The sequence below is a fragment of the Thalassorhabdomicrobium marinisediminis genome (assembly GCF_003072065.1).
Classification (GTDB): domain Bacteria; phylum Pseudomonadota; class Alphaproteobacteria; order Rhodobacterales; family Rhodobacteraceae; genus Octadecabacter; species Octadecabacter marinisediminis.
The window spans coordinates 1-56,956 of record NZ_QCYG01000008.1 but is presented as its reverse complement, the minus strand read 5'-3'; the positions used below and the strand labels follow the sequence as shown (position 1 = coordinate 56,956).

The window sequence follows — 56,956 nt, the reverse complement described above, 5'->3', positions numbered from 1 at the left end:
GGAATATATCTATGGCGAAGATGGGCGGCTGCAGAACGCGGGCTTCCTCGACTACCGGATTCCGGTCTGCTCGGACCTGCCGATGATCGACACGCAGATTCTGGAGATTCCCAACCCCAACCACCCCTACGGCGTGCGCGGCGTGGGCGAGACCTCGATCGTGCCGCCCTTGGCAGCGGTGGCCAATGCCGTCTCGGACGCCGTGGGCGTGCGCATGACCCATGTGCCGATCTCACCCCCGCGCATTCTGGCGGCCCTGAAGGCACAACGCTGATGGTTCAGGTCACGCTCTGGGCCGGATTGCGGCCCTTGGCAGAGGATCAGGAGCACGTGACGATCGAAGCCGCCACGATCCGCGAGCTCTTGAGCAAACTGCAACTGCGCTATCCCGCGCTGGAACAACCCTTCCGCAACGACGTGGCCGTGGCGATCAACGGCACGATCTATCGGGACGACTGGTCACAGGGCATCCCTGAGGATGCGGAAGTCTTCCTCATGCGGCGGATTCCGGGGGGGTAGGGGCGCCATGCCTCAGAATAAGACCTTGGGTAACAGTCTTCGACTGGACCAAACAGCAATCCGGCCGGCTCGCGGGCCTGACCTGCCTCAGCGACCACACGCTCGGCCAAATGCCCCGTGCCGCTTTTAGACGATGCGAGCGCTCATTACCGAAGTCGTGATCGGCAATTTCGAGACCCGCGCGCTTCGTGGGGTGCCACGTCTGTTCGGACGATGAAGGCACCCATGCGCAGGTTAGCCTTTCGTGAAACCATCACGAGAGGACACCATGCGCGTTCTAATCATTGGCGGCACCGGGATGATCGGCATCAACACCGCCCTGCATTTGCAATCACAGGGCCACGAGGTGCATCTCGCAGCCCGCACCGCCACCGCCCCCGAGCACCCGGCTGCACAGTTTCCGGTTCTCACGGGGGATTTTACGACGGGGGATTTCAGCCGTGACGATCTTACGCCGTTTGAGGCCATCGTCTTCGCAGCCGGCAACGACCCGCGACACATGCCTGCCGACGCCGATGCCGAGGCTTTCTATCGCAAGACCCAATCCGACGGCGTGCCGGCCTTCGCCAGCCTCGCGCGGGACGCGGGGGTGGAGCGCTTCGTGCAGGTCGGCAGCTACTACCATCACCTGCGCCCAGATCTTGCGGAGCATTCCACCTACATCCGCGCGCGCCAACTGGCCGACGATCGCACCCGCGCCCTGTCTCGCGACGGGTTCTGCGCAATCACGCTGAACCCGCCGTCGATTGTCGGCGCGGTGCCGGGCCTGCCCGCCGCGCGGTATCGCATGCTGGCGGATTGGGGTCGCGGCCTGCATCCGGACATCCCCAGTGCCGCTCCGCCCGGGGGCACGAACTACATGTCCGTCAGGTCCCTGGCCGAGGCCATCGCATCGGCGCTGGAACAGGGCGAGGCCGGGAAAGCCTATCTCATCGGCGATAAGAATCTGAGTTACCGGGCGTTCTTCCAGATGTTCTTCGATGTCGCGGGCTCCCGCGTCGAGGTGGAAACGCAAGACCGCGAACACCCCCTTCTGCCCGATCCATTCATCATCCAGGGCCGTGGCAATACGCTGGCCTATGAGCCCGATGCGGGCCTGAGCTACACCCGCAACGACGTCAGGCGGGCCGTGGCCGAGGTGGTGGCCATGTCCGGGGCAGCGGCGGAGGAAACGGTATGACGGGCACACCCTCTGATCTGTTGCAGGTGGCCGGGAAGGTCGCGCTCATAACCGGCGGCGGGGTCGGGATCGGACGCGCGACGGCAGACTTGTTCGCCGAGAGCGGCCTGCAGCTCGCGATTGCCGAGAACGACCCCGCGCGGGTCGAAAACCTGCGCAAGGCGCTGCCCGATGCCCTGGTGGTTGCCGCCGATGTGCGCGACCGCGACGATGTGGCAAAGCTCATCAAGGCGGTCCGCGACCGGTTCGGACGACTTGACGTGCTGGTCAACAACGTGGGGGATTTCCTGCGCATCACCAGCTACTTCGAGGACTCGACCGAAGAGGAATGGGAAGCGCTCTATGCGGTCAACCTGTTGCATATGTTCCGCGTCACCAAGGCCGCCCTGCCGCTGATGAAATCCAGCGGGGCGGGGGGATCGATCATCAACCTGTCCAGCGTCGAGGCTTTTCGCGGCATCCCGCGGGCCTGCGTCTATGCGGCGTTCAAGTCCGGAATCACCGGGTTCACCCAAAGTCTTGCGTCCGAGTTGGGCGCCGACCGGATCCGTGTCAACGCCATCGCGAGCGAGACGACGGACAGCGCCCAGATCACCGCCGACACACGCGTACCCAAGGCCAACCGGAAGCATATCGCAACCTGGTTCCCGCTGGGCCGCTTCGGCCGTGGTGAGGATTCCGCAGGCGCCGCGCTCTATCTGGCGTCTGACCGCTTGTCGGGCTGGGTGACGGGGACCAGTATGGTGGTCGACGGCGGCGTGCTGTCGGCGGGGGCCTGGATGCGGATGCCGGATGGCTCCGGCAATTGGACCCATCTGCCGATCATCGCAGCCGACGGCTATACGGAGATCGAATGACGCAGCAAAGCCGCGGCCGGTCGCACCGCCGCTGGGGTTTTCTACCCGAGGCTCGTCTGATCGGACGAGGCGCCTGCACCAGACAGGGTAACAATTGAACCACCCGTTGACACGAAAGGACCCGTTATCATGACGAGACTGGCAACCAAACTACACTCATACACGGCAATTGGCGCGGCTGTATTGGCGCTGGGCGCCGGCAGCGCCTCGGCGCAGGATGAGCCGTTCCAGATGGGTGCGCTCGTATCCATCACCGGCGGCGGCGCGGCCATCGGCACCGCAGCCTCGATGGGCTGGGAGCTGGCCGTCGAGCAACTCAACGAAAGCGGCGGCATCCTGGGCCGGCAAGTCGAACTGACGATTGCCGACAGCGAGACCGACCCGACGCACGGCGTAAGCGAAGCACGGCGCCTGGTCGAAAACGTCGGCATCGAAGGCATGGTCGGGCCCGTCACCTCGCAAGAAACCATTCCAGTGACCACCGTGTTGACGGAAGGAAATATCGCGCAGATCACCACGGCCGCTTCTCCGACCCTCACGCCAGAGCTGGCCCCCTACCACTTTTCGAACTCGCCCACGGGTTTGAACCAGATGATCGCCAACATCAAATACGCGATCGAAGAGCTGGGCGCTGAAAACATCGCCCTGATCTCTGACAACGGCGGCATGTCCCAGGCGGCGGCCGCAGAGATTGCCGCCTATCTCGAAGAGTTGGGCCATCCGCTTGTGGAAGTGCAGGAATTCGCCTTCCGGGCCGAGGACATGACGCCGCAGATCTTCTCGATGCGCCGCTCGGAGGCGGATGCGGTTCTGCTGATCAACTCGCTGGTCGATGACACCCGCAAGTTCCTGCAAAACCGCGAGGAAATCGGTTGGGATGTGCCGGTGCTGGGCAGCCTGACGTTGACGAACTACGCCGTAGGCATCGCCCGCGATCTGGGCGAAGAGGTGTTCGAGGACGTCTATTCGGTGCAGTTCAGCGGCATGTCCTATTGCGAGGGTGATCCGGTGGGCGAAAGCGCTTTTGCCAAGTTCGCGGCCCGCGCCAATGAAACATATCCCGATCTGGCGTCGGTCGGCGGCCCATCGGGCATCGCGCCCTATTATGTCGAGCCGTTCATTCTGGCTCAGGCGATCGAAGGCGCTGGCACTACGGATGGCGCAGAGGTCGCCGCCTGGATCGAGGCGAACGCCGCCGAGATCGACAACATGCTGGGCACATTCGGCGCCAGCGACGAGAACCACTTCCTTCCGTCGGCGGATGCAATGGTGGTCGTGCGCAACCCGTACCAGCAGCGCGAAGACGGATTGGTGGAACGTATCCTGTGTGACGATTAAGCCGCTGATCGGCTGATCTGAACTCCCCCTGCCTGGGGCGGCTCTCGGGTCGCCCCATTTTTCATGGGCACAACGGACGGGCGAGGCGCGAAAAAGGCGGCACCCGGGGATGCCGCCGTTCAGTCGTTTCGGGTATTCAGGATTGCGTCAAATCAGCTCGGCAAGCTGCGCCTTGTCGAAGCCCTTGCCCTCTTCCGCGCGGCCGTCCCGCACTAGCTTGGGCCAGTTCGGATCAGCCAACACCGCGCGGCCCACCGCCAGCAGGTCGATTTCGCCCCGGTTCAGCGGTGCGGCCAACGTCTCGAGCGAGCCTGCAGCCGAAGATTTGATCCCCGCCTGTTCCAGCCCGACTCCGCCCACAGAGATGGTTGGCAATCCGGTCAGCTCTTTCACCCAGGATGACATGATCCGATCCTCGTCGCGTTCGGGAAAGGCCGGTTCCCAGACGCGGCGGGTCGAGCAATGCAGGATCGACAGGCCGGCATCCGCAAGCGGGCGCAGAATCTCGCCCAGGGTTTCGGGCGTGTCGGCCAGCGCGACGCGGTAATCCTGTTGCTTCCACTGCGACCAGCGCATGGAGACCGGGAAATCCGGCCCGACCGCCGCGCGCACCGCCGCAATGACGGCGGCGGGAAACCGGGTACGACCCACGTGGTCGCCGCCCCAGTCGTCGGTGCGCCGGTTGGTGCGTTCCCACAGGAATTCATCCAGCAGATAACCATGTGCGCCGTGCAGCTCCACACCATCGAAGCCCAGCCGCTTGGCATCGGCGGCCGCCTGAGCATAGGCGGCGATGATGTCGGCGATTTCGGCCTCGGTCAGCGCACGGGTCGCAGCGTCACCGGCTGCCGCGGGGTTGGTGTTTTCGGACGGGCCAAGGCCGGGCACCGAAGGGTCGGGCGCCATGCCGGGCTGACGGAAGCTGCCCACGTGCCAAAGCTGGGGGAACATCTTGCCGCCCGCAGCATGGACCGTGTCGATCACCTGCTTCCAACCCTCGAGCGCCGGGCCGTGAAACCGTGGCACGGCTTCATAGCATTCGGCCGAGGGGTGATCGATATAGGTGGCTTCGGACAGGACCAGCCCGATACCGCCCTCGACCCGTTTGCGGTAATACTCTGCCACGCCCGCATGGGGAATGCCGTCGGGGCAGAAGTAGCGGCTCATCGGGGCCATGACCAAACGGTTCGGCAGGCGCAGGCCCGCGATGTCGACAGGCTCGAACAGGCGGCTCAGATCACCGGACACGGATGTTCTCCACTTCATTTCCTTTGCGCATGGTTTCGATGAATTGCTCAAGCGGCGCGGGGTCGGCCACCGCTGGAAGGCTGTCGCCCTGATCGCGCCGCGACCAGAAAGCGGCCCAACTGGGGAACAGGTTGTGATAATTCCCCTCATAGGGTTCGCGGCCGGGCCAGCGCATCTTGCGGTTGCCGATGGGCGGTTTGTTAAGGTCCGTCGCATACCAATAGAGCGGTTGGCGGCTGCGGAAATACCAGCGGCCCTCAATGCGTTCATAACGGTCGTGATACATCATCTGCATGATGACCCACTCCGCGCCGGTCTCATGCTCGTTCTTGGAATAGACGATGCCCACTGCGGTGTCGGCGTCGAGAAATTCGATGATCTGGCCGCCCACATGGTGCGAGGTGCCGTCGAACTGCTGACTGAGGGTTTCGGTGAACCACGCCTTGAGCGCCCCGCGGCCGGTCTTGCCGCCGCCCGCCCGCACGTCTTCGGGAAACAGGCCTACTAGTGCGTCCATGTCGCGCATGTCGAGCGCCAGCGCGTATTTCGCCGGAAGCTGCCGCAGCTCTTCGCGGGATTCGATGCGGTCGAGCCGCGCAAGAATGTCCCGGGTCGTGTCGTCGCTCATCTGGTTGCTCCTGTTGGTTCGGCCCATCCAAGAAGGGCGCGCGCAGTCTCTGCGCCGTCAAGAAGGTCGGCCTGTCGATGGACCGTCTGCCAGCCCGTTGCACCTTTTCGCAAGCGCCAGCGGTTGGCGCTGGCGCGTTCGATCCGCCATTGGCCGGTTGCCGCATCGTGCAGCAGCACGATGGAATATCCCCGCGCCGTGGCTTCGGTCCCGTCGATATCGATGCGGTGCGGTGACAGGATGTGCGCGCAGCCCTGCCGGACATAGCCCTGATGCTGGTCGAGCGTGGCGATGCCCGCGACCTCTTGCGCACCGGACAGGATCACGTCCGGCCCGATGCCATAGCTGCCATCGGCCGTCCAAAGCGCCGCGATGCCCGCTGCGTCCAGCGTATCGACAGCGGGGCCATAGCTCGCGATGAGCTGTTCGATCTCGCGTCTGTCTTCAAGACGGGACAGACGGGTGTCGAGTTCTTCAAGCGTTACGGACAGGGCGCGACCTCTTGCAATGTTGTGTTTGCAATGTTGTGTGATCCTGCCTCGCATGGGGGGCGGCGTTGCGGCATCCTCAGTTCGGACGATGCCGGGCCTTGCGCCGGTGGTATCTCTCGTCACAAATCCCAAAAGCAGGGTGGTAGGGCGGCAATGGATGGCGCGATGACAGACGAAATCCAGATGATACGTGACGCGGTGGCGCGGTTCCTGGCCGGGGCCGGCGGGTTGGCCCCGGCGCGACAGGCCCATGACGGTGCCGTCAATGCCGCAGTCTGGGACGGGCTCGCGCAGGATCTGCAACTTTGCGGTGTGACCCTGCCGGAAGAGGTCGGCGGGCTGGATATGGGGCTTGAGGCACTTGTGCCGCTGGCCCGTGAAGTGGGCCGGGTGCTGTCGCCCGCGCCTTTTGTGTCCACCGTTGGTGTGGCGGGCGAAGTGCTGCGCCAGTTGGCGCAAGGCACACAGGCCGATGCGCAGCAAGGCCGGGCGAACGGGCTCCTTGGTCAGATCGCTGAAGGCAAGCTGCGCGCCACACTCGCCTGTTTTTCAAGCGACCGCGTCACTGCCACCGCCGAACAGGACAGCTACGTGCTCTCCGGCGACGTCGGTCCGATGCAGCACGGTCCGGGCGCTGATATGTTGCTGGTTCCGGCCTGCCTTGAAGGGCAACCGGTCGTCTTCGCCCTGCGGGACTGGCCCGAGGCGCCCGCGTGCGACGCCTTCGATCCCACGCGCCCGGTCATGGCGATGCGTTTCACCGGGTTTGCCGTGCCGCAAGACACGCTGCTGGGGAGCGGCGCGACGTTGCAGGCCGCGCTGGATCGCGCCTCGGTCGCGCTGGCGGCCGAAGCGGCCGGGGCGGCGCGCGGCTGTTTCGATCTGACAGCGGAATACCTGTCCGAGCGGCGCCAGTTCGGTCGCACCATTGCGTCGTTCCAGGCGATCAAACATCGCATGGCGGCGCAGTTCGTTGCACTCAATGCGCTGGATGCGCTGATTGACGGCGCGGCCGCCGGGAACCCGGTCGCCGGATACGAAGGGCGGGCCGCGTGGGCCTTGGCGCGCGAGGTGCAGGCCGCTGTCGCCTCTGAAGCGGTGCAGCTTCACGGGGGCGTGGGTGTGACTTGGGAATATGCGCCGCATATGTTTTTCAAGCGCGCCCGCGCGCAGCTCAACTGGCCAAAGCCGCCGCAGCAGACCTTTACCGCAATCGGTCAGGCCCTGCTGGACGGTGATATCCCCACCTTGCCGCAGGTCGAGGATACGCCGTTTCGCAGCGACGTGCGCACTTGGATGTCACAACAATTGACAGGCCGGTTCGCGCCTTTGATCGACCGCGGCCACGCCGGGGACGGCGATGCCGAGGTAGAGTTGCGAAAAGCATGGGAGGCCGAGTTGGCCCACGGCGGCTGGGTCGGCATGGGCTTGCCGAAAGAGGACGGAGGACGCGGCATGAGCGTCGCCGATCAGGTGGCATTCCATGAAGAATACGCGCGTTTGGGCGGTCCGGGTCGGATGGGCCACATCGGCGAAGGACTTGTGGCTCCGACGCTCGTGGCCTTTGGCACGCAGGACCAGAAAGACCGGCACCTGCCCGGCATCCTCGAAGGTCGGACCTTCTGGGCGCAGGGCTATTCCGAACCGGGCGCCGGATCGGACCTTGCCGCGATCCGCACCAAGGCGCGCCGGTGTCCCGAAACGGGCGACTGGCTGGTGACCGGGCAGAAGATCTGGACCTCGCTGGCACATGTGTCCGACTGGATTTTCGTGCTGGCGCGGGCCGAGGAAGGCTCCGTCGGCCGCAAGGGGTTGGTGTTCTTGTTGATGCCTCTGCACCAGGATGGGATCGAGATCCGGCCGATCACCCAGATGGGCGGGGCGGCGGAATTCAACGAGGTTTTCTTCGACGGCGCGCGCGCATCGTCCGCCGACATGATCGGCGGGATCGGGGACGGCTGGAAAATCGCCATGGCGCTGTTGGGATACGAGCGCGGAATCTCCACGTTGGGCCAACAGATGGGCTTCGCGCGCGAGCTTGACCAGGTGGTGACAGTGGCGCGAAGCAAGCCCGACGCCGCCCATCTGACCGAACGTCTGGGGCGTGCCTGGGCGGGACTTCGCGCAATGCGTCACGGTGCGCAGGCGATGCTGCAGGCCCAGGCCGAAGGGCGCGCCGGGCCGGAGATGCTGGGCTACAAGCTTGAGTGGTCCGAATGGCACCGCGCGCTGGGCGATCTGGCGATGGACGTTCTGGGCGAGACAGCCTCGGTCTGGTCCGACAACCCCGAGGTGCGCCGCCTGCAGCAGCTTTATCTGTTCTCCCGTGCGGATACGATCTACGGCGGCACTTCCGAGATCCAGCTCAACATCATTGCGGAGCAGGGGTTAAACATGCCCCGCGAGCCGCGCGGCGCCGCAACATGATGCGACCGCATGACCTGCAGACCCTTGCGGACGTCGACGCGCTTGAACGCTTGGTCGGGGCCTATTCGCGCGCGGTGGACCGACGCGACCTTGATCTTTTGCGCGCGCTTTACGCGCCCGACGGAACCGACACCCACGGGCGGGGTTACGACGGCCCGGTGGATGGCTATATCGCCTATGTCGAGCGCGCACTGACCGCTTATGAGGCGACGGCCCATTACGTCCTGCAGACCGCTTTCGAAATCGATGGCGATCACGCCGAGGGCGAGGTTCACAAGCTCAATTATCACCGCACCAACGGCCCGAACGCGACCCATGTAATCACCGGATCGCGCAGTCTGGACACCTACGTGCGCCGCCGCGGGGCCTGGTATTTCCGATCGCGCCACGTGGTCCTGGACTGGGTGGATCGGCGGCCTGCGGACCCCGGCGACTATGACGATCCCGCGGCGACGTCGGAGCGTGGCGCGGCGGGTCCGCAAGATGCAAGCTACCGCGTGGTGCCCCTGCTGGCCCGCGCCTTCGAACGAAAGGACAGGACGTGAAGGATTTTGACGGAAAGGTGGTCGCGATCACCGGCGCGGCCCACGGGATCGGACGGGCCATAGCGCTCGGCTTTGCCGAGCAGGGCGCCAAACTCGCGATTTTCGACATCGACGGCGACGCGCTGGACCAGACCGCGCAAGAGGCACGGGCGCTAGGGGCCGAGGTCTTTACGCTGCAGGGCGACTTTATCAAGCTCGAGACCATCGTTGCGGCGTTCTCGGGCACGGTTGACGCTCTGGGGCCCGTCGATGTTCTCGTGAACAATCTGGGCCAAACCGCCCGCGGCGCCATGTCGCCTTTTTCCGAAGCCGAGCATGACACGCTGGATTTCGTCCTCGACATCTCTTTGCGGGCGGCGGTGCATTGCACCCGCGAAGTCGTCGCCGGAATGAAAGAGCGTGGTACCGGGCGCATCGTCTCGATTGCGTCGGACAGCGCGTTCAACGGCGATCTGGGCTGCGTGGATTACGCGGCTGCCAAGTCCGGGGTTCTGGGCTTTACCCGTGGCCTTGCGCGCGAAATCGGGCCCTTCGGGATGACCGCGAATGCGATCTGTCCCGGGCCTACGAACACCCGCGCGATGCAGGCGATCCCCCGCGACAGTTTCGAACGCGCCCGCGATGCAGTGCCGATGAAACAGATTTGCGAGCCTGAGGATATCGCCAACGCAGTGCTGTTTCTGGCATCGGACAAGGCGCGCTATATCACGGGGCAGACCCTGCTGGTGAATGGCGGGCGGGTGTTCCATTGAGCGGGCTGAATACGGACCTGACGCGCCTCTTGGGGTGCCGCGTGCCCGTCGTGCAAACCGCAATGGGCTGGGTGGCCGAGCCGCAACTGGTCATCGCGACCACCCGTGCGGGCGGGTTCGGGTTTCTAGCCGGAGCGTCGATCCCGCCCGGTCAGGTCGAGGCACAGATTGCCGAGGTCGAGGCGGGATGTGACGGCAAGTTCGGCGTCAACTTTCATATGTTCCAGCCCAATGCGGACGAGATCATATCGGCGATTCTGAACCACGCGGGACGCATCCGCGCGGTCAGCTATGGACGGGGTCCGGACGCCGCCACGATCGCGAAATTCAAGGCTGCGGGGATCCTGTGCATGCCGACCGTAGGGGCTGTGAAACATGCGGTCAAAGCGGTGGAGCTGGGCGCGGACATCATAACCATGCAGGGGGGCGAAGGGGGTGGACATACCGGCGCGGTGCCCACGTCACTGCTCTTGCCGCAGGTGCTCGATGCGGTCGATGTGCCGGTGGTCGCCGCCGGAGGGTTCCACGACGGGCGCGGCTTGGCTGCGGCGCTGGCCTGGGGCGCACAGGGCATCGCCATGGGCACCCGTTTCCTGCTGACCACGGATAGCCCGGTCGCCCGCGACACGCTCGCGGTCTATTTGCAAACCGGCGATCCGTCGGTGATCCGCGTCACCCGCGCGGTGGACGGTCTGCCGCAACGGTTTATCGCCAACGACAAGCTCGAACACCTCGAAGGCATGAGCGGTCCGGCCCGTCTGATGGCCAGCCTGCGCCACGGTTTTGCTTATGGGCGTGCCAACGGCATGGGGGTGGCGGACATGCTGCGCCTTGCATGGCGGTCCGCCCGTAGTGACGACAGCTCTTTCGCGGCTACGGTTCAGGCACCCAACCTGCCGACGCTGGTGCAGCGTGGTCTGGTGAAGGGCGATACGGACGCCGGGTTGTTGCCCTCGGGGCAGGTGGCCGCCCTGATCGACGAGCTGGAAAGCTGCGAGGCGCTGATTTCGGGGATCGAGGCCGACGCCATCGCACGCATCGCGTCCCTGACGGCGCTATCACGGGACCATACACAGGAGGCTACCCATGTCTGATCCGATCCGCCTGAGCGTAGAGAACAACATCGCCGAAATCGTCATTGACCACGCGCCGGTCAACGCGCTCGACAGTCAGGGCTGGTTCCTGCTGGCGCGCACCGTTGAGGCTGCGAACGCCGACGCCGAAACACGGGTGATCGTGCTGCGGGCCGAGGGCCGCGGCTTCTGCGCCGGGGTCGATATCAAGGAACTGCAGGCCCACCCGGAACGCATCATCGACGTGAACAAGGGCAATTGGGAAACGTTCCGCGCCATTCATCAAGGCCGCGCGCCGGTGATCGTGGCCGCCCACGGGTTCGTTCTTGGCGGCGGGATCGGAATTTGCGGATCGGCGGACATGGTCGTGCTGGCCGAGGATGCGACGTTGGGTGTGCCCGAGGTTGACCGCGGTGCCCTTGGGGCCGGCGCCCATCTCGGTCGCATGCTGCCGCTGCAACTGGTGCGCAAGATGTATTACACCGGCGATGCGATCACCGCGGATGAGGCCGCCCGATGGGGCGGCATTGCGGACGTGGTGCCGCGCGACGCGTTGCGGCAGACCGCGCTGGACCTTGCCCGCAAGGTCGCGGCGAAAAGCCCCACGATGATCGCACTCGCCAAGGAATCCCTGAACGGGGTTGAGGCCATCGATCTTGAACGCGCCTACCGATGGGAACAGGGTTTTACCGCGCAGGCCTATCTGACCGCCGAAAGTCAAGCCACGCGGGACGCTTTCGTCGCCACCGGCGCGACGGCTGATTTTTCCAAGAAGGACAAGGCATGACACAGATACCAGATTATGTTCCCGGTCACGGGTTGCTCACGGGGCGGTCCGTGCTGATCACCGCCGCCGCTGGCAAGGGGATCGGGTTCGCCACCGCCCGCCGCGCAGTCGAAGAGGGCGCGCGCGCGGTGATGGTCTCGGACATCCACGAAGGCCGGTTGCAACAGGCGGTCGCGAACTTGCAGGCGTTGGACACCAAGTGCGAGGTTTTCGGCCAACTGTGCAATGTCACCCAGGAGGAGGAGGTGCAGACGCTCGTCGCCTGCGCCGAAGACAAGTTGGGCGGCACGGATGTTCTGGTGAACAACGCAGGCCTTGGCGGGTTGAAACCCGTGGTCGAGATGGAAGACGACGAATGGGCCCGGGTCCTCGACGTGACCCTGACCGGCACCATGCGGATGACCCGTGCGATGCTGCCGCATATGACCCAGCGCCAAGGCGGGGCAATCGTCAACAACGCTTCGGTGCTGGGCTGGCGGGCGCAGAAAGGGCAGGCGCATTACGCCGCCGCCAAGGCCGGCGTCATGGCGCTGACCCGGTGTGCCGGGCTTGAGGCGGCGGAACACGGCATCCGCATCAATGCGGTCTCTCCCTCCATCGCGATGCACGAATTCCTGGCCCGGTCCGCCCCGGAAGAGGCACTGAAGGCCCTCGCCGCGCAAGAGGCGTTCGGCCGCGCCGCCGAGGTCTGGGAGGTCGCCAACGTGATCATGTTCCTCGCCTCGGATTATGCCTCCTACATGGTGGGCGAGGTGGTCTCGGTTTCGTCTCAACACGCATAAGGATTTGATATGACGTTTCGTTTTTCTTCCGCCGACGAGGTTGTCGCCGCCATCGGCACGCAACTTGGTCCGACCGACTGGCTTACCATCGAGCAGGACCGGATCGACATGTTCGCCGAGGCGACCGGAGATCACCAGTGGCTGCACGTCGACCCCGAACGCGCAGCCAAGGGCCCCTTCGGCAGGACCATCGCCCACGGGTTCCTGACGCTGTCGCTGGTCAACATGGCGCTGCCGGAGCTGTTCATGCCCGACAACCTGGATTGGGGCGTGAACTACGGCGTCGACAAGGTGCGCTTCCCGGCGCCGGTGCCGGTGGGGTCACGCATCCGCACGGTGGGGGAGATCGTCGAGGCGAAGGATCTGGGTCAGCGCACGATCCAGACCAAGGTGCGGCTGACGGTCAAGATCGAGGAGGGCGCCAAGCCCGCCTGTGTCGCCGATACCCTGCAACGCTATGCCTTTTTGCCCTAGCGTCGCGGCTTAGTCCCAACAGACGATGATGCGGCAGCAGCAGCGGGCCAGAGTGAGGGCTGACGAATGACAAGGAAAGCGACATCTCATGGACAAGAGGACGGATCTCCAAGGGGCCATCGGCACCCTGCGTGATGGCATGACCATCGGTATCGGCGGCTGGGGCCCACGGCGAAAGCCGATGGCCCTGATCCGCGAAATTCTGCGCTCCGACCTCAAGGATCTGCACATCGTTTGTTATGGCGGGCCTGAGGTGGGGATGCTGTGTGCCGCGGGTAAGGTGTCGAAGATCACCTATGGCTTCGTGTCACTGGACCGCATCCCGCTTGAGCCATGGTTCCGCAAGGCGCGTGAAGCCGCGACCGTCAAGGTGAACGAACTGGATGAGGGGATGTTCCTGCTCGGCCTGCGGGCCGCGGCCGAAGGCGTGCCCTTTGCGCCGACCTACGCGGGCATGGGGACCTCGGTGCCGCAGATCAATCCTTATCTGAAGACCGTGACCTCGCCTTATGATCCGCAGGACATCCTGTTGGCGATGCCGGCCATTCCGCTGGATGTGGCGCTGATCCACGTTAGCCGTGCGGACCCGCTGGGCAACACCCAGACCGAGGGGCCCGATCCGTTCTTTGACGATCTGTTTGCGCGGGCCGCAAAGCAGACGATCGTCTCCGCCGAGGAGATCGTCGAGCGGATGGACCTGAGCCATTCCGACAGCGCCAACAAGAGCCTGTTCCACCGCGGTCTGGTCAAGACCGTCGTGCCGGCCCCCCTTGGCGCGCATCCCACGACGGCGCACGGTAATTATGGCTGGGACATGGAGCACCTGAAAACCTATGGCGCGACCGCCGGAGATGCCGAGGCCTGGGAGAGCTATTTCAAGACATACATCGCCGACGGGGAAGAGGCTTATCAGGCCGCGCTGGGCGGAGCCGAGACCATCCGCCAGATCCCTATTCCAGTCTTTTGAAAGGGCACCACGATGACACAGACCCCTGATTACACCCTATCCGAACTGATGATCGTGGCGGCCGCCGAAGCGTTTCGCGGCGACGGAGAGACCTTTGTCACCGGCATCGGCACTCTGCCACGGATCGCCGCCGGTCTGGCGCGACTGACGTTCGAGCCGGGCCTGATGATGACCGATGGCGAAGCCTATCTGACCGAAGACCCGGTGCCACTCGGGGTCACCGCAGAGGAGGTTCCGGGCTTTTCCGGCTGGATGCCCTACAACCGCGTGTTCGCGACCCTGTGGCGCGGGGAGCGTCATGCGATGGTCACGCCGGTGCAAGTGGACCAATGGGCGCAGACGAACATCTCGTGCCTTGGCGATTTCGACAAGCCCAAGGTGCAGATGCTCGGGGTGCGCGGGTTCCCCGGCAACTCGATCTATCACAAGAACTCCATGTTGATCCCGGCCCACTCAAAACGGGTCTTTGTAGAGGGCGAAGTCGATATCGTCTCGTCCGTGGGCTATTCGGACAAATACTGGCCCGACGGAATGCGCCGTCCGGAAATCCGGATCGGCCGTGTCGTCACCGATCTGTGCGTGATGGACTTCAACGGCCCCGATCACACGGCGCGCGTGATCTCGCTTCACCCCGGTGTGGAGTTCGACACGGTGCAAGAGGCGACCGGCTTCCCGCTTATCGCCGAGGACGGTTTGGGTGAGACGCCCGCCCCGACGCAAAAGCAGTTGGACATCATTGCGCGACTGGACCCCCACGATCTGCGCTCCAAAGCCGTGAAGGGCAACCCTCCCGGTCAGCGTCAGGCGGCCTAGCCGTGTCGGACAAGGGCACAGTTCTGGTCGTCGGCGGCAGCGGTGGCATTGGCGCGGTGATCTGCGCCACCCTGGCCGCCGAAGGCTGGGATGTGGCGCTGACCTATCGCAGCGGCAAGGATAAGGCGGAGCGCGCGGCAGACACCGTGCGCGACGCGGGACGCCGGGCCAGCGCGCACCGGGTCGATCTGGCCGAGGCGGAGGCCGCCCGCGATCTGATCGAACAAGTCTTGCAGGACCACGGCCGCCTTGACGGGCTGGTCTATGCAGCGGGGCCGATGGTGCGTCTTGTGCATCTGAGCCGCACCGATCCCGCGCTTATGGAAAGCCATTTGATGCAGGATACGCTCGGATTTTTCCGGCTTGCCCACGCGGCCTTGCCCGCCTTGCGAGAGGCCAAGGGCGCGGTCGTGGCCTGCCACAGCGCGGCACAATACCGCTACGCTCCTGCCGACGGCCTTTCGATCATTCCCAAAGCGGCCGTCACGGCGACAATGCACGGGATCGCGAAGGAAGAGGGGCGCTTCGGCGTGCGCGCCAACGGCGTGGCGATCGGCTTGATTGAGGCGGGTCAGCACGATGCGCTGAGCGCCTCGGGCGAGATCGACGAGGCTTATCTGGAAGCTGCCGCCCGCGCGACCCCGTTGCGCCGGGCGGGACAACCCGAAGACATCGCTCACGCAGTTGCATTCTTCGTTGACCCAAGAAAGTCGGGGTTCGTCACCGGCCAGACCATCTGCGTTGACGGCGGGTATTCGGTCTAGCCCGCCGTCGTCGCGCCGCTCATGCGGCGCGCGGCATATCATCTTGCAGCATCGCGACGCTCGACAGCACCAGCCGCACCAATTCGGTCTGACGGTTGATCCCGCATTTCGAGAAGATCGCCCGCAGGTGTGCCCGCGCGGTATTGCGGCTGATCGACAGATCGGCAGCGGCCTCGTCCAGCGTATGCCCCATGGCAAGAATGCGGGTGAGACCGGCCTCGGCGGGGGTCAGGTCGAACAGGCCACGCAGTAGATCGAGCCCCGGAGCCGAGGGACGGTCACTGTCGCGGATCACCAGTGCGCAGGCAATCGCACCTTTGCGCGCGGTCCGCGGGACCGGCTGGACCACCAGCCCAAGTGCCCGGTCGGCCTCACTCTGGTTGAGGCGCAAAAGCTCGGAATTGCCCCCGTCGGGATGGGCCAGTGCGGTGCGGATCGCCGACTGCAACGCACGATCGCTGAAGGCGCAAGTCGCCGCCACGGCCCCGCCGCGCAAACGCAGCCCGTCGCTGGCCGCCAGCATGGAGGACGCGCTTCCGGTCGCTGAAACCATCTGCCCTTTGGCGTCCAGAAAGATCGTGCCGATGCACAGGCGCCCCAGCAGGTCGGAACCCATCTTCCGCATCACCTCGCTCGAGTCGATGCGCGCGGCAAGCGTGACGGCGCGGTCGATGTGCGACAGCACTTGCGACAGAACCGCGGCATTCTCCGTCTGATCCGTGGTCCCGGTATATTGCAGCACCAGACGTCGGCCATTCTCGTTTATGGGGCCGTCCAGACTGTGCGCATCGCGGGCAACGGCGGCCGTCAGCGGAGTGCCCGCGCAGCACAGGACCGTCTCGTCGCCCCGCTCCATTTGCGACAACTGCAAGCTGTTCAGGCCGAGATCGGCGCGCAGGCGTTCGATCGCCGCGGGCAGATCGCCCTCGTCAACGATGGTCTTGTAGATCCAGTCGATCAGGGCCGGTTCCGGCCCCGCAGCAGTAGAAGTGAAATCAAGCATGTTTGGTCCTCCGCTTCGGCGATGTCCCAGTCACAGGATTCGTCGCCTCTAATCGAAACCTTTGCACCAATTTGACGATGTGTCAAAAAAATTTACACCTTGGGGAATTTTAGCCTCATGCGTCAAAAAATAGCCCATAACGTCGAATTGCGGCGATAGTCCTGACAGACGATGCCGAACGCGACTGTTTAGGTGCTTGTTCGGGAAAAGCTGCAGGCCGCAGCGCACAGAAGAGTAAGGGCCCCCCATGGACGCAGTCATCGTTTCCACAGCAAGAACCCCCATCGGCAAGGCCTTTCGCGGGGCTTATAATGACACCGAGGCACCGGCCCTGTCGGGGCACGCCGTACGCGAAGCGGTCGCCCGCTCCGGTCTTGATCCGGCCCGTGTTGGTGATGTCGTTATGGGCTGTTCTGCCCAGCAGGGCACCCAAGGCTACAACATCGGCAGGCTCACGGCGATTGCTGCGGGATTGCCCGAAACGGTCGCAGGCATGACCGTGGATCGCATGTGTGCCTCGGGGCTGATGGCGATTGCCATGGCGGACCGACAGGTGCGACTTGACGGGCTGGATGTTGCGGTTGCCGGGGGGGTGGAATCCATCTCCCTTGTGCAGACCAAGCACAAGAACACCTATCGCGCGGTGTCACAAACGGTCACCGACCACGCGCCGCATATGTATATGCCGATGATCGAAACGGCCGAGATCGTGGCCGAACGCTACGGCATCTCGCGCGAGGCTCAGGATGCCTTCGCCGCCCTAAGCCAGCAACGCACGGTCGCGGCGCAAGAGGCGGGGCGGTTCGATGCGGAGCTTGCGCCCCTGACCACCGTCAAGAAGGTGAAAACCCAAAAGGGCGAGCTGCTGCGCGAGGAGGTCACCCTGACGCAGGATGAAGGCATGCGCGCGGGCACGACCGCCGAAAAGCTGGCCGGTCTCGCGCCGGTCTATCAGGGCGGCACGGTTGTGAAAGAGGGATCGTTCATCACCGCTGGCAACAGTTCGCAATTGTCAGATGGCGCGGCCGCGTTGGTGCTGGTCTCGGATAGTGTGGCCCGGGCTGAAGGGCTGACCCCCTTGGGCGCTTTCCGCGGCATGGCCGTCGCCGGGTGCGCGCCCGAAGAGATGGGCATTGGGCCGGTCTTCGCGGTGCCCAAGTTGTTGGAGCGTCACGGACTCGCGGTGGATGATATCGACCTGTGGGAGCTGAACGAGGCTTTTGCGTCTCAGGCCCTCTATTGTCGTGACCGTATCGGCATCGATCCTGCGAAGCTGAACGTCAACGGAGGGGCGATTGCCGTGGGGCACCCCTTCGGCATGACGGGTGCGCGACTGGCCGGACACGTCCTGCATGAAGGCCATCGGCGGCGCGCAAAATGGGCCGTGGTTACCATGTGCGTGGGCGGCGGCATGGGGGCCGCCGGATTGTTCGAGATTTTCTGAAGGGCCGAAGAATGATGCGACGGCCGGAGACGCCAAACCTGATCTGCGCCTCGCATACGATCTCGGGCACCATGCCCGGCAAGCCGGCGCGCCACCCCTTTGCAGAACGGGTGCAGGCCGTCGCAGAGGCAGGGTTTGACGGGCTGACGATCCATTTTCGCGACCATCAGCACCTACTCGCGGGCGCGGCAGACCCCGGTGCGTTGCGTGACTGCGTGGCCGCCGCGGGGCTGACCGTCTCCGAAGTCGAGTTCCTGTCGGATTGGCACAGAGATCCGCTGGGCGGTTCGGTGCGACAAGCGATCAAGACCGCGCACCTGTTCGGGGCCCGCCGAATCAACGTCGGTGCCGATCTTGCCGGATTGAACATTCCGCTGTCGGATCTGGTCGAGCCGTTCCGCCGGCTGACGGGCGCCATCGGTGAGGCCGGTTTGACAACCGCGCTCGAGGTTATCGCATGGGGCACGGTTGGATCGGTCCCGCGAGCTGTTGACCTGCTCGGTGAGGCCCGCGGTCCGGCAGGTCTTTTGTTGGACAACTGGCATCTGGCGGCTCTGGGCGGCGGGCCGTCGGATTTGCCCGATCCGTCCCTTGTCGCAGGGCTGCAAATCAGTGATGCTTTGCGGATGAGCGATCACCCCGCCCGGACCGCGATGGACGCGACCCTGCAGCGCCTGTTTCCGGGCGAAGGACAGCTGGACATTCCGGCGTTCCTTGGTGCGCTGTGGTCTGCCGCCTTACGGTGCGGGGTCACGGTCGAAGTTATCTCAGCCGATGCCGCCGAAGCCCCCGTGCGACACTGCGCCATGCGCGCGGCGGACACAGCGCGACAGGTGCTCGCACAGGCAACGCCATCTTCAGGAAAGGCAGCGTCCCATGTCTGATACGCAAACAGACCCCGACAAGTCGGCAAAATCCCCCGAGCGGGACGTGCGACGCGACTCGAACCCGCGCCGCGAACTGGTTCGTGAGCAACTGATGGAAATTGCCGCGCGAATGTTCGACCAGAACGGGTTCGACCGGGTCTCAATGGCGATGATTGCCCGTGAAGTCGGTCTGGGCCGGTCGGCGATCTATCACTATTTCGCTTCCAAGGACGATATTCTTGCGTCACTGGTCGAGTCCGAGGCGCTGGCCCCGGTCGGCCGCATTCAGCAGCTCGCCCGGGAAGAGGGGAAATCCGCAACCGAGCGCCTGAGCGCCGTGGTCTATGACGGTGTCGTGCGCAGGTTGTCTTTCGGGTCGCGGTTCGTGCGGCTCGCCCGGCTTGAGGCGCAGATTCCCGAGCATCTGCGGCAGGACTACGACCGGTCGCGGCGGGCGATCTATGACGAACATCTGCGGGTGATCGAAGAGGGAATCGCCAGCGGCGAGTTCCGCCCCGTGGATGCGCATATCGCGGCCTTCGGAATCATCGGCATGGCAAACTGGACGACCCGCTGGTATCGCGCCGAAGGCCGTCTGAGCGCTCAGGAAGTGGCGGAAGCCATCACCGATCTGGCGCTCAACTCGGTGCGCGTCCCCGAGACCCGCGACGACCGGATGGCACAATTGCGCGCGCGACTCGGGTCCGTCATTGGCGATCTGGGCGCCATCTCGGACGCGATGGCACCCCCGCCGTCTACTGATCCCTAGTTCGTAGTCCGTAGGGACGATGGGGGCGGCTAGGCCAGGCGGCACACTGACCCTGCGGGTAGCCGACCCCCTGTGAGGCGAACGGCTGCCGGACCACATTAGCCGCCGGGAGGATGAGTGTTGGGCGACCTATTAATGAATCTGGACATGATCACGACGATCGTATTGCGCGGGGCCGCCGTCGGCTCTTTGTTTGCGATCATCGCGATGAGTTTCAACATCGTTCACAATGCAACGGGCATCCTGAACTTCGCCCAGGGAACGATCTTTCTTCTTGGCGCGTTCGGGGCGTTCCTGTTCGCCAACCGGGCCGGCTTTGCGGTGTGGATCCCGATGCTTGTGGTTGTCAGCCTTGTTATCGGGCTGTTCACCGCGGCGCAGGGGTGGCTTACCTTGAAGCCGCTGCGCTCCTCGGTCGAGCAGAACAGCTGGATCATCTCGACCGTGTCGGTCTCGGTGATCATCGCGGCGGTGTTGACGCTGAATTTCGGTGTCTTCGGCAACATGGTCCACGGACCGGTGCCGCGGGTATCGATCATGGGCGTGCGCACGCCGGGGGCGTTCCTGTTGGCGATCGGGTCGATGTTCGCGTGGTATTTCATCCTGCGCTGGTTCCTGCGCCGCACGTTCCAGGGGCTGGCCATCAGCGCCCTGAGCCAGGATTTCGAAGCCGCCCGGGCGGCAGGGCTCGATGTGCGCAAGTTGCAACTGCTGGCCTTCGGCATCTCCGGCGTCATCGCAGGCTCGGTCGGGTTCATGGTCGCGCCGATGATCTCGGTCAGCCCGGACGCCGGGCTGCGCTATGTGCTCAACGGCTTCGTAGCTGCCGTCGTAGGCGGGATCGGCAACAACACCGGAACCCTGATCGGCGGGCCACTGGTTGGCATCGTCGCCGCCGTGACCGCGTTCTACATCGGGGGGGCCTATCAGGACCTCGCATCGCTGCTGGTGCTGGTGCTGATCCTCATGTTCCTGCCGCAAGGCCTGTTTGGTCGTGCCGCCGCACGGAAGGTATAGAAGATGAACACGCAAACCATAACCTCATCTGCGCAACCCCGCCCCGAAACATCGAGTTTCGACAGTGACACCCAGCAGCTCTGGTTGGCCTCGGGGCTGTTGCTGATCACCGGTATCGTGCCGGCGCTGTTCGGCAATGCCTATTGGGAACATTCGTTCCAGCTTATGAACATCTACATTGCCGTGACGGTGCTGCAGAACTGGCTTTTCGTCGATGCGGGGCAGAAGTCCTTCGGTCAGGGCGTGTTGCTCGGGCTTGGCGCCTACGGGCTGGCCGTCGCCAGCGGCGTTTTCGATCAGCCGATCGCGGTCGGACTGTTCTGGGGCATCGTCGCCTCGGCCGCCGGGGGGCTTCTGTTCGCTTTGCCTGCGCTGCGCGTGCAGGGCTTCCATCTGGGCTTCGTGACCCTTTCGGCGGCGGTCGTCTTTCCGCAGCTCTTGTTACAAATGGATGATCTGACGCAGGGGCTGAACGGGATCTCGATGCCGATGCGCGGCCTGTCTGAGCCCCTGCTACTGGGGGTGAGCACCCTGTCCCTTCTGTGTACGGCTGCACCGATCATTGCGCTTCTGTTCCACTACAAAATGCGCCGGTCCCGGCTGGGCCGCCGGATGCGCACCGCCGCCGAGAGCCCCGAGGCCGCGCGCTCGCTGGGGATCCGCCCAGGCGTCATGAGCTCGCTTGCGTTCCTGATCGCATCGGTCGGAACCGGCATCTGCGGTCTGCTGTTCGTCCCCGCGGTGAGCTTCGTAACGCCGCAAAGCTTCCTGATGGATGTGTCGTTCATCTTCTTTTTCGCGGTGGTCGTGGGTGGACGCGGCCAGCTTCTGGGGCCGGTCGTCGGAATCTGGGCCGTGTTCACGATCCCCAACATCCTGCTGGTCGATCTGGCACACTACAAACCGCTGGTCTACGGTTTCATCACCCTCTTCGTGGTGATCCTGTTCCCTGACGGCATCGTCGGCACGATCGAGGAATTTCGCCAGAAAAAGCGCAAGGCCGGGGGCGGTGAACGCGCCTTTCACCTGACCGCGCTGACCGACTGGCTGTCCGCGCTGCCCGATCACAAGGCAGCCGCCGAGGATGAGCCGATCCTGACCGTACGCGGCGCGACGAAACGCTTTGGCTCGGTGGTTGCAGTCGATCGCGTGGATTTCGATCTGCGTCCGGGCGAAGTACACGGGTTGATCGGGGCCAACGGGTCCGGGAAGACCTCTTTGCTCAACATCCTCAACGGGTTCAGCCGCATGAATGAGGGCAGCTACCACTTCGCGGGACGGGATGTCTCGAAAGCCACCGCGCCGGCGATTGCCGAACGCGGGCTTGGCCGGACGTTCCAGACGCCGCGCGTGTTTCCGTCCTTCTCGGTCTGGAACAACGTTCGCGTGGGGCTCGACGCGCGCGAGACAGAGATGCCAGCGGGGCTTGAGCAGATCCTGCGCGAGATGGAAGCGGAGCACGCCGATGGCATGCCGACGCTTCTATCGCATGGCCAACGCCGCATCCTTGAAGTGGTGCGTGTGGTCCTGAAAGACAGCCCCGTGGTGCTGTTCGACGAGCCGGCGGCCGGCTTGTCGGGGGAAGAGCGTGAAGAGTTCTCGAAGCTGGTCAAACTGCTGAGCCGGAAACTGGGCACGGCGGTGGTTCTGGTCGAACACGATCTTGAGCTGGTGTGGTCCATCGCCGATCGGATCACCGTTTTGGAAACCGGTTCGGTGATCGCTTCGGGGCGGCCGGCCGATCTGGTCCGCGATCCTGCGGTTCAACATCTGTTTGTAGGGGGCGCCCATGTCGATGCTTGACGTTAAAGACCTGACCGCCGGATATGGCGACATTCCGGTGGTCCGACAAATCTCGCTTGCGGTGGAGCCGGGCGAAATCCTGTTGATCGGAGGCGAGAACGGAGCCGGGAAATCCACCCTCCTGCGGGCCATCAGCGGTTTTAATACGCCGGCCTCGGGCACCGTCATGCTCGACGGCGTCGATGTGACCGGCCAGCCGCCCGAGCAGACCGCAAAACAGGGGCTGCGGCTGGTGCTGGACAATCACCGCGTGTTTCCCGAACTGTCGGTGCACGACAACCTGAGGCTAGGACAGGCAGCGGGGCGCCGCGATCCGGACAGCTTTGCGAAGTCGCTTGAGCAGATTCACGACGTGTTTCCGATCCTGAAGGAAAAGGAAAAGCAATACGCCCGCGATCTTTCGGGCGGGCAGCAGCAGATCCTTGCCCTGGGGCAGGCGTTTGTGGCGCAACCGAAGGTCCTGCTGTGCGACGAGCCGTCGATGGGGGTGGCGCAGATGCTCTTGCCGCCGATCCTGTCTTTCCTGCGCAAATGGGCCGAATCCGGCACGGCGGTGGTGATCGTTGAGCAGCACCTCAAGATCACGCAGCCCTATACGGACCGTGCGATCATCATCAGCCGGGGTGAGGTGGCGCTGGAATGCCCCTCGCAGGAGCTTGACGCCAGACTGGCCGATTACAACGCCACGCGGATGGCCAGCGCAAGCCATGGTTGAGACCGACTACGGCCTGCCCGACAGTGCGGGACTTGTGTGCTGGACAGGGCAGGTCGGTCCCGGCGACATCGACGAGAACGGCCACATGAACGTGCGGTCCTATGATCGTGTTCTGGAAGAGGCCGACATGGCCTTTTTCTACACCATGGGGTGGACGCCGGAGTATCCGCAGGTCGAGCGCAAGGGCTTCTTTCGCGTCGAAAAGCATGTGCGGTATCAATCGGAGTTGCTTCTGGACGCGCCGCTTGTGGCCACCGCGTGGCTGATCGCCACCGACCTTAAACGCTTCCAGTTGTTTTTCCAGCTGTGGCACGCACAGACCCGGGCCCGTGCGGCAACGATGGAAACACTGTTGCTACACATGGACCTGACCAGTCGCAGACCCGCAGCGATGCCACAAGGGCCGATGGCGCAGAACTGGACGGCGCTGCAAGACCTGCAGGACGGCGTGCCAGTTCCGCAGGGCATCGGCCGCAAGGTCTCGTTCCACAAACAGGATTAGGTTTTAGTCCCAACAGACGATGAGCTCCGGGTGCCGCCCGCCTAGATCTGTCAGGGAACAGAACAGGGAATGCCAGCGTCATGAGCAGCGAACAATCTCCGCAGTATGAGACCGACACGCCGGTGCGGTACGAGGCCCGGGGCGGCGTCGCCTGGATCATGATGAACCGGCCCAAATACAACAACGCCCAAAACAGCCAGATGACTTATGCGCTGGATGATGCCTTTCGGCGTGCAGTCGATGACGATGCGGTGAAGGTGATCGTCCTGGGCGGTGAGGGGAAGCATTTCTCGGCCGGGCACGATATCGGCACGCCGGGCCGCGATACGAATCAGCCGTTCGAGCGGCGGCTCTTGTGGGAGGATCACACCCGCAAAGAGGGGGCGGAGTTCCTTTATGTGCGCGAGCAGGAGCAATACCTTGGAATGTGCCGCCGCTGGCGCGATTGCCCGAAGCCGACCATCGCGATGGTGCAGGGGGCGTGCGTGGCCGGGGGGCTGATGCTCGCCTGGGTCTGCGATCTGATCATCGCCTCCGACGACGCATTCTTTCAGGATCCCGTCATTCGCATGGGCATTCCGGGTGTTGAATATTTCGCCCATGCCTTTGAGCTTCCGCCGCGCGTCGCCAAGGAATTCCTGCTGCTCGGGGACCGGATGCCGGTCGCGCGCGCCGAGCAGTTCGGCATGGTCAACCGGATCGTCCCGCGCGACGAACTGCTCGCTGCGACCGCCCAATGGGCCGAGAAGCTGGCCGGGATGCCATCGCTTGGTATGTGGCTGACCAAACAGGCGGTGAACCACGTCGAGGATCTGCGCGGCAAGCGGACCGGCATGGATGCGGTATTCCACATGCACCATTTCGCCCATGCCCAGAATGAGCTCGTCTCCGGGGACCGGTTGTCAGGGCTGGACGCCGGCGGCATGGCCCGGGCGAATAAAGACGCGGCGCAAAAGGACGGCTGAGGATGGATCTGACTTATTCCGAACAGGAAATCGCATTCCGGGCCGAGGTGCGCGCCTGGATGGCAGAGCATGTGCCAGAAGAACCCCTGCCGAGTTTCGACGCCTCACGTGAAGGGTTCGACGCGCATCGGGCGTGGGAAGCGGTCCTCAACGAAGGGCGCTGGGGCATGGTCACCTGGCCAGAAGAATTCGGCGGCCGCGGGCTGGACCTGATCCGCTGGCTGATCTTCGAAGAGGAATACTATGCCGCGCGGGCACCATTGCGGGTGAACCAGAACGGGATTTTTCTTCTGGGACCGACGCTCATGGAGTTCGGGACCGAAGCGCAAAAGGCCCGATTCTTGCCGAAGATGGCCACCGGAGAAGAGATCTGGGCGCAGGCCTGGTCCGAGCCGCAGGCCGGGTCCGATCTCGCCGCCGTCCGCGCCAAAGCGGTTCGCGACGGGGACGATTACGTCTTGTCGGGCCACAAGATCTGGTCCTCGCGGGCGGTCTATGCCGACTGGGCCTTCGGACTGTTCCGCACGGACCCCGAAAGCGAGCGGCACCGCGGTCTCAGCCTGATCCTGTTCGACCTCAATTCCCCCGGCGTGGTCCGGCAGCCGATTCATCAGATCAATGGTGAACACGGGTTCGCGGAACTCATCCTGGAGGATGTGCGCGTGCCGGCGGAAAACATCGTCGGCGCGGAAGGGCAGGGGTGGAAAATCTGCATGGCCACTGCCGGATTCGAGCGCGGATTGATGCTGCGCTCGCCCGCGCGGTATCAGGTGGCGGCGGGGGCGCTCGCGCGACTGGCACACAGTCGCGGCGATGCGCTTGATCCGGTCCTGCGCGCGCGGGTCGCCGACGCCGCGATGAACGCCGAAGCCTATGCCCTCTCCATCTATGCCACAGCCTCGCGGCTCGAGGCGGGCGGCAAGATCGGCGCTGAGGCTAGCACCAACAAGATTTTCTGGTCCGAAATGGACATCGCCCTGCACGAGACCGCGCTGGACATCCTCGGCGACCGTGCCGAGCTGTTGCCTGATGCGCCAGGGGCGCAGGATGCGGGCACCTGGCTGGACGGATACCTTTTCGCGCTGGCGGGGCCGATCTACGCCGGAACCAACGAGATCCAGCGCAACATCATCGCCGAGCGGATGCTCGGCCTGCCAAGGGGCTGAGCGCATGGAGTTCGTATTCACCGAAGAACAGCAGATGATGGCCGAGATGGCGCAGGGCTTCCTTGCGGATCGCTGCACCACGGCGGACCTGCGCAAGTTGACCGACAGTGGCGATACGTTCGATGCAGATCGCTGGGCGGGGCTCGTCGATTTGGGTCTGCTCGGCGCGCTGGTGCCCGAAAGCGCCGGGGGCCTCGGGCTGGGACGTGCCGACGTCATCCAGATCGCCACGGCCTGCGGAGCAGCCCTGCTGCCCGAACCTTTGGTCGATGTGATGGGGGTCGTGCTGCCCGCGTTGAACGATTTGGGGCAGGATGCGCTGGTGGCGGATGTTCTGAAGGGCGCAGCCCATGTGGCGCTGGTCCATCCGGATGCCCAACTGGTGCAGGATGCCCCCCGCGGGACGCATATTCTGGTTATGACCCCCGAGGCGGTGACGTTGGCCGGCGCAGAGGAGGTCACGTTGACCGCGCAGCCATCGATCGACCCTGCCCGGGCGTTGTCCTCGGTTTCGATGGACGGCGGCGCGATTATCGCCCAAGATGCCGAGGCCTTCGCGCAGGTGGCCCGCAGCGGCGCGGCCGGTGCGCTGTTCGCGGCGGCGCAACTGCTTGGCATTGCGCAGAAAGCCATCGATATCTCGGTCGCTTTCGCCTGTGAGCGTCAGCAGTTCGGCAAACCCATCGGCAGCTATCAGGCGATCAAGCATCATCTGGCCAGCGCGCAGGTGGCCGTGGAATTCGCCCGCCCTGTGCTACATGCAGCTGCCGCGCCTGCGGCGACAGCGGCGCGGATCGCCCATGCCAAGATCGCCTGCGGCCGTGCCGCAGATCTGGCCACGCGCAGCGCGGTGCAGGTCCATGGCGGCATGGGCTATACGCAGGAAACCGACGTGCATCTTTACCTCAAGCGGGCGCTGGCCCTGCGCCGCATCTGGGGCAGTGAAACCGACCACCGCAACCGCTATGCCGCGCGGCTCGAAACCTCAGCCTTCGGGCCGGACACACTTTTCGCAAAGGAGGCATAATATGCCCGAAGCCTATATTGTTGATGCCATTCGCAGCCCCGTGGGCCGCAAAAAGGGCACGCTTGCCGATGTGCATTCCGCCGATCTGGGGGCCCATTCGATCAAAGCCCTGATGGAGCGCACCGGCGTCGATCCGGCGGCGGTGGATGATGTGGTCTTTGGCTGCGTCGATACTCTTGGTCCACAGGCAGGCGACGTGGCCCGCACCGCTTGGCTGGTGGCTGGTCTGCCCCAGCACGTGCCCGGCGTCACCGTTGACCGCCAGTGCGGATCGTCGCAACAGGCGATCCACTTCGCGGCGCAAGGCGTCATGAGCGGGACGCAGGATCTAGTGGTCGCAGGCGGTGTGCAGAACCTCAACGCAATCCCGATTTCCGGCGCGATGCTGGCAGGGCAAACATACGGCTTCCCCGACCCCTTCTCGACCTCGCCGGGGTGGCGGGCGCGTTATGGCACGGACGAAGTGAACCAGTTCCGATCGGCGCAGATGATCGCCGAGAAGTGGGATCTTTCGCGCGATGCGATGGAGGCTTTCGCGCTGGACAGCCACACCCGCGCGCTGGCCGCGACCGACGACGGACGCCTGCAACAGGAGATCGCGCCGCTCAACGGTCTGGACTATGATGAAACGCCCCGGCGCGACACCTCGCTCGAGCGGATGGCAAGCCTCAATCCGCTGCGGGAAGGCGGGACGATCCACGCCGGCATTTCCAGCCAGAACGCCGATGCCTCGGCGGCGCTTCTGATCGCATCGCAGCGTGGCGTGGACGATCACGGATTGACGCCGCGCGCGCGTATTCACCACCTCTCGGTGCGGGCGGACGATCCGGTCTGGATGCTCACCGCGCCGATCCCGGCCACCCGCCACGCGCTGGACAAGGTCGGACTGACCGTGGACGATATCGACCTGTTCGAATGCAACGAGGCTTTCGCGTCGATCCCCATGGCTTGGATGAAAGAGCTCGGCGTCCCGCACGAGAAGGTCAACGTGAACGGCGGTGCCATCGCGCTGGGACATCCGCTGGGCGCGACCGGGGCGCGGATGATGACGACGATGCTATACGAGCTTGAGCGACGCGGCGGCCGCTACGGTCTGCAGACCATGTGTGAAGGCGGTGGTCAGGCCAACGTCACGATCATCGAACGGCTGTGACCGCGCGGGCAGTATAACAAAAAAGGGAATAAGAGACATGGGAATTTGTGAGGGACGTGTTGTCATCGTGACGGGCGCAGGCCGCGGGCTTGGCCGGGCCTATGCGCTGGAACTGGCGCGGCAGGGCGCGTCGGTCGTGGTGAACGACCTTGGGGTGAGCAACCACGGTGAGGATATGGGCGAGAGCCCTGCAGACGCGGTGGTCTCCGAGATCACCGCAGCCGGCGGCAAGGCCATCGCCAATCATTGCGACGTTGCCGACTGGGACGCCACGCGCGCCATGGTCGATGAGGCGATCGACACGTTCGGCGGCCTTCACGCGGTGGTCAACAATGCCGGCTTCGTACGCGACCGGATGTTTGTCTCGGCCACACCGGACGAATGGGACGCGATCATGCATGTGCATCTGCGCGGCCATTTCTGCACCGCCCGCCACGCCGCGGACTATTGGCGCGGGCTGGCGAAAGAGGGCAAGTCCGTGGACGCGCGTATCGTCAACACGACCTCGGGCGCGGGCCTGCACGGCTCGATCGGGCAGACGGCCTATTCCACAGCCAAGGGCGGCATCGCGACGATGACCCTGGTGCAGGCCGCCGAGCTGGGCCGATACGGCATCACCGCCAACGCGCTGGCCCCCAACGCCCGGACCCGGATGACGGAAGGGGCCTTCGGTGAGGCGATGAGCCAGAAAGACGGCGACTTCGATATCTTCGCCCCCGAAAACACGGCCCCCCTGATCGCCTGGCTGTGCTCCGACGCTTCGGCCAAGGTCAGCGGGCAGGTGTTCGAACTGATCGGCGGCAACCTGCGTCTGTGTCTGGGCTGGTCCGATGGCCCGCAAGAGGACGCCGGTCGCGCGTGGCAGGCCGACGAAATCGGCAGTGCTGTTGACCGTTTGTTGGCAGAGCGTCCTGCAGCCAAGCCGGTCTGGGGCACGTCCTGAGTTTGCGGCGCGGGGGCTTATCCCCCCGCGTGACGCTCGACAAGGTCAAGAAACAGGGGGCGTTCGCCGCCACCGTGAACCTCGAGCACCGCGCCCGAGACATAGGCGGCCATCGGGCTGGACAGAAAGACCGTCGCCGCGGCCACGTCCTGCGGGACGCCAAGCCGCTTGAGCGGCAGGGACGCGGCAATCGCGTCGCGTGCCGCGACCCCGCCATAGGGCAGGGCATCGCCGCCACTGTCCACCAGCCCCACAACAATGGCATTGACCCGCACGTCGGGCCCCCATTCAGCCGCGAGGCTGCGGGTCAGCCCCAGCAGACCGGCCTTGGCAGCGCCATAGACCGAGGTCCCCGGAGAGGGCCGGGTGCCCGAGACCGAGGCGATGTTGACAATGCTGCCGCCGCCTTCGTTGCGGACCAGCCAGCGGTGGGCGGCTTGCGACATGTGGATCGGGGCCATCAGGTTCAAGGCGACAATCTTTTCGTGAAACCGGGGCGAGACCGTGGCCGCATCCGCCGCCGGTGCGCCGCCTGCGTTGTTGATCAGAATGTCGAGCCGCCCGAAGGTCTCGGCCACCTGCTGCACGAACGCGGCTGCGGCCTCGGGGTCGCGCACGTCGCAGGGCCAGAACCGCGCCTGCTTGCCGCCCCCCTCAGGCAGGGTCTCGGGCGCTGTGCGTCCACAGATGGCGACATCGGCGCCTGCGTCCAGCAACATCGCGGCAATGCCCGCGCCGATCCCGCGACTGCCGCCGGTGACGATGGCGACCTTGCCGGTCAGCTGTGATGCGAATTGTGAAACCGGTGCTGTCATTGCAATCTTTCCCGTGACGAAGTGGTGTGCCACAGATTTAGCGTCCGAGGTGCGGCAGGCGTCGTCTTATCGGACGATGCCATTTTCGGCCGGTTCGGGGCAATCCTGATCCCGACAGACCGGTTGAAAAGGATCATGGCGGGGCAACGGATGGATACAGATGGAACGAACGACATGACGGTATCGACTTTGCCGGCCTGCTGCGCCTGGGCGGCACGGACCTATGGCGATGCGCCCTACATCGAAGATGGTGACACTAAGCTGAGCTTCCGGCAGTTCAACGCCGAACGCAGGCGCTTCGCCGCGGCATTGCTTGCATCGGGCGTCGAGCCGGGCGACCGTGTGATGATCCTTGCACCCAATTGTGCGCACTGGCTCATCGCGGCCATGGGCATCGCCAGCATCGGCGCGATCATGATTCCCGTCTCGACCCGCTTCACCGGCCGCGAAATCGAGGATCTGGCCCTGCGCGGCGGCGCCCGGATGATCGTCAGCGTGGGCGACTTCTTGAAATCCTATTATCCAGACCTTCTGACGCCGGCGACCCGCGACCAGGTCAACGAAGTTGTCGTGATCGGCCGCGCAGGGCACGACACAGCGTGGGATGACTTCATGGCGCGGGCGGGGGGCGTCCCGGACGAAACCCTGGCTACCCATGAAGATGCGGTCACCGGGGATACCGTCAGCGATATCCTTTTCACCTCCGGCACTACCGGACGCTCGAAAGGGGTGATGTATGCCCATAAACAGTTTATCGACGTTGTCACCGCCTGGACCGCCCGCGTAGGCCTGCGCAAGGGCGACCGCACGCTGGTCATTCCGCCCTTCTTTCACGCTTTCGGCTACCGCGGTGGCGCCATCGGGTCGTTGATCGTCGGCGCCACGGTCCTGCCGCATCAGGCGTTTGATGCGGGCGAGGTTCTGGAACGTGTGGCCCGCGACCGCGTCACCGTGATCCCCGGCCCCCCGGCCATTTTCCAGGGCATGTTGAACCATCCGGGCTTTGACCAGATCGATCGCTCTTCCCTGCGGCTCGGCATCACCGGGGGGGCCGTTATCCCGTCGGTTCTGGTCGAGCGCATGCGCAACGAACTGGGCTGTGAAGGCGTGTGCAACGGATACGGGCTGACCGAATGCGGCGGTTATGGCACCATGTGCAACACCACCGACCCGATCGACGTTGTCGCCAAGACCGCGGGCCCGCCCATGCCCAGCGTCGAGATCGAGATGATGGATGAGGCCGGACGCATCCTGCCGCGGGGCGAAACCGGTGAGATTGTCGTGCGCGGATATATCGTCATGCAGGGCTATTTTGACGACCCCGAGGCCACGGCCGCCACCATTGACGCCGAAGGCTGGCTGCATACGGGCGACGTCGGCCGGCTCGACGCGGCGGGCAATCTGGTGGTTGAGGATCGGCTGAAGGACATGTTCATCGCCGGCGGTTTCAACTGCTACCCGGCCGAGATCGAACGCATTCTGTCCAGCCATCCTGCGGTGGGGCAGGCAGCGGTCATCGGCATCCCCGACGCGCGGCTGGGCGAGGTGGGCAAGGCCTTCGTCGTCCTGCGTCCGGGCACGCGCGCGACCCCGGACGAGCTGATTGCATGGTCCCGCGAGAACATGGCGAACTACAAGGTGCCGCGCGTGGTCGAGATCCGCGCCACCCTTCCGGTCAGTCCACAAGGCAAGGTGCTCAAGCGCGAACTCGCGTAGCAGGAGCCCGACACCGCGCTCGGCGGGGGAGCCCCGGGGCTGGACGATCGCGCAGCCGTGCGGGTGGCGGGGCTTGGCCCAGTGTCCCCCTGATTGTGACCGGACGGCTACGCCGGACCGACATGACCCTGACCCGGTGCAACGGGCGCCTAAGCGCGACCTTCACCGCAGGAACCTGCGGGGTGACGGGGAATCGGCGACGCTCTTTCGCAGAGATGAACCCCAATGGCGGCGCTTCCCTCGACCCTCTCATCGGGGCAGTGGGCCACGGGCGCCCTCTTTCCGATCAAGCATAACCATGGCGAGCGCGGACAGGGTCGCTTTGGGCGCGCGATCATGGGCACCGGCGGCGCGCAGAGCCTTGCCCGCGCGACTGAGAGCCGGCGTTGTCCCCGACAGCGCCTAGCCCAGGCCGGCGCCGCCATCGGCGACGTGGATCGCGCCGGTCACGAACCGCGCATCCTCGGACGCGAGATAGGCATAGAGGCCGGCGATCCCCTCGGGCGCGACACCCTCGGTCAGGTCGGGCAGGATCGGGTCGTGGGCCCTGGACATCGAGGGCGCATCCTTGAGCGGCGGCAGCGCGCTGGCGATGGAAGTCTGCACGCGGCCGGGCACGACCACGTTGGCGCGAATCCCGCGCGGCGCCCATTCCGCGGCCAGCGCCTGCGTCAGACCGAGGATCCCTGCCTTGGCCGCCGCATAATGGGCCGCATAGGCAATCCCCCGCAGGCCCGCGGTCGAGGACGTATTGATGATGGAGCCGCCTCGGCTCTCGAGCGCGGGCAGGGCCGCCTGACAGATTTCGAAGACGCTGGTCAGGTCGATCTGGATCATCTGCGCCCAGTGCTGCGCCGTGATGCGGTCTGCGTGCTGGCGGCGGTAAATGCCCGCGATGTTGATGACCGCATCCAAACCGCCGAACGCCTCGGCCGCCCGTTCGGCCATGTCCGCCGAGGCACCCGGCTGGGCTGCGTCATAAAGGAGCGGAACCGTCTTCGACCCGCTTGATCCTGCGGTCTGTGACAGTCCCTCCCGGTCGCGGTCGGCCAGCACGAGCGCGGCGCCCTCGCGCGCAATGCGTCGCACGACAGCCCGCCCGATCCCCGACGCCGCCCCCGTAATCAGGACAACTTTGCCTTCGAAGCGCTGCATGGCCCCCCCTTCCATCTGGCAAGTCCGGACACGGACCCGATCGTCCGGGAACCGTCAAATTCGGTGTGGCCAATGTCAAGACGCACGGAGCGCCTTGTGCTTGTCCCGCCGCTAGACGGTGGAGTCCGTGCCATAGCGAGCTTGGAGAGGCCGCCATTAAGAGGACGATTCGAGATTTTTTGAGTCAAGACTATGCCGCCTTCAGTGAAAATTTCACTCGCTGCAAGGTCTCACTTTCCGACCACCGGTTTCGGTCGCGGCGCTGGCAGGGATACATTGAAAATATCCGCTCGAAGCGAGAGAAATCCCAAATTGCGAGCGCGGATCACAATCCGCGGCTGCTCGATTGGAGCGCCAGACGCAGCTCAATGTGCAAATACATCACAGCACATCAGGTTGCGGCGCTGCTTGCTTCGAAGCTGGTGACACGGGCGCAAATTCAGGCGGCAGGCCTCAGGTCATGAGTGCCGTTGAAACAGCTGAAGCGTAAAGAGCAAGGCGACCCATGTCATACGCTGGCGCTTGTGACACGGGACCTTGCGAGGGGCGGCAAGCCTCCCGTTCGAACCCCACCGGCGCGGGCGAACTCCGTGCAAAGGAGACGCTGGCGAAGACTCTTGTCTTCCGATTCGCGACCTCCGAGAAGGCCGACCTGCGCGCCAAGGTCGAGGCCGCTGGCCTGCCTGCCTCAACGCTTCTTCGCGAGGCGCTTGGCCTCACCGAGGCCCGCCGCCGCAAGCCAATCCCGTGCGTCGATCCGGCGCTGGTGCTGGCCGTAGGGCGCATCGGCGGCAACCTCAACCAGATCGCCCGCTGGCTGAACCACGCGATGAAGGTCGGGCGCATCGACCGCGACACGCTGTCCGTCGCGCGCCACCTGCTGGTGATCGAACGCCAGCTTGCCCAGCTCCTCGAAGAGGCGCGGCGGTGCTAATCAAGTTCTTTTCCAACGGCAAAGGCGTGGGCGCGGGTTCGGTCGGATATCTCGCGCCTGAGCGCGTGCTGGCTTATGACGGCAACCGCGACCTGCTCCGTGACGCCGAGGGCCAACCCACGGCCGTCACCCGCGTTCCTGCGCGGAAATCCCGAGCGCACCAAGGCCCGGATCGACGCCAGCCGCCACCAATGGACCTACCGCGCACGCGTGATCAGCTTTGCCGCCGAGGACACGCCCAGCGAGGCACAGCAAGTCAAGGTCATGGACGCCTTCGAGCAGCTAGCCTTCGCAGGGTTGGACAGCGAGCAATCTGACATTCTCTGGTTCCGTCACAGCCATGAAGACCGCGTCGAGCTGCACTTCTGCACGCCGCGCCTTGAGCTGACCACCGGGCGCAGCCTCAACATAGCACCACTAGGCGACCAAGACGCCTATGACAGCCTGCGCGACCTGATGAACCAGCGCCACGGCTGGGCCGATCCAATGGAGCAGGGGCGCGCTCAGGAGGTGCGCGGGACGATTGAGGTCCCGGCCCGCGTCCAGGGCCCCGACGAGCTGCATGCGTGGATCCTCGATCAAATATCGATGGGTCTGAATGAGGATCGCGCCAGCCTGCTCGACGCCCTGGCCGGGGCGGGGTTCAACCTGCCTCGCGTCGGCAAGGCCTACTTGACCGCCCAGGACCCCGAGACCGGCGAGCGCTGGCGCCTTAAGGGAGAGGTTCTTCATGAAGACTGGCAAGCCGACCCGGTTGAGCGAAAAGCTGAACGCGGAGCTGGACACGATACGCCAAGATTACGCGCCTCGATGGCGTCCCAGCTGGAGTGTTTCAAGACCGATTTGACGGCTATTGCGAGCGACGCACGACGTACCATCGAGAGCGATACCCGCTGCTTCTTGAACGAGAACAGAAGCTTGTTCGAGGCGCGGACCGAGCAGATCAGGCGCTGGCTGACTATCTCGCTTGGGTGATTTCTGGACTGATGGTGACGGGGATTGACCTGCCCCCCATTGGTCCCTCATTCATAACGAGAGTCTGCAGGTTGGATTTGGGTATTCCGGTTCCCCGTCTATCGCAAGCGCGCCGGGCGCGTGGCCCTCAAATTGCTCAAGCGCTCGGCGCGCTTGCTGCGGTGTCTGGTTGCAGAGCGACAAGTGTGGCCGACCGTGTTGTAGTCGTAGCGCCACAAGGCCAGCTTGCGCCGTGCGTCGTCCAGGCTGTCGAATATTTCCTCGTTCAAGAGCTCGTGGCGCAGGCTGCCGTTGAAGCTCTCGATGAAGGCGTTCTGTTGGGGCTTGCCCGGATCGATATAGTGCCATGGGACCTCGTTCTCGTCGGCCCATTTCAGGATCGGCTGACTGGTGAACAATGTACCGTAATCGCTGATAATGCAGCCGGGTTTGCCGTAGACCCGGATGAGGGCACTGAGTTCCCGGGCGACCCGCGCACCAGACAGGCTGGTGTCCGCCACGAAGCATAGGAATTCCCGGATGCAATCATCGATTACCGTCAGAATTCGGAATTTCCGCGAAGCACCGAAGCTGTCGGATACAAAGCCCAGCGACCACCGCGCGTTGACGCCCGCGGCCGATGGCATCGGGGTTCGTGTGCCACGCGCTCGCTTGCGACCGCGTCGTCTTTTCACGGACAGCCCTTCCTCGCGATAGATCCTGTAAAGCTTTTTGTGGTTCATGATCATCCCCTTGCGTTCCAGCAGGACACCGATCCGGCGGTAGCCAAACCGGCGTCGCTTGCCTGCGATCTCCTGCATCTTCTTGCGGATATCGACACTGTCTGGCGGGCGTTCTCGCCGGACTGTCTTGGAATCGACGCCCCCTCTCATGGTTTGCGGGCAAACCACAGCCGGGCAGTGGACAAGCCGGCAGGCCCGACGCTGCGAGTTCTCATGATCCCGCATCACCCGGAGCGCCGCGTCTCGCAGCATGGTCAATGTCGTCAGGGTCGGTCTTGCCCTCAAACCGATGGCGGGTTGACGGCCTCCATTCCCAGCAGGTCTTTCAGCACGACATTGTCGAGCATCGTATCGGCCAGTAGGCGTTTGAGTTTGGAGTTCTCGTCCTCCAGCGCCTTCAGCCTGGCGGCTTCTGACACCTCCAGGCCGCCTTATTTGGCCTAAAGCTTGTAAAAAGTGGAGGGGGTCAGCCCATGGCGACGACACACTTCGGTTGTCGGCATGCCCGCCTCCTGTTCTTTAATCACCCCGATAATCTGCGCTTCAGTAAAACGACTCTTTCGCATTCGTCTGCTCTTTCAAGGTTGGGCAGACTCTACATCAGGGTGAGGGACTTCGCGGGGGGCAGGCCATTTGCAAGCTCGCTGATCGCTGCATCCGCAACCTTCTGCACGTCTTCAGCTGCAAGCGGCGGCCTATCAAACTGCTCGTACATTTCAATATACTTGGCGCTATCGCATGGTCGCAGCTACAACTTTTGTAGATTGAGCAAGGTCTACTCAATGTTACGAATGGCGCTGTTGGTAGGCATTCTCGGGGCATAGGACATGGGCCTCAGAATCACATCCCCAATTTCGTGATCGTAAGTGTGATCGTAGGGCATGTCTTGAAGCCGCAAAGCGCTTACTGCCTTCTGGTAGCAACTCTCTTCGTCGTTCAGCTTTTTCTTCCCAAGAGCTTCAAGAATCCGATCTCTCAGTTGCCCCTTAAGTTCGGAGCGAGATCTTTCGGCGATTGACCTATCAGAAGTATCCGCAGAAATCCGAATTTGGCTCTAGCCGCCCATAGCTTCACGGGCTTCTTTAGGTACCGTCATGCAAACAAAAAATATATTGCGCCGACGGCTCACTGTTGCTGCGTGCCAACGCAAGGCCTGACCTCCCTCTAATGTCAGTAGTAAGCCACCGCTGGCGGAGCATGATCTATCATGTAATGGGATTGGAGCTAGAAGAAGCTTTGGAGGCGAGTACCGGAATCGAACCGGTGTACACGGATTTGCAATCCGCTGCGTCACCACTCCGCCAACTCGCCGTTCGCCCTGTGGTATCAGACCTTTAGCGACTATCGTGTCGGAGCGCAATACCCCCCCTGCCACACAGGCCGCCACACATTCTTGTTCTGTTCACGTTCTAATCTCCCGCGCTTTCAGGGCCCGAACCTTCTGGCGGGCGGATCGCGTGTAATGCCGCACCATCGCCGTGCTTTGTCCGGGCACGGCTGCAATCACGTCATCATCGGCGCCTGCGTTCAGCAGTTCCACGGCGGCCGTGTAGCGCAGGGCGTGGTTATCATAGTCCAGCGCGCCGATCTGGGCGCGGATCTTGCGGATCGCCTGGGCCGCGCCACGATAGGACCAAGGGCCGGTGGCCGCCTCGTTTGTCAGGATGAACACAGACCGCTTCGGGGTCGCGTCCAGCGCCGCGTGTAGCTGGGCCGTCAGCGGCACCCACAAGGGTTTGCCGGTCTTACCCTGCTTCACGTTCAGCCCGCCGTCCTCAAGGTCGCTCCACTTCATCTTGAGGACATCCCCGATGCGCTGACCGGACCCGAGAAGCAACTCGAAGGCCAGCAACGTGCGGCCCGTCGCCACCGCGCGAAAGGCGTCCACCTTGGCTTGCGGTCCTGCTTCTCATAGTCCAGCGACTTGATGCCCTTGACGGGGTTTTCCTCGCTCTTGGTGAGCAGCCCCATGTCCTTCGCATACTCCATCACGATCGACAGGACGCGGGTGCGGTAGTTGGCGCTGTGCGGGCTGGTTTTCTTGGCCCACTTGTCGCGCCACGCGATGACGCTCGATGTGTTTGGGTTCCAGATGTCCGATCTTCGAGGCGAAGAACGTCAGGTGTTTTTAATAGTCGCTTTTGGTCCTTGGCTTAAGGCCGGTTAATTTGGGCGATTTCCGGTATTGCCGGATCACCGCCGCGATGTCGCGGCCGAAGGCGACCGGCTCGGGCTGATTCAACAGCCGCTCGCGCTCCTGATGCAGCGCAAACGGCACGGGCTCGCCTTCGGGAAACTGCGTCTCCATGCGCACCTTTACGATGCGGCCGGCGATGCGGCGGCGGAACAACAGAACGCCGTCCCGCTTCCTGCGATGCACATAAGATGGAAGTTCGCGGCCGTTCATCAACTCATTTCCAAATAATTGGCGTAGCTACCCTATTGGGCGGCGGCCCCCGCACAGGGGGAAACCTGCCATTTTATCTTCCGGATAGAGATACATATTTCACGAAACCGCGCCAAAAATGAAGCGAAAAGCAAGCCAAGCCGGAGCAAAACTAACGCGGAAATCGGAGAAAAAGGTGTGAGAAAATCTGCGGCAACGTAGGCCAAGTAGATTGAAAATAATGAGGTGCCCCTAGGTGTCTGATCTCACGGTTTGATGGTGCGATCCTTACTCAGGCTTGGAAGGAAGCATTATGGGACAAGTTTGTCACGGGAGCGCCACGACCACGCACGCGGTCAGAGCTGCAATACAGCGATCGGAGGCTTCGCTCGCGTAGTTGAGCAAGGAGTTAGGCATCAATCCCAAAACCGTCGCAAAGTGGCGCAAGCGTGCGACGGTGGAGGATTTGAAGACCGGGTCGAAGGAGCCGCGTTCAACCGTTCTCACAGAAGCGGAGGAGGCAATGGTCTTCGCAATCCGGCGGCACACGCTACTCCCGCTGGATGATTGCCTCTATGCTCTTCAGCCGTCTGTCCCGCACCTGACACGGTCGGCACTGCATCGGTGTCTTCAGCGGCATGGCATCTTGCGCTTGCCAGATGTCGAGGGCGACAAGCCTACGCGGCAGAAGTTCAAACGCTATCCCAACGGCTTCTTTCATATCGATATCGCGGAAGTTCAGACGGTGGAGGGCAAGCTGTATCTCTTTGTTGGCATTGACCGGACCAGCAAGTTCGCAGTCACCACGACTCGTGGAAAAGGCGGATCGCAAGACCGCGTGGGAGTTCCTCGAACATCTGCTCAAGGCAGTCCCCTATCGCATCCACACGATCCTGACCGACAACGGCATCCAGTTCGCCGAGCAGCCCCGGAACAGGAACAAAGCATATTCGCGCCAGACGCGCTTCGACATGATCTGCGAGGGAAATGGGATCGAGCACCGACTGACCTGGCCGAACCACCCCTGGACGAATGGTCAGGTCGAACGGATGAACCGGACGATCAAGGAGGCGACCGTCAAACGCTTCCATTGCGAAAACCACGACCAGCTGCGCACGCACCTCACCGATTTCATGGCAGCCTACAACTTTGCACGCAGGCTCAAGACGCTCAGCGGGCTCACGCCCTACGAATACATCTGCAAGATATGGACTTCAGAGCCAGCCAGATTCATCATCGATCCGATCCACCAGATGCCGGGACTAAACACCTTCGACTGGGCTTTCCAGATGCTTCGAAATTGTTTTCTTGTGTAAAAGTATCGTCCGGGGAATTTTCTTGCCTAACGTCTCGTTTTTCACTACCAGTTAGTGGAAACGTTTCCATTGGGAGGTGGGAGTTGGTTCAATCGGCCACAATCAAAGACGTTGCGCAACGTGCGGGTTGCGGTGTAGCTACTGTAAGCCGGGTGCTGAACCAGACGGGCCCTGCCAGCGCCAAGATGCGCGAAAAGGTCATGGTGGCGGTAAAAGAGCTTGATTTTCACTTTAGTGAGGTCGGCCGATCTCTGCAAAGCAGCACAACCCGCACGATCGGTTGCGTGGTGCCATCCATCGAAAACCCTGTGTACGCCGATGCGGTGCAAGGCGCACAAGAGGTGTGTCTCGATGCTGGCTATCAAATGCTGTTGATCTGCACGAACTACAACGCCGAGATGGAAACCCATGCTATTCGGACGCTCATCTCTAAACAAGTCGATGGAATTATTCTGACCGTTGGTGATGTTAACAATAGTGAAGGGCTGGATTTGCTACGGTCGCGGAAGGTGCCCTATAGCCTGTTGTACAACACTGCTCCCGAAGGACAAATCAGCTGGGCGGTGGATGACCATGCAGCGGCCGCAAAAGTGGCAAGCGTCTTTCATGACAACAAACACAAACACACAGGCTTTCTCGGGCTGGATTTTCTGAGTTCGGATCGTGCACGCCAGCGTTTCGAGGGCTTTGCTGAAGGCTGTGCCTCTCACAACATGACGCCGCCTGCTTTGCTTGAAGTCGATGACGACAGTGACGACCTGACGCCCCGACTGGAGGCATTTTTAAAGCAGCATCCGAACATTACAGGCATCTTCGCATCAAACGACTATCGCGCCTTAGCGACCATTCGCAGCGCGCGCCAGTTGTCGATTGATGTGCCGCGCGATTTGTCGATCATCGGTTTTGACGGGATCAAAGTAGGTCAGATGATTGATCCGACCTTGGCGACGATTGCCACCGAACCACGCGCACTGGGGGCCGGGGCAAGTAAGACGATCCTGTCCATGATCGACGGTTCCACGCCGCCGGAACTCCCGAGTATGGACCAAACATTCAGTTTCCGCGATGGGGGCAGTCTCACGCCTTTGGTTGCCGAAAGCGAAGACGACGGAAAGGTTGCAGCCTTTCCGTCGTCAAATGACCAAACCCACAGACAAGTAAAAATCCAACAGGAGAGACCACAATGAAATATAAACTTGGCGCAGCCCTTATTACAATGACGTTTGCCGCACCTGCATTTGCTGAAGATGCAGTGTGTTACAACTGTCCACCGCAATGGGCTGATTGGGGCTCAATGTTGGAAGCGATTGACGAAAACCTCAATATTCAGATGCCGCATGACAACAAGAACTCTGGCCAGACGCTCAGCCAGCTTTTGGCAGAGCGTGACAACCCGATCGCTGACGTTGCTTATTATGGTGTGACGACTGGTATCAAAGCCGGCAATGAGGGTGTTGCAACACCGTATTTCCCTGCGGGTTTTGATGAAATTCCTGATGGCCTGAAAGACCCAGAGGGCCGCTGGTTTGCGATCCACTATGGCACAGTTGGGTTTTTTGTGAATGTCGACGCCCTTGGTGGCGCAGAAGTGCCACAGTGCTTCGCTGATCTGAAGGACCCGCAGTATCGCGGCATGGTCGGATATCTTGATCCGTCGTCGGCCTTTGTTGGCTACGCGGGCGCGGTTGCCGTCAATCTCGCCTTCGGGGGCGATCTGGGCAACTTCGATCCAGCGATCAACTACTTTGACGAGCTGGCTGAAAACTCACCCATCGTTCCCAAGCAAACATCTTATGCACGCGTGGTATCCGGCGAAATTCCGATCTTGTTCGATTATGATTTCAACGCCTATCGCGGCAAGTACGAAGAAGACGGCAACTTTGAATTCGTGCTTCCGTGCGAAGGGTCGGTGCGCGTTCCTTACGTGATGAGCCTGGTGAACGACGGACCAAACCCAGAACTGGGAAAGCGCGTTCTCGATTTCATTCTGTCCGACGAAGGTCAGGCGATCTGGACGAATGCCTATTTGCAGCCAGCCCGCCCTGTTGAGTTGCCTGCTGAGGTGGCCGAGAAATTCTTGCCCGCGAGCGATTACGAACGCGCCGTTGCTGTGGACTATGCCTTGATGGAGCAAGCGCAGGCTGGGTTCGGTGAACGCTATTTAGCCGAAGTCGACTAACTCAACCCTCAAAACTGTGGGGTCGTGTTCTCGGACGCGACCCCAGAGGATTTCTTATGACAAATCGAACCTTTGTACTGGCGTGTCTTACGCCACTGTTCATCTTTTCTCTGCTGTTTTTGGCATTGCCGCTTGGGCGGTTGTTTCTTGCATCGGGCGAAGGGGACGCAGGCTGGGCGGTCTATCTCGACATCGTGCGCAAACCGCGATACCTGAACACGCTCGTTCTGACAGTGCTCGTGTCGGCTGCGACCACTATTGCGGCCCTGGCGGTATCGACCACAGCAGGCATGTTTCTTGTGCGCAACCAATTTCGGGGCCGTGGAACCGTGCTGTCGGTGCTCACTCTGCCGTTGGCGTTTCCCGGCGTTGTGATCGGCTTTCTGATCATCCTGTTGGGCGGTCGTCAGGGATTGGTGAACCAACTGACCCCGGGCCATGTGGTCTTCGCCTATTCCGCAATTGGTTTGTTCTTGGGGTATCTTTATTTCTCGATCCCGCGTGTCCTGTTGACCGTCATGGCCGCTGCTGAAAAGCTTGATCCCTCGCTCGAGGAAGCGGCTCGGACCATGGGCGCATCGCCTTACCGCGTCGTGATGGACGTTATTATTCCCGGATTAATGCCGTCGTTGATTGCCTCTGGTGCGATTGCCTTTGCGACCGCCATGGGTGCCTTTGGTACTGCCTTCACGCTGGCGACGAACATCGATGTTATTCCGATGGTGATCTACACCGAATTCACCTTGTCAGCCAACATTGCCATGGCTGCGGCCCTATCAATTGCGTTGGGCATCGTCACTTGGATCTTGTTGCTGATCGCGCGGTCCTTGTCAGGTTCAACCGTGGCTGGAGGAGGCTGACATGTTAAGATCCAAAACAAAAATGTTGCAATTGGCGGTCACGCTGCTTGCCTGCGCGTTTCTGTTCGTTCCGATCGTCATGTCGGTTTTGGCTGGGCTGACCGCGAACTACTTTCAGGGCGTTTCATCCGGTTTGACCCTGAAATGGGTGTTCGAAGTCTGGGAGCTCTACGCAAACAGCATTTTCCTCTCTATGGGGATCGCCTTTGCCTGCCTGATCTGCACGGTGATCATCGGCGTGCCTGCGGCCTATGGTTTAGCACGCCACCCCGGCTGGATGTCCCGCATGTTGGAAGAATTCATTTCTCTGCCGCTCGCGATCCCGGGATTGGCGCTCGCCTTGGCATTGCTGCAACTTTACGGGTCGATGCAGGGATTTCGCGCGTCATGGACGTTTATTCTTGTGGGGCACGTTCTCTACACGCTCCCGTTCATGGTACGGTCCATTCTGGCCGTACTGGCATCCATGGACCTCAAGACGCTTGAGGAAGGGGCTGCCTCACTCGGCGCATCGCCATGGCAGCGGTTTCGTGACATCGTCGTGCCCAATGCAATGCCAGGTATTCTTGCGGGTGCTCTGACGGTGGTCACGCTGTCCATCGGTGAATTCAACCTGACGTGGATGCTCCATACGCCTTATCTCAAGACACTGCCTGTTGGACTTGCCGACAGCTACGCGTCAATGCGGCTCGAGATCGCTTCGGCCTACACACTCGTCTTCTTCATACTGATCGTTCCGCTTTTGATGGCCATGCAATGGGCCTCGGCGCGCGCACAAAGGATTGCAAAATGACCCTACGATTAACCCACACCGCCAAGACCTATCCCGATGGGACAAAGGCGCTTTTGCCCACCGAATTATCCGTTTGCAAAGGGGAGATTGTATCGCTCCTCGGCCCATCAGGCTGTGGCAAAACCACGTTGCTACGCATCATCGCGGGGCTTGAGACGCCGGATGCCGGCAGCGATATCTGGTTTGACGATGACAACGTTACGGCGCTCGCTGTCGAGGATCGTCAGGTCGGGATGGTGTTTCAATCCTACGCCTTATTCCCGAACATGTCTGTGCGGGCCAACATCGGCTACGGGCTGAAAATGCAAAAGTTGCCCAAGGCCGAGATCGATGCCCGCGTGACTGAAGTATTGGAAATGTGCCAGCTTCAGCCGTTTGCGAGCCGTGCGATTACCGCATTGTCCGGTGGCCAACGCCAGCGCGTGGCGCTTGCGCGGGCGATTGCACCGCGGCCCCGGTTGTTGCTTCTGGATGAGCCGTTGTCAGCGCTAGACGCGTCCTTGCGCGAAAGCCTGCGCGATGAGTTGGCCGTGCTTTTGCGAGAATTCGACATCACCGCGATATTTGTGACCCATGACCAAGACGAGGCAATGGCGATCGCGGACCGCGTCGCTGTCATGTCTCATGGTCGCGTCGTTCAAAGCGGTTCCCCAGAAGAATTATACCGCAACCCGACATCTTCCTTTGTTGCGGGCTTTGTTGGCAACGCAATGGCCCTATCCGGCAAGGCAGATGGCACCACTCTGCATTTGGAGGGCGGCACCCTGACCTTGCCATCGGATGGCGCCGGTCAAACGGTTTACGTGCGCGCAGAAGATGTCAGGATCGAAGAAAGCGGTCCGCTGCGCGGCAAAGTTGAAGCCGTGACGTTTTTGGGGACGCACTACCGTGTCGTCATATCTGGCGTTACATCCGGCGCGATCGCGTCGATCCACTCAGGTCAAATTGCGCCCAAGGTGGGAGACTTTGTTAACATGTCAATCAATCCTGAAGCCCTGATGCTGTTGCCGACTGAGGCAGACGTCGCATGACGCGCATAATTCAGATCTCCGATCCACATATCGTCCCGCATGGTCAGCTTGCCTATGGTCAAGTTGATACAGCCGAGGCCCTCGCCAACTGCGTTGAAACGATCAACGCGAGCCTGCCCCAGATCGGGCCAATTGATATGGTCATTGTCGCAGGAGATCTGACCGATTTCGGCACAGAAGAAGAATATCAGCGCTTTCGTAAACTCATGGAGCCGCTCAATCTGCCGTATCGCGCCGTTCCAGGAAATCATGATGATGTAGCGGTGATGCGGACCAGCTTCTCCGATCAGCCGTGGATGCCCGTCGAAGGTCCGATTAACTGGATCGAAGATTTTGACGATCTCGCGGTGATCGGTTTGGATAGCAGTGTTGAGGGCAAAGCCCATGGCCACCTTAGCGATGCCACTTTGTCATTCTTATCCACGTCGCTCGATGTGCAAGACGGTAAACCGACGATCGTAACCATTCATCACCCCCCCGTTTTGACGGGCATTGAGAAAATGGATATCCAGAACTTGCGAGAGAGCACGCAATTGCAAGCGATCTTGTCTGGATACAAAGGCGAGCTGCGTCTCACCTGCGGGCATGTCCACCGCAATATCGTGGCACCCTTTGGCGGCGTGATTTGCCAGATCGCTCCCGGTGTCTCCCATGCAGTGACCATTGATCTGCGGACGGGCGCGCCCAATTGCCTGACCAAAGAGCCGGGCGGTTTTTTGTTGCACGAAATGCGCGACGGTATCATGAGCCATCACATCCCGGTCGGACAATTTCCTGGCCCTTTCCTGTTCTATCCTGAGAAATAAATGATGGATGACACCAGCATCATCCTGTTTGCTCTTCACATTGCAGGGGCCGCAGCCCTCCTGATCTGGTCAGTGCGGCTTCTGCGGACAGGGGTCGAGCGCGCGTTTTCGGTCCAACTGCGTACTTTTTTGCGCCGCTCCAATGCAAACAGGGTGCAAGCCACGATCAGCGGCGCCTTGGCGGCCCTTTGTCTGCAAAGCGCAACGGCCGTCGCTGTCTTGGTGTCGAACTTCGCGACCAAAGGGGGCGTTGGTTTGCTTGCCGGTATGGCGATCTTGCTAGGGGCTGATATCGGTTCGGCTATCGTATCGCAGATATTGTTGGTCCGTCAGGACTTTCTGATCCCGTTGCTGTTGCTCATTGGCGTCTTCTTGTTTTTGCGCAGTGCGCGCAATGAAGCCCGGCAATTTGGCCGTATGATGATTGGGGTGGGGTTGATCTTCGTCTCGCTCGATATGATCCGTGCGGCCACCGGCCCCCTCATTGGCAGCGCAGAAACCTCCATCGTGATGAGCTACCTGGCCAACGATCTTGTGACATCCTTCATTATTGGCGCGTTGTTTGCATGGGCCGTGCATTCGTCAGTGGCCGCCGTATTGTTCTTTGTCACCCTCACAGCACAAGGTCTTTTGCCGCCCAACGGTGCGGCGGCGATGGTGTTGGGCGCTAACGCGGGCGGCGCCGTCTTGGCTTACGTACTCACACTTGGCGCTCCGTTGACCGCACGCCGCATGGTCACTGCCAATGTAGTGCTGCGTGGTGGCGGCGCGGTGGTGGTTCTTATGGCGTTGTCGCAAAACCAGAGTGATCTGAGCTGGCTCGGCGCTGATGCGTCCCGTCAGATCATAAACCTGCACCTGGCTTTCAACGTCGGGCTCGCAATCGTTTGTCTTCCCGTCCTCGGCTGGATCGCTTCTGCCACGATCGCGTTCACGCCGGAGCGTGACGACACAAGCCTGCTCATGCAAAGGTCGGCCCTTGATCCGGCAACTTTGGGCCAGCCGGCGCGTGCCTTGTCCTGCACTGCGCGTGAGGTCTTGAAGATGGGCGAAGAGACGGAAACCATGCTGCGAACCTCCATCGCCCTATTCGACGTTTGGGATGCTCCCACAGCCAAGGCGATCACACAGAAAGCGGACCATGTCGGCACGCTACACACGGACATCAAAAGTTTCCTCGCACAGCTCGACCACGAACACCTGTCAGAAGTCCAACGAGAAAAAGCAGGAGAGTTGGCATCCATTGCGCTCAATCTTGAAACCGCAGCGGCGGCCATCTCGCGTGGTCTTGTGGCGCAAGCCGGTGAGATGCAGGCCGAAGGTTTGGCATTTTCAGAAAGCGGTTGGTCCGATTTGATGGAATTTCATGACAGGGTCCTCAGCAATTCTCAGCTTGCGCTGAGCGTCTTGATGACGGGCGCACCGGACGCGGCCCGCCAGTTATTGCACGCAAAAGACAAAGTGCGAAAAGCCGAAGCCAAGCTGCAAGAACGCCATCTTGCGAGGTTGCGCGATAGCATCTCTGCCAGTTTTGAAACGAGCAGGATTCACCAAGACGTTCTGCGCACCCTCAAGAGTATCAATGCCGCATTTGCCACGATTGGTCAGCCGATTGCGGCGCGATCCGGTGACCTTTTAACGTCTCGTTTGTCCACCAAATCAAAGACAAGCACCGCATCGACCGCGCCGCTGCGGAACTGATTGAAAGCCAATACTGCAATGCAATCCGTCCAAGACATTTTTGACCGTTACCAATCCGTCCGGTCGCGCTTACCGGAAGCCACGTTCGCGCAGTGCACCAAGACGATCGGGTCTCTTATGGATATTGCGGATGAGGTGGATGCGTACGTCTTCGACGCGTTCGGGGTATTAAATGTCGGCGAAACACCCATCCCCGGTGCGGCGGCGCGTCTGGATATGTTGCGCGCGCGGGGGTGTGCTATTCGGGTCTTGTCCAACGCAGCAAGTTACAACCACCAAGGAGCCGTGGCGAAATTTCAAAATCTTGGGATTAATGTCACCAGCGACGAGATTATCACCAGTCGGGATGCAACACTCGCAGATCTGGACAATCGGACATGGGGCTGTATCTCGGCCACGGCGGATGATTTATCCGATATCCCGTCAAAGACGCTCAGGTTGGGAGATGATCCAAGCCTATATGCCCAGGCAGATGGGTTCTTGTTCTTGTCTTCTACAGGGTGGTCGCCGTCTCGCCAGGCGCTGCTCAGCAAAGCTCTGAAGGCTCGCCCACGACCCGTCGTGATCGCAAATGCAGACCTTGCCGCACCCCGCGAAACTGGGTTTTCCCAAGAACCAGGGTATTTCGGCCATCTCTTGGTAGATCAAGCGGAAGGAGGCGTCCGGTTTTTCGGTAAGCCGTTTGGAGAGGTTTATGCGCTTGCCGAAGCGGGCCTTGGCGGAATCGCACCATCACGGATCGCTATGGTTGGCGACACATTGCACACCGATATTATTGGCGGTGCTGCACGTGGATGGCGCACCGTCCTTGTCACTCAAGATGGCATGTTCGCGGGCCATGACGTGCGTCACTTTTGTCATGCATCGGGGATTAACCCCGATTGGTGTGTAAAGCGTATTTGAATGCGATGCGTCCGCAAGTGCCCGTTTCAAGTTGTCGAATTTGAAGCTTGATTTTTGCCAAGCCACGGGGAAACGCAAGAAAATCTCATGTGGAACAACGGATCAATTTCAGTTTCCTGTAAATTCGGTCTAGAGCTCTATAACCAGTTGCTAACCTTTACAGTTTTGATCTCCAACTTGATGCTTGAGCATGCCATGTCCGGTGTTGCTCGTATGAATGACCGGTTGTTCCGCCGCCCAGCGGCTTAGAGATTTACGCTGTTGCGGCAATTTCCGCGCTGCGTGCGCGCGCAGCGAAAAAATTTAATGTACAGGTTGGGCTCATTCCGGCCCTTAGCCGCGATTCTCACCAAGGTCCGGTACTGCATGTTGCTCCGGGGAGATTTTCGATTCGAAGCAGGCCGTCTTCGGATAGTGTCCCTGAGAATGGTGTAACTTTGCTCTTGGGCCTCGGCTTGGCCACAGTTACAGGGCGGCGATTGTCGCCGGGTCCATGGGGGTAGTGTCGCAAATGGCGGCGACGGTTTCCAGCGTCATGTAGCGCCGCGTGATCGCCCACTCATCATTCTGCTCCAGCAGTTCGCCATGTGGCCGCCATCGGTTCGAGGACCATGGCGGACGCTCCAACCAGTCGTGTGACTGCGGCCTCGAGCAAAGCGCGTTTCCATTGGTGGATCATCGTCGGATGCACCCCAAACCGGCTCGCCAGTTCGGCTGCGGTCTCCTCGCCCTTTAAGGCCTCCAGCGCGACCTTCGCCTTGAACTCCGGCGCATGCTGCTTGCGTTTAGACATCTGTAATCTCCTTGGTGTTGAAGATCAGCAGACTGCATATCGTAGCTTATGTCAGTGTCCGAATTTCGGGGGGTAGCTTAGACACAACTTACTCTCCGTAGTAGCTGAGGTGGGCGCTCGGGCTAGCTATTCTGCGCCCATGTCCCGGAAAATTTGACCGCTTGCCGAAATCTTACCACCTCCTCGGCGGGGCGGGGTCTTGGCGCAATATCTCCAAAGTCCGCAGAGGGGAAAATATCACATTCGAGGGGGACCGCCGCGAGAAGGGCTGTGCCTAGTCCGGTCAGTTCGGGCATGTGCGCGGGGCGGATGTGAGCTCCGGTTACATCCGCCAGGAATTGTACGAAATAGGGGTTCTTGCTCATGCCGCCATCGACATAGAGTGCGTCTGGACGTGGGACACACGACGCCATAGCGCCAACCACCTCATTTGCGCGAAATGCAATGCCTTCAAGTATTGCCTGAACGAGTTGCTCGGGTTTGTGGTCTAGGGACAATCCTGTCCAGATTCCACGGGCGTTGGGAAGCCAATGGGGGCAACCGAGGCCGGCGAGGGCCGGTACGAAAGCCAAACCGGATTCAATGGCGGGGGGCGTATAGAACGAGTTTATGTCTTCGTAATCCGAAAACAGACCAAGGGTTCGAGCCCAGTTGATCGCCGCACTGGCAGTGAACACCCCCCCATCGAGCGCATAGACGGCCGGCTTGCCGGAGTGCTGCCATGCAACCGTGGGCAGAAGTCCGAGTTCCGGTTTTCGGATGATTTCGGCCCCCGTTACCATCAAGGCGAAGGCCCCAGTCCCGAAGGTAATCTTGGCATCGCCCCTTCGGCGACACCCAAAACCGAAGAGAGCAGCCTGCTGATCGACCACGCTGGCCGTAATGGGCGCAAGGCCATAGTCCGTCTTCATTGCGCCGAATTCGCCGGTCGTTGGAACGATTCGCGGTAAACATTCGATCGGGACACCGAAGAGCCTGCACAGTTCGGCATCCCATTCAAGTGTTTCCAAATTCATCAGTGAGGTTCGACTGGCTGTGCTGACGTCGGTGACGAAGTTGCCGGTCAGCCGGTCGAGAAAGAACGCATCTGTCGTGCCAAGACGCAAACGCCCATCGTTATATGCTTCACGCACCTGGGGAAGATTGTCGCACAGCCAAGCCAGCTTACTGGCCGAAAAATATGGGTCCAGCGGAAGACCCGCGCGCGCCAGCGTTTCGGGCTCGCATCCATCTTTCTGCAATCCCTGCAGCATTGGCAGTGTCCGGCGGTCCTGCCACACAATAATAGGCGAAAGTGGGGCCCCAGTTTCTGCGTCCCACGCAAGACAGCTTTCCCCTTGATTATCTATTCCGATCGCGTCCAGCTTACCTGCTGCGTTCACACAGGCCGTCAGATTTTCAAACAACTCTTCCGGATCGTGCTCAACCCAACCGTCCCGAGGGTAGATTTGCCGGTGCTGCGCGGCATGGGCCACGTGAACCGCTCCATCGGTATTGATGACCAGCGCCCGTGTGCTTGTCGTTCCTTGATCGATCCCCGCGATCCTCATCCTATTTCGACTTTCTCAGTGTGAAGGTGATATCATCCGCAACGTCAGGCTTCACAATTTCAGAAAGCGGGAACTGTAATCGACGTATCGGTTGCGACTTGATGGGTTTTTCCCAGACGGTTTTGCCCCCGGCGCGTGCTTCAAGGACGCCGCGAACCTCCTTCGTTAGTCCCAAATAGAAGTTCGTCATGCCATGGGGCGGCAAGGGGGTAGCGATCCGTTGCGGCACAACGAAGCGAATCGCCGGGTCATCGTGAGTCACAGATATGACGTTGGGTGCGTATGAGGGTGAGGTCTCAAGATCGTTTGCCACGCGCGCGGCCGTATCCACGCCCTCTTGCCAGCAGAACGCAGAGGTCTCGGCTGGGCGGAGGATATTGCCCGTCGCAAAATAGGCCGGATCACTGCAGCGCCCGCTCTGGTCCACGACTGGCCCCCCTGTTCCCCGATCGACGGCAAGGTGGCTGGCCTTCAGAAGCGCAGCTTCCGGTCGAAAGCGGCCGGAGATGATTATCCCGTCAGTCTCGATACGCCGATAGCGCCCATTTTTGTCGCTAAATTCGAATGCTTCGACTTGATCGCTGCCGATGATCGTCGGTTGCCGTATGCCAGTAAAAAGGGGAACCCGTTTTGCAATCAGATAGGGCGTTAACAGGGCTCTGACACGAACATGGTCTTCTTCCTCGACAAGCGCGGCAGGCTTGATGCCCAGATGCGCACAGGTCTGAATCGCGGAAAACGATACAAGCTCGGACCCGAAAATTACAGGGCGGGTGAACGGACGTATATGTTCCAGATAGGCCAGCGACTGAAGCGCGCCAGTGGAGATGACCCCATAAGGGCGGTCCCCGTTGATGAATCGCTGCGCACGCGAACTTTCACGGACACCTGTGCAAAGGACGACGCGATCGGCGTGCAGAACCTCGCGCCCCCCTGGCGTTGTGAGTTCCAGGGTGCCGCCCGGGCGCAGGGCCGTGACGGTCGTACCCGTTCGGATGACCGCGCCGAGATCTGCCGCTACATCAGTGTTTTTTCTGGCGTAATCTGGGCCCTTCATGAGGCGTTTGTATTCGTAGACGCCAAACGGGTAATGCCCGCAATGACGCGGAATTCCCCCCGAATTCGGTTCGCGCTCTAGGACAACGACTCGGCCCACCTTCAAGCGCATGAGTTCGGCTGCAAGAGCAAGCCCCGACGTGCCGCCGCCGACGATGGCGACTGTGCAGCTGGTTTCGGTAAAGGTCTCAGCTGCCATCTCTTGTCCCCATTGGGCGGACCAGGCGACCCTCCGTGAGGGCGGCCAATGCGCCGGTGCAGTAGAAACCTTGACATCTGCCCATTGTAACGCGCGTCCGCCGCTTTAGTCCGGCCAATGTTGCGGGGGGCATCGGTCCATCAAGTACGCGCTCTATTTCGCGCTTGGTCACCAGTTCGCAATGACACACGATGCCATCGCTTCCCGGGCACTGCCAGTCCCGGTCGTGGTACTCTGACAGCTTTTCAGGTGTGGGTGTGACCGGCGTTGATAACGGTTTAAACTGTGTTCCGAACGTGTCGAGCAGCGCGCTCACATGCTGCGCGATGCCAAGCGAAGAGCTTAGTCCGGTAGAGCGGATGCCGCCAACCGATATATAACGGCTCTGACGGTCTTGGTGAATCTGGTAGTCTTGATATTCTGTCGCCGGACGCAGGCCCGCGTATGCTGTCGTCACGTCGCAGTTCGATAACCCCGGCACCATCTCGACTCCTTTGGCCTGCAGGTCGAGCAATGCGTCGCGCGTAGTCGACCCGTCTGTGCGACTTTCCTGATCCTCGGCAGTGGGGCCGACGAGCAAGTTACCGAAAATCGTGCGACAGATCACGACCCCCTTGGTGGTTTTCGTGGGAACTGGAAGGATAATCGAGGACAGCAAATTCGATGCAGGTTTATCGAAGACGACAAACTGTCCTTTGCGTGGGGTAATGGTAAAGCGACGCGCTCCGGTCAGCCGTTCATCGACAATGTCGCCATAGAGCCCGGCACAATTGATCACGTGATCGGCGTGCATGTCACCCTGTGTGGTCTTGAGGGTCCAGGACGTTCCTTCGAAGTGCCCCGTAAGGACTTCCGCGTTGCGCAGCAAGGTGGCTCCGTTTGCGATTGCCTGGAGAATATAAGCATGCGCGGTGCCCCATGGGTCGATCAGATATTCGCCCGGCACGGCAAACCCACCAAGCAGGTCCGGGGACAGGTTCGGCTCCTTGCGGAGTATCTCTTCACGCGACAGGCTCGTCACGTCCGTGACGCCATTGGCGTGAGCTTTCTCGATCAATTTGGGGAGTTGCTTCAACTGATCGTCTGACCATGCCAGAACAAGCGCGCCGGATTTAAGGATTGGAAGCGACATTTGGCCGGCGATTTCCAAGTATTCCTTGTATCCAGCGGCGATGCAAGCCTGCTCAAGTGAGCCGGGGGGGGCGTCGAATCCGGTGTGAAGAATGGCACTGTTGCCTTTCGAAGCCCCATCTAGGACGTCCAAGGCCTTCTCGATGACAACGACCCGTGCGCCGTCAAGGGTCAGGCGGCGGGCTATGGCGCAACCGACGACCCCCCCGCCGATGATGGCAATGTCAAACGTATCACGCGTCATGCGCGGCCCTCCGCAAGTGGGTCTGAGATGTCTGAATGTCGGGCAGTCTTGCCCCCTCGTCATCATTTCTTTGAAAGCTGTTCGCTTGTTGCGCCACAGTCAAGCCCAAAGCTCTCAGATTGACCGTTTGAGCGTCGATATGGCGCGTAGCCCTATTCTATAAACACTTGATAGGTAATCACTTATTAAGTTTTTTGACCGTTTCAACAAAATTCTATGGACTAATCAGCTTGATCGGATAGCCTTTCCCGCAGATGGAGGATGTTATGGTTGGGAAGCCACAGGCGCTCAGGCCGACGGTTCGGCGGGCGGCGATCCATGAGATCATTGAGAAGGCCGGGCGCGCCTCGGTCGACGCGCTTGCTGAGCGATTCGATGCCTCGACGGAGACCGTTCGACGTGACCTGAATGCGCTGGCCAAGACGGGCAAGGTCAGAAAAGTTCACGGCGGTGCGGTCAAGGTCAGCATCACGCCGGAGGGGCTTTTCGAAGAGCGTCTGGCAATTAACGCACAGGCGAAACAGGAAATCGCAGAGAAGCTCGCGAAGATGGTAGAGCCGGGCCAGTCGATCATGATGGATACCGGGTCGACCACACTGGTTTGCGCCAGCGCGCTGGCCCGCGTGCGCGACCTGACCGTAATCACGAACTCGGTTCGTATTGCCCAAACAATAGACCGTGCGCGAAACGGATCGCGTGTCATTCTTTTGGGCGGCACCTATCGGACCGACAATTCGCAGACCGTGGGGGCGCAGACGTGCTCTGAAATCCGGAGAATTCGAACGGACCACGTCGTCTTGACCGTGACAGGAATAGATGGCTCTGGCGCCTATGACTTTTCTGAGCACGAAGCTCAGATCGCACGGTCCATGGTCGACAATACCGGCGCGCTGACGGTTGTCGCAGATAGCTCGAAGTTCGGGCGAAACGCTACGTTCAAGGTCTGCAGCTTGGAGCGGGTTGACCGGCTTATCCTCGAAAGCAACCCACACCCTGACGTCAAGGCCGCATTGGTCGCAGCCGGGGTCGCTGTGATCTGAAGAAAGGGTTCACGCCATGTTAAACATTTTCAAGACCTATGTGCGCGTCGTAGACCGGTTCAATCGATTGATTGGGCAGATGATCATGTACGGCTTTTTCGTGATGGTCGCGATTCTGTTGTGGTCCGTCCTGTCCAAGATGCTTTTCGTTGTGCCGTCGTTCTGGACGCTCGAGGTGTCCCAGTTCGCCATGGTTACGTATTACATGGTCGGCGGCGCCTATTCCCTCCAGCTCGGCTCCAATGTCCGCATGGATCTGTTCTACGGACAGTGGAGTGACCGCAGAAAAGCGGCGTTCGACAGCGTTACGGTGCTTCTGCTGATCTTCTATCTTGTCGTTTTGCTGATTGGCGGTTTGGATTCACTGTCCTATGCGATCGAGTACCAGGAGCGCAGCCCGACGTTCTGGCGTCCCCTTATGTGGCCGGTCAAATCAATCATGTGCTTTGGCATCGTATTGATGATCCTGCAGTCCGTTTCCGAACTTATCAAAGACATTGCCAAACTTCGCGGAGTAGAAGTCTGATGCCGTACGAACTTATTGCTCTGCTCATGTTTGCTTCGATGATGCTGATGCTGATGACGGGGCAGCGCGTTTTCGGGGCCATCGGCGGTGTTGCTGCAATGGCTGCTTTACTGCTGTGGGGGACCGGCGGTTCGGATCTGCCATTCACCGCTGCCATGAAGGTCATGAAGTGGTTCCCGATGCTGACCCTGCCTATGTTCATTTTCATGGGGTATGTCCTGAGCGAAAGCCGGATTGCAGACGACCTTTACAAGATGTTCCACGTCTGGATGGGTCCGATGAGGGGCGGTTTGGCAATCGGCACCATCTTCCTCATGGTTCTAGTTTCGGCGATGAACGGTTTGAGCGTAGCTGGCATGGCAATTGGGGCGACAATTGCCCTGCCGGAATTGCTCAAGCGCAACTATGATAAACGCATGGTTACTGGCGTCGTGCAGGCGGGGTCCTCGCTTGGCATTCTGGTGCCTCCGTCCGTTGTTCTTGTCCTCTATGCGATGATTGCACGTCAACCGGTTGGTCAATTGTGGCTTGCGGGGATCGTTCCGGGTTTGATGATGGCAACCTTGTTCGTCCTTTACATCTACGTTCGTTGTCGCATTCAGCCCGAACTCGGCCCCGCCATACCTGACGCGGACCTCAACATATCGAAACGCGAGAAATACCGCCTTTTACTGGCTGGACTCCTTCCGATAGGGATCTTCGCCAGCATGATGGTGCCCTTCTTGACAGGGTGGACCGGATTGGTCGAAAGCTCGGCCATTGGGGCAATGGCGGCCTTGCTCGCGGCCGTTCTCAAAGGTCGGATGACCAGAAGCGTACTCGAAACGTCGGTGCGTCAGACGCTCGGCATTTCATGCATGTTCATGTGGATTGTTCTTGCTGCTCTTGCCTTTGGCGCTGTGTTCGACGGCTTGGGCGCGGTGAAGGCGATCGAGGGTCTGTTCGTTGAGCAACTTCACCTGAACCCGTGGGTGATCCTTATCATCATGCAGTTGAGCTTCATTCTGATGGGGACGTTTCTCGACGATACGGCGATGTTGGTGATTGTCGCGCCGCTGTATGTGCCGCTGGTTGGCGCACTGGGCTTCGATCTGATCTGGTACGGCGTGCTCTACACGATCACCACGCAAATTGCCTACATGACCCCTCCGTTCGGCTATAACCTGTTCTTGATGCGGGCCATGGCTCCACCCGAAATCGGCCTGCGCGATATCTACGCTTCAATCACACCCTTCGTCCTTGTGATGGTTCTGGCGCTGATCATCCTGATGGTCTTTCCGCAAATTGCGATGTGGCTCCCCAACTATGTCTACGGGAGGTAGCGCGAGCCTTTGCACGCAATGGGCATCCCCCAACCAAGCTTTCATGTTCTGAAGAGGAGAATGACATGACAACGCGAAGAAAGTTCCTGACCACAGCCAGCATAGGCAGTGCGGCCGCCCTAGCCGCGCCCAGCGTCGTAAAGGCACAGGCACCGATCAAATGGCGCATGCAAACTTATTCGGGTGCCCCGTTGGGTGCTCATGTAATCCAGCCACAGATCGAGTCCTTCAACAAAGCCGCCAACGGCGAGATGGAAATCGAGCTGTTCTATGCAGACCAGCTGGTGCCGACCGGAGAGATGTTCCGTGCACTGCAGAACGGGACCATCGATGCGGTACAATCCGACGATGCAACCATGGCGTCCCCCGTGGATATTGCCGATTTCGGCGGATATTTTCCCTTCTCGTCCCGTTATAGTCTGGATCTTCCCGTTCTGTTCCATCGCTACGGACTGAATGAAATCTGGCAAGAGGCGTATGACGAAGTTGAAGGTGTCGAATGGCTCGGAGCGGGCGCTTGGGACCCGCTGCACGTCTATACTGTGGATAAGCCAATCCGCACCATGAACGACATGGCCGGCCTGCGGGTGTTTGGCGTACCCACGGCTGGTCGGTTCATGGCGCAATATGGGCTCATCCCGGTAACCGTCCCCTTCGAGGATGTCGAAGTCGCGCTTCAGACAGGTGAACTTGACGGCATCGCCTGGAGCGGTTTCACAGAGATGTACGAAATTGGGTGGGCTGATGTCTGCAAATACGCCCTGTCTAATAACATCACCGGCGCCTGGTGCGGATCCTACTTTGCGAACAGCGACAGCTGGGCCAAAGTGCCCCCGCATCTCAAAGAGCTCTTCAAGCTGTCTATGGACAGTTCGCATTATTATCGCCAGCACTGGTACTGGGGCGGTGAAGCGCAACTGCGAGCGAACGGCGGCAAGATGGAACAGACGACCATCCCGCCAGAGGAATGGGAACAGGTTGTCAATGACGCCGAGAAATTCTGGGATCAACTGGCATCACGCAGTGATCGAGCTGCGCGTGTTGTCAAAATCTTCCGTGATTACAAGGCTCTCATGGAAACGGTAGGGGTTCCATACCGGTATTAACTGACCCCCGCATGATCACGTTATGATCGTGGTTTGACATGGTCAGATGCAGGTCTGTTTAAGGCGTTGCATCTGACCTCACTTAATTATGCGGTGCCCGTCGCGGAATTCGAACCCTCCGATACCATCGGACAAATCGTTCTACATAGTCCAGGAATGCCGCCATCTTCGCACGTTGTTAGATATGTCGCTTTGCTGGGCCTTTGTCGATCCACCTAGGCTGATTGATCTATCGTCATAAGCGCCCGGTTTCTACCGCCTGCCTGATTTTCTCCTGATGTTCTAAAACAGTAACGGCGCCATTGATACCGCAGTTTACGCGGCCCGGCTGTCGGCTGCTTGTCCCAACGCCTTCCAGGTCCACGGCAGCAGGTCATCCAGCTTGTTGATCTTGTGGTCGTGGATACAGTCGAGAACGTCCGCAAGATAGGCCTGTGGATCGAGGCCGTTTAGCTTGGCTGTTTCGATGATGGTCATGCCGCGAGCCAAAGTTTCCGCACCTGCGTCTACCGGGAGGAAGGGCTTTCAGAGCAGTGTCCCAACAGTTGGTGTAATTTCCGCCGGTAGCGCGGGCTGAGCGGAGCCTTCGCATAGCGAAGCGAGGCCCGTGCGGGCCGCTTGGCGGCCATGGTTGTTCTTCGGCTAAGGTTTGGTTTGCGGACCTAACTTTGACCGAGGA

The 56,956-nt window shown here is 61.5% G+C and carries 53 protein-coding genes, 1 tRNA gene and 4 pseudogenes (1 of these 58 cut by a window edge); 43 read left to right on the top strand and 15 right to left on the bottom strand.

What is annotated here, in order from left to right; genetic code table 11:
• The 5 genes from DC363_RS13030 to DC363_RS13010 all read left to right on the top strand — a co-directional run.
• Positions 1–274: the final stretch of a xanthine dehydrogenase family protein molybdopterin-binding subunit gene (locus DC363_RS13030; RefSeq protein ID WP_108641598.1), read on the top strand. It extends 1,985 nt beyond the left edge of the window; 274 of the gene's 2,259 nt are visible here — the last part of the coding sequence; its start codon lies off the left edge, out of view; its stop codon occupies positions 272–274.
• Positions 274–519, top strand: a complete 246-nt coding sequence (locus tag DC363_RS13025; RefSeq protein WP_108641597.1) for a MoaD/ThiS family protein — start codon at positions 274–276, stop codon at positions 517–519. The genes DC363_RS13030 and DC363_RS13025 overlap by 1 nt, the downstream gene beginning before the upstream one ends.
• A 268-nt stretch (positions 520–787) precedes the next feature.
• Positions 788–1,699 (top strand): NAD-dependent epimerase/dehydratase family protein, encoded by a 912-nt coding sequence (locus DC363_RS13020; RefSeq protein WP_108641596.1) that lies wholly within the window; start codon positions 788–790, stop codon positions 1,697–1,699.
• The gene (locus tag DC363_RS13015; protein WP_196778424.1) at positions 1,696–2,556 is read left to right on the top strand and encodes an SDR family NAD(P)-dependent oxidoreductase; all 861 of its coding nucleotides are present in this window, start codon (positions 1,696–1,698) and stop codon (positions 2,554–2,556) included. The genes DC363_RS13020 and DC363_RS13015 overlap by 4 nt, the downstream gene beginning before the upstream one ends.
• Before the next feature lie 129 nt (positions 2,557–2,685).
• Entirely contained in the window at positions 2,686–3,894 is a 1,209-nt protein-coding gene (locus DC363_RS13010) for an ABC transporter substrate-binding protein (RefSeq protein WP_108641595.1), read from the top strand.
• A 147-nt stretch (positions 3,895–4,041) separates the two neighbouring features.
• On the opposite strand, the gene DC363_RS13005 is transcribed toward DC363_RS13010, so the two are convergent.
• From DC363_RS13005 to DC363_RS12995, 3 genes are read right to left on the bottom strand one after another with little or no spacing between them, the layout of a single operon-like run.
• Positions 4,042–5,160: an oxidoreductase gene (locus tag DC363_RS13005; RefSeq protein ID WP_108641594.1), complete on the bottom strand. Its 1,119-nt coding sequence runs from the start codon at positions 5,158–5,160 to the stop codon at positions 4,042–4,044.
• A complete protein-coding gene (locus tag DC363_RS13000; protein WP_108641593.1) occupies positions 5,132–5,770 on the bottom strand; it encodes a nuclear transport factor 2 family protein in 639 nt (212 codons plus the stop codon). The genes DC363_RS13005 and DC363_RS13000 overlap by 29 nt, the downstream gene beginning before the upstream one ends.
• Positions 5,767–6,315: a nuclear transport factor 2 family protein gene (locus DC363_RS12995; protein ID WP_158270879.1), complete on the bottom strand. Its 549-nt coding sequence runs from the start codon at positions 6,313–6,315 to the stop codon at positions 5,767–5,769. Before DC363_RS12995 ends, DC363_RS13000 begins: the two co-directional genes overlap by 4 nt.
• 111 nt (positions 6,316–6,426) lie before the next feature.
• Here DC363_RS12995 and DC363_RS12990 point away from each other — a divergent pair, with 111 nt between their 5' ends.
• From DC363_RS12990 to DC363_RS12945, 10 genes are all read left to right on the top strand, one after another.
• Positions 6,427–8,688 carry an acyl-CoA dehydrogenase family protein gene (locus DC363_RS12990; RefSeq protein WP_196778423.1) on the top strand — a complete coding sequence of 754 codons (2,262 nt, stop codon included), beginning with the start codon at positions 6,427–6,429 and terminating at the stop codon, positions 8,686–8,688.
• Positions 8,685–9,233, top strand: coding sequence for a nuclear transport factor 2 family protein (locus DC363_RS12985; RefSeq protein WP_108641591.1), 549 nt, complete (start codon positions 8,685–8,687; stop codon positions 9,231–9,233). Before DC363_RS12990 ends, DC363_RS12985 begins: the two co-directional genes overlap by 4 nt.
• Positions 9,230–9,985 (top strand): SDR family NAD(P)-dependent oxidoreductase, encoded by a 756-nt coding sequence (locus tag DC363_RS12980; RefSeq protein WP_108641590.1) that lies wholly within the window; start codon positions 9,230–9,232, stop codon positions 9,983–9,985. Before DC363_RS12985 ends, DC363_RS12980 begins: the two co-directional genes overlap by 4 nt.
• Positions 9,982–11,079, top strand: a complete 1,098-nt coding sequence (locus DC363_RS12975; protein ID WP_108641589.1) for an NAD(P)H-dependent flavin oxidoreductase — start codon at positions 9,982–9,984, stop codon at positions 11,077–11,079. Before DC363_RS12980 ends, DC363_RS12975 begins: the two co-directional genes overlap by 4 nt.
• Entirely contained in the window at positions 11,072–11,845 is a 774-nt protein-coding gene (locus DC363_RS12970) for an enoyl-CoA hydratase family protein (protein WP_108641588.1), read from the top strand. The genes DC363_RS12975 and DC363_RS12970 overlap by 8 nt, the downstream gene beginning before the upstream one ends.
• Complete coding sequence (locus DC363_RS12965; RefSeq protein WP_108641587.1) at positions 11,842–12,627, top strand: SDR family oxidoreductase; 786 nt, start codon at positions 11,842–11,844, stop codon at positions 12,625–12,627. The genes DC363_RS12970 and DC363_RS12965 overlap by 4 nt, the downstream gene beginning before the upstream one ends.
• Before the next feature lie 9 nt (positions 12,628–12,636).
• The gene (locus DC363_RS12960; protein ID WP_108641586.1) at positions 12,637–13,101 is read left to right on the top strand and encodes a MaoC family dehydratase; all 465 of its coding nucleotides are present in this window, start codon (positions 12,637–12,639) and stop codon (positions 13,099–13,101) included.
• Between the two features lie 88 nt (positions 13,102–13,189).
• The gene (locus DC363_RS12955; protein WP_108641585.1) at positions 13,190–14,068 is read left to right on the top strand and encodes a CoA transferase subunit A; all 879 of its coding nucleotides are present in this window, start codon (positions 13,190–13,192) and stop codon (positions 14,066–14,068) included.
• 12 nt (positions 14,069–14,080) lie between these two features.
• Complete coding sequence (locus DC363_RS12950; protein WP_108641584.1) at positions 14,081–14,881, top strand: CoA-transferase subunit beta; 801 nt, start codon at positions 14,081–14,083, stop codon at positions 14,879–14,881.
• Positions 14,882–14,883: 2 nt separating this feature from the next.
• The gene (locus DC363_RS12945; RefSeq protein ID WP_108641583.1) at positions 14,884–15,645 is read left to right on the top strand and encodes an SDR family NAD(P)-dependent oxidoreductase; all 762 of its coding nucleotides are present in this window, start codon (positions 14,884–14,886) and stop codon (positions 15,643–15,645) included.
• A gap of 19 nt (positions 15,646–15,664) precedes the next feature.
• Here the strand turns inward: DC363_RS12945 and DC363_RS12940 are convergent, their stop codons facing one another.
• Complete coding sequence (locus tag DC363_RS12940) at positions 15,665–16,648, bottom strand: helix-turn-helix transcriptional regulator (protein ID WP_108641582.1); 984 nt, start codon at positions 16,646–16,648, stop codon at positions 15,665–15,667.
• A gap of 247 nt (positions 16,649–16,895) precedes the next feature.
• Here DC363_RS12940 and DC363_RS12935 point away from each other — a divergent pair, with 247 nt between their 5' ends.
• From DC363_RS12935 to DC363_RS12880, 12 genes are all read left to right on the top strand, one after another.
• Positions 16,896–18,092, top strand: coding sequence for an acetyl-CoA C-acyltransferase (locus tag DC363_RS12935; protein WP_108641581.1), 1,197 nt, complete (start codon positions 16,896–16,898; stop codon positions 18,090–18,092).
• 11 nt (positions 18,093–18,103) lie between these two features.
• A complete protein-coding gene (locus DC363_RS12930; RefSeq protein ID WP_158270878.1) occupies positions 18,104–18,976 on the top strand; it encodes a sugar phosphate isomerase/epimerase family protein in 873 nt (290 codons plus the stop codon).
• Entirely contained in the window at positions 18,969–19,727 is a 759-nt protein-coding gene (locus tag DC363_RS12925; RefSeq protein WP_108641579.1) for a TetR/AcrR family transcriptional regulator, read from the top strand. The genes DC363_RS12930 and DC363_RS12925 overlap by 8 nt, the downstream gene beginning before the upstream one ends.
• Before the next feature lie 147 nt (positions 19,728–19,874).
• Positions 19,875–20,744, top strand: a complete 870-nt coding sequence (locus DC363_RS12920; RefSeq protein WP_241963001.1) for a branched-chain amino acid ABC transporter permease — start codon at positions 19,875–19,877, stop codon at positions 20,742–20,744.
• Positions 20,745–20,747: 3 nt separating this feature from the next.
• Positions 20,748–22,547, top strand: coding sequence for a branched-chain amino acid ABC transporter ATP-binding protein/permease (locus DC363_RS12915; protein ID WP_108641577.1), 1,800 nt, complete (start codon positions 20,748–20,750; stop codon positions 22,545–22,547).
• The gene (locus tag DC363_RS12910; RefSeq protein ID WP_108641576.1) at positions 22,534–23,262 is read left to right on the top strand and encodes an ABC transporter ATP-binding protein; all 729 of its coding nucleotides are present in this window, start codon (positions 22,534–22,536) and stop codon (positions 23,260–23,262) included. Before DC363_RS12915 ends, DC363_RS12910 begins: the two co-directional genes overlap by 14 nt.
• The gene (locus DC363_RS12905) at positions 23,255–23,764 is read left to right on the top strand and encodes an acyl-CoA thioesterase (protein WP_108641575.1); all 510 of its coding nucleotides are present in this window, start codon (positions 23,255–23,257) and stop codon (positions 23,762–23,764) included. Before DC363_RS12910 ends, DC363_RS12905 begins: the two co-directional genes overlap by 8 nt.
• An 80-nt stretch (positions 23,765–23,844) precedes the next feature.
• Complete coding sequence (locus DC363_RS12900) at positions 23,845–24,729, top strand: enoyl-CoA hydratase (RefSeq protein WP_108641574.1); 885 nt, start codon at positions 23,845–23,847, stop codon at positions 24,727–24,729.
• A 2-nt stretch (positions 24,730–24,731) separates the two neighbouring features.
• Positions 24,732–25,895, top strand: a complete 1,164-nt coding sequence (locus DC363_RS12895; protein ID WP_108641573.1) for an acyl-CoA dehydrogenase — start codon at positions 24,732–24,734, stop codon at positions 25,893–25,895.
• A gap of 4 nt (positions 25,896–25,899) precedes the next feature.
• Positions 25,900–26,922 (top strand): acyl-CoA dehydrogenase family protein, encoded by a 1,023-nt coding sequence (locus tag DC363_RS12890; protein ID WP_108641572.1) that lies wholly within the window; start codon positions 25,900–25,902, stop codon positions 26,920–26,922.
• A gap of 1 nt (position 26,923) precedes the next feature.
• A complete protein-coding gene (locus DC363_RS12885; protein ID WP_108641571.1) occupies positions 26,924–28,075 on the top strand; it encodes an acetyl-CoA C-acetyltransferase in 1,152 nt (383 codons plus the stop codon).
• Between the two features lie 37 nt (positions 28,076–28,112).
• Positions 28,113–29,018 carry an SDR family oxidoreductase gene (locus DC363_RS12880; RefSeq protein ID WP_108641570.1) on the top strand — a complete coding sequence of 302 codons (906 nt, stop codon included), beginning with the start codon at positions 28,113–28,115 and terminating at the stop codon, positions 29,016–29,018.
• A gap of 17 nt (positions 29,019–29,035) precedes the next feature.
• Here DC363_RS12880 and DC363_RS12875 read toward each other — a convergent pair whose 3' ends face one another.
• Positions 29,036–29,833: an SDR family oxidoreductase gene (locus DC363_RS12875; RefSeq protein ID WP_108641569.1), complete on the bottom strand. Its 798-nt coding sequence runs from the start codon at positions 29,831–29,833 to the stop codon at positions 29,036–29,038.
• A 174-nt stretch (positions 29,834–30,007) separates the two neighbouring features.
• On the opposite strand from DC363_RS12875, the gene DC363_RS12870 reads away from it, so the two are divergent.
• The gene (locus DC363_RS12870; protein WP_108641745.1) at positions 30,008–31,549 is read left to right on the top strand and encodes an AMP-binding protein; all 1,542 of its coding nucleotides are present in this window, start codon (positions 30,008–30,010) and stop codon (positions 31,547–31,549) included.
• Positions 31,550–31,951: 402 nt separating this feature from the next.
• Here DC363_RS12870 and DC363_RS12865 read toward each other — a convergent pair whose 3' ends face one another.
• Entirely contained in the window at positions 31,952–32,704 is a 753-nt protein-coding gene (locus tag DC363_RS12865; protein ID WP_158270877.1) for an SDR family NAD(P)-dependent oxidoreductase, read from the bottom strand.
• Between the two features lie 505 nt (positions 32,705–33,209).
• On the opposite strand from DC363_RS12865, the gene DC363_RS12855 reads away from it, so the two are divergent.
• Together DC363_RS12855 and DC363_RS12850 are read left to right on the top strand one after the other, a co-directional pair.
• Entirely contained in the window at positions 33,210–33,638 is a 429-nt protein-coding gene (locus DC363_RS12855; protein ID WP_241963000.1) for a plasmid mobilization protein, read from the top strand.
• Positions 33,639–33,713: 75 nt separating this feature from the next.
• Positions 33,714–34,613, top strand: a complete 900-nt coding sequence (locus tag DC363_RS12850; RefSeq protein WP_241962999.1) for a relaxase family protein — start codon at positions 33,714–33,716, stop codon at positions 34,611–34,613.
• A 51-nt stretch (positions 34,614–34,664) separates the two neighbouring features.
• Here the strand turns inward: DC363_RS12850 and DC363_RS12845 are convergent.
• From DC363_RS12845 to DC363_RS12830, 4 genes and pseudogenes are all read right to left on the bottom strand, one after another.
• Positions 34,665–35,901, bottom strand: a pseudogene (locus tag DC363_RS12845) (IS3 family transposase).
• A gap of 671 nt (positions 35,902–36,572) precedes the next feature.
• Positions 36,573–36,646 (bottom strand) — tRNA-Cys (locus DC363_RS12840).
• 91 nt (positions 36,647–36,737) lie between these two features.
• Complete coding sequence (locus DC363_RS12835) at positions 36,738–37,223, bottom strand: tyrosine-type recombinase/integrase (protein WP_108641566.1); 486 nt, start codon at positions 37,221–37,223, stop codon at positions 36,738–36,740.
• 240 nt (positions 37,224–37,463) lie between these two features.
• Entirely contained in the window at positions 37,464–37,742 is a 279-nt protein-coding gene (locus tag DC363_RS12830) for a hypothetical protein (protein ID WP_108641565.1), read from the bottom strand.
• A 292-nt stretch (positions 37,743–38,034) separates the two neighbouring features.
• Here DC363_RS12830 and DC363_RS12825 point away from each other — a divergent pair.
• From DC363_RS12825 to DC363_RS12785, 9 genes and pseudogenes are all read left to right on the top strand, one after another.
• A pseudogene (locus DC363_RS12825) lies at positions 38,035–39,037 on the top strand (IS481 family transposase).
• Positions 39,038–39,120: 83 nt separating this feature from the next.
• Positions 39,121–40,224, top strand: a complete 1,104-nt coding sequence (locus DC363_RS12820) for a LacI family DNA-binding transcriptional regulator (protein WP_108641564.1) — start codon at positions 39,121–39,123, stop codon at positions 40,222–40,224.
• The gene (locus DC363_RS12815; RefSeq protein WP_108641563.1) at positions 40,221–41,216 is read left to right on the top strand and encodes an ABC transporter substrate-binding protein; all 996 of its coding nucleotides are present in this window, start codon (positions 40,221–40,223) and stop codon (positions 41,214–41,216) included. Before DC363_RS12820 ends, DC363_RS12815 begins: the two co-directional genes overlap by 4 nt.
• A gap of 56 nt (positions 41,217–41,272) precedes the next feature.
• Positions 41,273–42,076: an ABC transporter permease gene (locus DC363_RS12810; RefSeq protein ID WP_108641562.1), complete on the top strand. Its 804-nt coding sequence runs from the start codon at positions 41,273–41,275 to the stop codon at positions 42,074–42,076.
• A gap of 1 nt (position 42,077) precedes the next feature.
• Positions 42,078–42,869: an ABC transporter permease gene (locus DC363_RS12805; RefSeq protein WP_108641561.1), complete on the top strand. Its 792-nt coding sequence runs from the start codon at positions 42,078–42,080 to the stop codon at positions 42,867–42,869.
• The gene (locus DC363_RS12800; protein WP_108641560.1) at positions 42,866–43,900 is read left to right on the top strand and encodes an ABC transporter ATP-binding protein; all 1,035 of its coding nucleotides are present in this window, start codon (positions 42,866–42,868) and stop codon (positions 43,898–43,900) included. The genes DC363_RS12805 and DC363_RS12800 overlap by 4 nt, the downstream gene beginning before the upstream one ends.
• Positions 43,897–44,706 carry a phosphodiesterase gene (locus DC363_RS12795; protein WP_108641559.1) on the top strand — a complete coding sequence of 270 codons (810 nt, stop codon included), beginning with the start codon at positions 43,897–43,899 and terminating at the stop codon, positions 44,704–44,706. The genes DC363_RS12800 and DC363_RS12795 overlap by 4 nt, the downstream gene beginning before the upstream one ends.
• Positions 44,707–46,407 carry a Na/Pi cotransporter family protein gene (locus DC363_RS12790; RefSeq protein ID WP_338418936.1) on the top strand — a complete coding sequence of 567 codons (1,701 nt, stop codon included), beginning with the start codon at positions 44,707–44,709 and terminating at the stop codon, positions 46,405–46,407.
• Positions 46,408–46,425: 18 nt separating this feature from the next.
• Complete coding sequence (locus DC363_RS12785) at positions 46,426–47,310, top strand: HAD-IIA family hydrolase (protein ID WP_108641558.1); 885 nt, start codon at positions 46,426–46,428, stop codon at positions 47,308–47,310.
• 640 nt (positions 47,311–47,950) lie between these two features.
• Here DC363_RS12785 and DC363_RS12780 read toward each other — a convergent pair.
• The 4 genes and pseudogenes from DC363_RS12780 to DC363_RS12765 form a co-directional block, all read right to left on the bottom strand.
• A pseudogene (locus tag DC363_RS12780) lies at positions 47,951–48,103 on the bottom strand (transposase); the annotation flags it as partial.
• A gap of 122 nt (positions 48,104–48,225) precedes the next feature.
• On the bottom strand, positions 48,226–49,653 hold the full coding sequence (locus DC363_RS12775; RefSeq protein ID WP_108641557.1) for an FGGY-family carbohydrate kinase: 1,428 nt from the start codon (positions 49,651–49,653) through the stop codon (positions 48,226–48,228).
• A 1-nt stretch (position 49,654) separates the two neighbouring features.
• Positions 49,655–50,908 carry an NAD(P)/FAD-dependent oxidoreductase gene (locus tag DC363_RS12770; RefSeq protein ID WP_108641556.1) on the bottom strand — a complete coding sequence of 418 codons (1,254 nt, stop codon included), beginning with the start codon at positions 50,906–50,908 and terminating at the stop codon, positions 49,655–49,657.
• A complete protein-coding gene (locus DC363_RS12765) occupies positions 50,898–52,283 on the bottom strand; it encodes an NAD(P)/FAD-dependent oxidoreductase (protein ID WP_108641555.1) in 1,386 nt (461 codons plus the stop codon). The genes DC363_RS12770 and DC363_RS12765 overlap by 11 nt, the downstream gene beginning before the upstream one ends.
• Positions 52,284–52,549: 266 nt before the next feature.
• Here DC363_RS12765 and DC363_RS12760 point away from each other — a divergent pair, with 266 nt between their 5' ends.
• The 4 genes from DC363_RS12760 (at position 52,550) to DC363_RS12745 (ending at position 56,277) form a co-directional block, all read left to right on the top strand.
• Positions 52,550–53,323: a DeoR/GlpR family DNA-binding transcription regulator gene (locus DC363_RS12760; RefSeq protein ID WP_158270875.1), complete on the top strand. Its 774-nt coding sequence runs from the start codon at positions 52,550–52,552 to the stop codon at positions 53,321–53,323.
• A 16-nt stretch (positions 53,324–53,339) separates the two neighbouring features.
• A complete protein-coding gene (locus tag DC363_RS12755) occupies positions 53,340–53,849 on the top strand; it encodes a TRAP transporter small permease subunit (RefSeq protein WP_108641553.1) in 510 nt (169 codons plus the stop codon).
• The gene (locus tag DC363_RS12750) at positions 53,849–55,171 is read left to right on the top strand and encodes a TRAP transporter large permease (RefSeq protein WP_108641552.1); all 1,323 of its coding nucleotides are present in this window, start codon (positions 53,849–53,851) and stop codon (positions 55,169–55,171) included. Before DC363_RS12755 ends, DC363_RS12750 begins: the two co-directional genes overlap by 1 nt.
• Positions 55,172–55,236: 65 nt before the next feature.
• A complete protein-coding gene (locus DC363_RS12745) occupies positions 55,237–56,277 on the top strand; it encodes a TRAP transporter substrate-binding protein (protein WP_108641551.1) in 1,041 nt (346 codons plus the stop codon).
• A 315-nt stretch (positions 56,278–56,592) separates the two neighbouring features.
• Here DC363_RS12745 and DC363_RS12740 read toward each other — a convergent pair.
• Positions 56,593–56,796, bottom strand: a pseudogene (locus tag DC363_RS12740) (transposase domain-containing protein); the annotation flags it as partial.
• Positions 56,797–56,956 lie beyond the last annotated feature (160 nt).

Coding starts and splice junctions, on each gene's coding strand:
- DC363_RS13025 (WP_108641597.1), top strand. CDS start 274: ATGGTTCAGGTCACGCTCTGGGCCGGATTGCGGCCCTTGGCAGAGGAT.
- DC363_RS13020 (WP_108641596.1), top strand. CDS start 788: ATGCGCGTTCTAATCATTGGCGGCACCGGGATGATCGGCATCAACACC.
- DC363_RS13015 (WP_196778424.1), top strand. CDS start 1,696: ATGACGGGCACACCCTCTGATCTGTTGCAGGTGGCCGGGAAGGTCGCG.
- DC363_RS13010 (WP_108641595.1), top strand. CDS start 2,686: ATGACGAGACTGGCAACCAAACTACACTCATACACGGCAATTGGCGCG.
- DC363_RS13005 (WP_108641594.1), bottom strand. CDS start 5,160: ATGAAGTGGAGAACATCCGTGTCCGGTGATCTGAGCCGCCTGTTCGAG.
- DC363_RS13000 (WP_108641593.1), bottom strand. CDS start 5,770: ATGAGCGACGACACGACCCGGGACATTCTTGCGCGGCTCGACCGCATC.
- DC363_RS12995 (WP_158270879.1), bottom strand. CDS start 6,315: ATGCGAGGCAGGATCACACAACATTGCAAACACAACATTGCAAGAGGT.
- DC363_RS12990 (WP_196778423.1), top strand. CDS start 6,427: ATGACAGACGAAATCCAGATGATACGTGACGCGGTGGCGCGGTTCCTG.
- DC363_RS12985 (WP_108641591.1), top strand. CDS start 8,685: ATGATGCGACCGCATGACCTGCAGACCCTTGCGGACGTCGACGCGCTT.
- DC363_RS12970 (WP_108641588.1), top strand. CDS start 11,072: ATGTCTGATCCGATCCGCCTGAGCGTAGAGAACAACATCGCCGAAATC.
- DC363_RS12965 (WP_108641587.1), top strand. CDS start 11,842: ATGACACAGATACCAGATTATGTTCCCGGTCACGGGTTGCTCACGGGG.
- DC363_RS12960 (WP_108641586.1), top strand. CDS start 12,637: ATGACGTTTCGTTTTTCTTCCGCCGACGAGGTTGTCGCCGCCATCGGC.
- DC363_RS12955 (WP_108641585.1), top strand. CDS start 13,190: ATGGACAAGAGGACGGATCTCCAAGGGGCCATCGGCACCCTGCGTGAT.
- DC363_RS12950 (WP_108641584.1), top strand. CDS start 14,081: ATGACACAGACCCCTGATTACACCCTATCCGAACTGATGATCGTGGCG.
- DC363_RS12940 (WP_108641582.1), bottom strand. CDS start 16,648: ATGCTTGATTTCACTTCTACTGCTGCGGGGCCGGAACCGGCCCTGATC.
- DC363_RS12935 (WP_108641581.1), top strand. CDS start 16,896: ATGGACGCAGTCATCGTTTCCACAGCAAGAACCCCCATCGGCAAGGCC.
- DC363_RS12930 (WP_158270878.1), top strand. CDS start 18,104: ATGATGCGACGGCCGGAGACGCCAAACCTGATCTGCGCCTCGCATACG.
- DC363_RS12925 (WP_108641579.1), top strand. CDS start 18,969: ATGTCTGATACGCAAACAGACCCCGACAAGTCGGCAAAATCCCCCGAG.
- DC363_RS12920 (WP_241963001.1), top strand. CDS start 19,875: ATGATCACGACGATCGTATTGCGCGGGGCCGCCGTCGGCTCTTTGTTT.
- DC363_RS12915 (WP_108641577.1), top strand. CDS start 20,748: ATGAACACGCAAACCATAACCTCATCTGCGCAACCCCGCCCCGAAACA.
- DC363_RS12910 (WP_108641576.1), top strand. CDS start 22,534: ATGTCGATGCTTGACGTTAAAGACCTGACCGCCGGATATGGCGACATT.
- DC363_RS12905 (WP_108641575.1), top strand. CDS start 23,255: ATGGTTGAGACCGACTACGGCCTGCCCGACAGTGCGGGACTTGTGTGC.
- DC363_RS12900 (WP_108641574.1), top strand. CDS start 23,845: ATGAGCAGCGAACAATCTCCGCAGTATGAGACCGACACGCCGGTGCGG.
- DC363_RS12895 (WP_108641573.1), top strand. CDS start 24,732: ATGGATCTGACTTATTCCGAACAGGAAATCGCATTCCGGGCCGAGGTG.
- DC363_RS12890 (WP_108641572.1), top strand. CDS start 25,900: ATGGAGTTCGTATTCACCGAAGAACAGCAGATGATGGCCGAGATGGCG.
- DC363_RS12885 (WP_108641571.1), top strand. CDS start 26,924: ATGCCCGAAGCCTATATTGTTGATGCCATTCGCAGCCCCGTGGGCCGC.
- DC363_RS12880 (WP_108641570.1), top strand. CDS start 28,113: ATGGGAATTTGTGAGGGACGTGTTGTCATCGTGACGGGCGCAGGCCGC.
- DC363_RS12875 (WP_108641569.1), bottom strand. CDS start 29,833: ATGACAGCACCGGTTTCACAATTCGCATCACAGCTGACCGGCAAGGTC.
- DC363_RS12870 (WP_108641745.1), top strand. CDS start 30,008: ATGACGGTATCGACTTTGCCGGCCTGCTGCGCCTGGGCGGCACGGACC.
- DC363_RS12865 (WP_158270877.1), bottom strand. CDS start 32,704: ATGCAGCGCTTCGAAGGCAAAGTTGTCCTGATTACGGGGGCGGCGTCG.
- DC363_RS12855 (WP_241963000.1), top strand. CDS start 33,210: ATGTCATACGCTGGCGCTTGTGACACGGGACCTTGCGAGGGGCGGCAA.
- DC363_RS12850 (WP_241962999.1), top strand. CDS start 33,714: ATGACGGCAACCGCGACCTGCTCCGTGACGCCGAGGGCCAACCCACGG.
- DC363_RS12830 (WP_108641565.1), bottom strand. CDS start 37,742: ATGAACGGCCGCGAACTTCCATCTTATGTGCATCGCAGGAAGCGGGAC.
- DC363_RS12815 (WP_108641563.1), top strand. CDS start 40,221: ATGAAATATAAACTTGGCGCAGCCCTTATTACAATGACGTTTGCCGCA.
- DC363_RS12810 (WP_108641562.1), top strand. CDS start 41,273: ATGACAAATCGAACCTTTGTACTGGCGTGTCTTACGCCACTGTTCATC.
- DC363_RS12805 (WP_108641561.1), top strand. CDS start 42,078: ATGTTAAGATCCAAAACAAAAATGTTGCAATTGGCGGTCACGCTGCTT.
- DC363_RS12800 (WP_108641560.1), top strand. CDS start 42,866: ATGACCCTACGATTAACCCACACCGCCAAGACCTATCCCGATGGGACA.
- DC363_RS12795 (WP_108641559.1), top strand. CDS start 43,897: ATGACGCGCATAATTCAGATCTCCGATCCACATATCGTCCCGCATGGT.
- DC363_RS12790 (WP_338418936.1), top strand. CDS start 44,707: ATGATGGATGACACCAGCATCATCCTGTTTGCTCTTCACATTGCAGGG.
- DC363_RS12785 (WP_108641558.1), top strand. CDS start 46,426: ATGCAATCCGTCCAAGACATTTTTGACCGTTACCAATCCGTCCGGTCG.
- DC363_RS12775 (WP_108641557.1), bottom strand. CDS start 49,653: ATGAGGATCGCGGGGATCGATCAAGGAACGACAAGCACACGGGCGCTG.
- DC363_RS12770 (WP_108641556.1), bottom strand. CDS start 50,908: ATGGCAGCTGAGACCTTTACCGAAACCAGCTGCACAGTCGCCATCGTC.
- DC363_RS12765 (WP_108641555.1), bottom strand. CDS start 52,283: ATGACGCGTGATACGTTTGACATTGCCATCATCGGCGGGGGGGTCGTC.
- DC363_RS12760 (WP_158270875.1), top strand. CDS start 52,550: ATGGTTGGGAAGCCACAGGCGCTCAGGCCGACGGTTCGGCGGGCGGCG.
- DC363_RS12755 (WP_108641553.1), top strand. CDS start 53,340: ATGTTAAACATTTTCAAGACCTATGTGCGCGTCGTAGACCGGTTCAAT.
- DC363_RS12750 (WP_108641552.1), top strand. CDS start 53,849: ATGCCGTACGAACTTATTGCTCTGCTCATGTTTGCTTCGATGATGCTG.
- DC363_RS12745 (WP_108641551.1), top strand. CDS start 55,237: ATGACAACGCGAAGAAAGTTCCTGACCACAGCCAGCATAGGCAGTGCG.